Genomic DNA, 57472 nt, shown 5'->3' on the forward strand with positions numbered 1-57472 from the left:
GGCGGCGTCTACTACGGCCACCGCCCCGAAGGCTCCATGCACCGCTACCTCGACGCCAACCCCCACGACGGCAACGGCACAGACGTGGCCGGCCTCGGCACCGTCGACGCCGGCGGCTGGACCCAGACCCTGCTGTCCACCCAACCCGCCACCGTCACCGTCGGCTGAGACACCGGTAGCCGTGCTCCACCCGGAACGCCGGGCCGAGCACGGCTACCGTCGAGCTAGACCGTGGTCTTCGCGCGGCGGGAGGCGACGACGTACGCCACGCTGAGGATCACGAAGAACGGGACGCCCGCCCACCAGGCCGGCCGCAGGGCCGGGATGAACAGCGTCGAGATCAGCACCGCGGCGAGGAAGAGCATCACCAGCACCGACGTGACGGGCGCGCCCCAGAGCCGGACCGGGGACGGCGGCAGGCCCTGCGCGGCGCGGGTGCGCCGGAAGGCGTGGTGGGTCACCATGATCAGCAGCCACACCACCAGCGCGCCGAACACCGACACCCCGAACAGCGCCAGGTACGCCTGGCTCTCGTTCGCTCTCGAGACGATCGCGGCCAGCGCCAGGCCGAGCGCCGACAGCGCGAGCGCGTTGCGCGGCACCCCCGCCCGACTGAGCCGCCCGGTCCAGGCGGGGGCGTACCCGTTGGAGGCGAGCGAGTGAATCATCCTGGTGGTCAGGTAGAGGTTCGTGTTGGCGCTGGACAACGCGGCGGTCAGCACGACGAAGTTCATGATGGTGGCCGCGGCCGGGATGCCGGCGGCCGAGAACACGGTGACGAACGGGCTCTCGGTGACGGAGCCGCCCTGCGCGGTGACGGTCCACGGCACGACGGTGAGCACGACCGCGATGGCCAGCACGTAGAAGAGCGACAGCCGGGTGACCATGCGGCGGGCGGCACGCGGGATGTCGCGCGTCGGGTTCTCCGACTCCGCGGCGGTCATCGAGACGGCCTCGGTGCCGATGTAGCTGAACAGCACGAACACCATGGCCAGGAACAGCCCGTTCATCCCGTTGGGCAGGAAGCCGTCGTGCGCGGTGAGGTTCGAGACGCCGGTGGCCTCGGCACCGGGCAGGCCCACGGTGATGAGCACCACGCCGAGCAGGATGAACACGATGATGGCCACCACCTTCACCATCGCGAACCAGTACTCGACCTCGCCGAACAGCTTGACCGCGGCGGTGTTCACGGCCAGTACGACGACCGAGAAGACGGTGACGGGGAGCCACAGCGGCAGCGACGGCCACCAGAACTGTACGTAGATCCCGGCCGCGATGACCTCGCCGCCGATCGCGATGACCTGGATCGTCCAGTACGTCCAGCGGACCACGAACCCGGCCCACGGCCCCAGATAGCGGTGCGCGATGACCCCGAACGCGCCCGCCTCCGGATGGACCACCACCATCTCGGCCAGCGACCAGCCGATCACCAGCGCCACGCCCGCGCAGATGATGTAGGCGAGGATGGTCGCCGGACCGGCCTGGGAGATCGCCAGGCTGGAGCCGAGGAAGAGCCCGGTGCCGATGGCGCCGCCCAGCCCGATCATGGTGAGCTGGCGCCCGGTCAGCCTGCGTTGCAGGCCGGATTCGTTGTCCACGGAAGTCCCTTTCGCGGGGGTGATCAGCTCCTGCGGCAGGCGCTGATGGCTTCGACGACCGCGTCCACGTCGGAGCGGTCGTTGTAGTAGTGGAAGGACAGCCGCAGCAGGTCGCCCCGCGGTGCGGTCCAGATGCGGCGCTCGGCCAGCCGGGCGGCCAGCGCGTCCGGGGCGTCGTCGGCGATGGCCACCTGCGGGCCGCGGGCCCCCGCCGGGCTCGCCACCCGCTCGCCCGCCTCCGCCAGCCGCTCGGCCAGCTCCTCGACCAGGGCGGACACGTGCTCCTGTACGGCGTGCGGGTCGATCCGCTCGATGAGGTCGAAGCCGGCGTTGGCCGCGTACGCGGACGGGACGGGCGGCGTGCCGGTCTCGAAGCGCCGGGCGTCGCGGGGGAAGTCGAGCAGCCGGGGGTCGAACGCGAACGGCTGCGTACGGCCGAACCAGCCGGTGAGCTCGGGGTCGCGCTGCTGCTCCAGGCCGTCGCGGACGTACAGGAACGCGATGCCGGGCAGGCCGAGCAGGTACTTGAGCGATCCGGAGACCAGGTAGTCGACGTCGAGCCGCTTGACGTCGATGGGCGTGACGCCGGCGGCCTGGTAGGCGTCCACGAACACCCGCGCGCCCTGGGCGTGCGCCAGCCGTACCACGTCCTCGACCGGGAGGCGGGCGCCGTTGCGGTAGGTGTACAGCGGCACGGACACGAGGTTGACGGTCTCGTCGATGACCTCCTCGTACGCCTCGGCCGTGACGTTCTCGCCGGTGTCGGCCGCCACCCGTACCTCGGCGCCGCGCTGGCCCTGGGCCAGCCACACGTGCGCGATCGACGGGAACTCCAGGTCGTTGGTGACGATGCCGGGACGGCGCGACCAGTCGAGCGAGGCGGCGGCCTGGAAGGCGGCCTCAGAAGCGCACGACAGCACGGCCACCTCGTCCGGCTCGGCCCCGATGAGCCGGGCGAACCGCTCCCTGGCCCGACCGACCTGCCCCATCCACAGCTCCCAGGGCGCACCCTGGTCCTGCAGCGAGTGGCCGATCTCCTGCAGCGCGTACGCCAGCCGCGACGACAGGGCGCCCTGGCTGCAGCTCGCCAGATGCACGGAGTCGGCCAGGGGTGGGAACTCGGCCCGGAACTGGGTGGGGGTCAACATGTACGACATTTCGGGCACACTATCGGGCCGGATTTAACCAGGTCAATACGCCTTTAATGGGATTGACGGCAGGTAGGATCGGCGGGTGATTGGGGCCAGGATCAGGGAGCTTCGTACCGAGCGCGGGCTGACCCTCGCCCGGCTCGCCGCGGCGGCGGGTGTGTCCAGCGGGCTGATCAGTCAGGTCGAGCGCGACCTGGCCGATCCGAGCCTGGAGACGCTCAGGAAGATCGCGAAAGCCCTGGACCTGCCGCTGTTCAGCTTGTTCCAGGAGCCCGACGCGACCGCCGTGGCCGTGGTCCGGCGAGAGGCGCGGATGCAGGTCCGGTCACCGGTCGGCGGGGTCGTCTACACCCGCGTCTCGCCGGGGCACGGGCGGCTGGAGGTGCTGCAGGGTCACCTCGTGCCCGGCGGATGGTCGGCCGCCGAGCCATGGTCGCATCCGTCGGAGGAGTGCGTGCTCGTGCTGCGCGGACGGCTCGTGGTGGAGGTGTCCGGAGCCGAGCACCTGCTGGAGGCGGGGGACAGTTGCTACTTCGACTCCTCCCTCCCGCACCGCTACCTGAACCCCGGCACCGAACCGGCCGACTTCCTGATCACCGCCACCCCGCCCAGCTACTGACCGGCCCGAGCCCCCTCCTACACCGGTCGGTGTAGTGGAGGTGTCGCCCCAGGGCCGATGAGCCGCGCCTTCGCCGTGGCGCATGCTGAGCAACAGTGGGCCGCGTAACCGACGGCAGCCGGCACGGCCGAGGGTTCTCGCTCGCGCACGGCGACGCCGTCAGCACTTCGACCGTCCCGCGGCGCTCATCACCGGACCCCTCGAACGTAGCGAGACCTCATGATCCTCCGCAGAAGCGGACCAGCCCCCGCCAAAGCGGCCTTCGCCGTAGCAGCCACCGCCAAGCCCGCCACCGCCCGTCGGATCTGGCTGATGCTCGTCGTCGCGGTGGCGTTCGGCGCCGTGCTCGTCAGTCCCTACCTCGGGCTCGACCTCGCGGGCAGCCGGATCGACGTGCGCGGCCCTGTGCACTACTACCTGCTCGTCACGCACGTCTTCACCGCGCTGGTCGCGCTCGTGCTGGGCCCGTTCCAGTTCGTCCCGGCGGTCCGGGCGCGGGCCCGGTTGCACCGGACGATCGGGCGCTGCTACCTGCTGGCCGGGGTGCTGCCCGGCGCGCTGACCGGGGCGCCGGTCGCCCTGCTCTCGGGCCGCCTCATCACGCAGGTCGGCCTGGTGATCCCGTCCGTGCTGTGGCTCGTCACCGGCTGGCTCGCCTTCCTGGCCGCCCGCCGCCGCGACTTCGTACGGCACCGGAACTGGATGATGCGCAACTACGCGCTCACCTTCCTGGCCGTCACCTCGCGCGTCGTGGTGCCGCTGCTCCTGCTGTCTCAAGTGCCGTTCGGGGCGTCCCCGGCCTCGATCGGCGCCGGCGCCCAGTCCATGATCCCGATCGGGCAGGTGCTCGGCTGGGTGATCAACCTCGTCGTGGTGGAAGTCATGATCAGGCGGTCCGGAGCCCGGCTCCGCAGTCCTGCGTGACGAACCGCGGGAGGCGCCTGTCTGGGCGGCGCCTCCCGCGGCCGGCCGGTCAGGCGGTGTCGGCGACGACGTGGATGAGGTTACGACCCTGGCCGACGATGGCCAGCCGCCAGGCGTCGAACGTGGCGTCGCTCGGGTTGAAGTCGGTCTCGAAGTGCTGCATGTCGGGCGTGTGGATGTGACCGGCCGGGATGTCCAGCCCCATCCGGTCGCGGAGGAGCGTGTTGCGGTACGCGCTCTCGTTCGACAGGTAGTTGCCGCCACCACCGCTGTAGGAGCACGATCCGGCGCTCGGCGGGACCGGGGCGGTGGGCGGCGGGAACTCGGTGGGCGGCGGGCTGTTGCGCGTCACGCGAGCCGTCGAGGCGCAGTCAGGGAACTCCGTGTAGTTGGTGTGCCAGACGACGCCGAAGGCGACCGACGGGTCCGGCCACGTGTCACCGGGCGGCCGGGGAATCGAGGCCCCCGTGTTGGCCTGGATCATCTCGGCGATCGGCAGCGTCGCGCTGGTCCACTGCGGCGGGTTGGTCAGGCTGAACTGGCCGGGACCGCCCCAGCGTTCCACCACGGTGGCGTTGCACCCGTTGTTGTTCACCGCGAGCTGCGGCACGCCGTTGACCGCCGGGCACGGCCGGAAGTTGTCGTTGCCCAGGGAGACGCCGTGGTAGCGGCCGTTCCACTGCTCCAGGTTGAACACCGCGCCGCCGGCCTGGCTCACGGTGATGGACGCGTCCACCTGCCTGGGCCCGGGACGCATGAAGGGCCCGACGGTGTCCTCCAGGTATCCGCGCTGGAACTCGGGATAGCTGACGGGAAGCGTGTAGGCCTCGATCCGCGCGAGCTTGCCGCTCTTCGTCCGGTATGTGGTGCCGTCGAGGGCGAGCGCGGTCGCGCCGGAGGGGTTGCCGTGCCGGATGTTGTTGCCCACCGTCCCGGAGGCGGTGCCGGTCGTGCCGCCGTCGAGCGTGTAGGGGTCGAAGCCGCTGACGATGACGCGCTTGACTCCCTTCCCGCTCGGCAGGTCGATGTCGAACATGCCCCGGGAGGCCCGGTCGAACGTGGTGATCAGCTCGGTCCGGTCCGTGCCGGACAGCCGGAACCCCGGTGTCCACTGCCGCAGGGCGGCGGTCGACTCCAGGCGGGTCCAGTAGAGCGGGCGGTCGTCGCTGTACGGGAGGTCGCCCTCGACGTGGTTCGGGCGTTGCGCCCGCCGTACGGCGTCCTTCCAGAGCGCCTCGCCCTTCTGCCGGACGAGCGCGGTGGCGGCCTTGAGGCTGCGCGTCCGGCACAGGTCACGGGTCAGGGCCGGGGCGAAGTCCTGGAAGCCACCGCCCTCGATCATCTGCCGCGCGAACGACCGCGACTGCGGCACGGACGGGTCGGCGTTGTCGGGAAGGGTGGAGACGAGCCGGCTCTCCTCCACCGAGAGCGGCACGCCGGAATCGAGGCATTCGGAGCCGCGGTCGTCGCGCGCCGCGGCCGGACCGGCCGTGACGAGGGCGAACGCGGTCACGACCGCCATGGCCAGCACGCTGGTGGCGGCGGACTCAGGTCGTAGGTACTTCATTGTGAGCGCTTCTCCTCATGAGCTTCCGCTCCCTGAAGGGATGTTTGCAGCACGAAGTTGTCGGGACAGAGGGGGTGACTGCTACGGCGGCGCGATGATGCTCGCGACCCCGTAGCTACAGGGCGGTCGAAACGCGGACCCGTATGCGGATTCGTGGACAAAGCGGGCGCTTCTTGCCATAAAGCCCGAAGACGGCCCGACTTTATAGAATCGTTCAACAATCCGTCAAGAGGACAACACCTTACCGACCGGCGCCAGAAACAAGCCGCCGGTCGTCCGGCACGCGGCTTACTTCGGGTCCTCATCCGGAGGCACCGAACGTGGCCTCAGGCGGTTCGACTGACCCGACTGGTGCCGTGCCTGCCCGTCACAGCAGGCGGGCGCGATGGGCGGCGGCCTCCCGCCGGAGTTCGGCGAGGAACGCCTCTGTGCGGAGGCTTTCCCGCGAGCCCTCCTCGACGTACTGCTGGTACGTCAGCAGGCAGTCGCGAATGCCGTACAGGAGGTTCTCCAGGAGGTCGAGGGCCGGGCGGGCGGGGTCGAGCGGGCTGATCGCCAGGCATACGGTGTCGAGCTCCAGGTGGACCTCGGCGGGAGCCTTGTCGATGAGCTGCTCGGCCGCGAAGATGCGCGGCTCGGCCTCGGACACGCCGCACAGGTGGCCCTCGGCGACGAGGAGGGCGTGGCGGATCAGCGGCATGACCGCCTGGCGGGGCGAGGTGCCCCCGCAGATGGTCGCCGTGATCTCCGCGATGCTCTCCGGGGCGAGCGGCTTGGCGGGGTCGGTCCCGGTCACGATCTGCGCCGGGTGCAGGCTGGTGAGCCGGGCGGTGACGGTGACCGCGGCGTGCAGCCAGTGGGCGGCGGCGATCGCGGCCGCGGCCGGGTCGATCTGGGTGAACAGCGCCTCCGGGCCGAACGGGTGCTCGCGCAGCAGCGTGTCCGCCTGGGCGACCTGGAGCGGCGAGGCGTCCTCGCGGCTGAGAGCGACGGCCTGCTGGGCGCGCCGGGACAGGTCGCCGCGCTCGGCCTGTTCGACGGCGGCCAGCTCAGTGCTGACGTCGGCGACCACGGCCTCGGTGAGCGGGGGAGCGTCGAACGCGCGCAGGGCCTCGCCGACGCGGTGGGCGATCTCCTCGATCTTGGTGACCTCGGGGGACGACGCACCCGTGGCGGGCCGGTCGGCGCCGGTCAGTGCCGGGACGACGGCGGCGAAGGCGTCGCGCTCGCGTTGCCGGTGCCAGCCCAGGCTGCCGGGTCCGTGCCGGTCGGCCGTGCTGGCCGGATGGGTGTAGCAGCGCCAGCAGGTCTGGGACAGCTCGGTCAGGAACGCGGCCAGGCGCAGGGTGTCCCGGTCGGCAGAGGCGGGCGGGAGGTCCGCCACGGAGCCGGCCGCGTCTCCGATGCCGGTGCTCCAGTGGGCGATGAGCACGTTACGGGCGTGGTCGACGGAATACCGGGTCACGCGGTCTCCTCGGGCCAGGGAGAGCAGGGGTGGAGCGTGAGCTATGCCCAGGATGCTTGATCGGTCACCCCCGTGGAGGGATTTCCGGCGAGTGCGGGTCGCTGGTCAGCGGTTTTGTCGCAAGCGCGGCAAACGTCCCGCCCGACGGCCGGCGCCGTCCCTCCCGGCGCCCACCTCCGGGCCGAGGGCCGGGGGCGGAAGGGGCCGTCGGACGGGCCGAGGGTCAGGGCGGGCCGGAGGGTCGTCGCGTCAGGAGACGGCCTGTGTCAGGGATCGGGTCATCCGGGTGAGTGTGCCGCTCAGCTCGAGCACTTCGCTCAGCTCCAGCCCGGTGGCCTCGAGGATCCGGCCGGGCACCCGGGTCGCGGCCTGCCGCAGCTCCGTGCCCTGCTCCGTGAGCCGGACCAGCACCGACCGCTCGTCGCTCGCGCTGCGCTCGCGCCGGACGAACCCGGCCGCCTCCAGCCGCTTGAGCAGCGGCGACAACGTGCCGGAATCGAGCCGGAGCGCCGCCCCCAGCTCCTTGACCGTCACCTGGTCCCGCTCCCAAAGGACGAGCATCACCAGGTATTGCGGATAGGTCAGCCCCAGCTCGGCCAGCTCGCGCCGGTAGACGCCGTCCATGGCCCGGGCGGCGGCGTGCACGGCGAAGCACACCTGATTGTCGAGCAGTAACGCGTTCACGTGCCCCAGCATACCCCGAGTTGACGGCGGCCAATTAAATTGTGCACAATCAAGTTGTACGCAATGGATGAGGAGCACATCATGAGCACCCTTTACACCGCTGTCGCCACCGCCACGGGCCGCGACGGGCGGGCGGTCACCAACGACGGCCGCCTCGACGTGACCCTCGCCCCGCCGCGGGAGATGGGCGGCACGGGCGAGGGCACCAACCCTGAGCAGCTCTTCGCCGCCGGTTACGCCGCCTGTTTCGCCAGCGCGCTCACCCTTGTCGCCAAGCGCATGAAGGCGGACGTGTCCCAGGCGTCGGTCACCGCCGAGGTCGGCCTCGGCCCGAACGGCGACGGCGGCTTCGCCCTGTCCGCCACCCTCCGCGTGGAGCTGCCCGAGGAGTTGCAGGGCGAGAGCGGCCGCGCGCTCGTGGAGGCCGCCCACCAGGTGTGCCCGTACTCGAACGCCACCCGCGGCAACATCCCGGTCAACCTGATCGTCGAGTAGGCCCGGCTACCGCTCCGCGAGGTGGTGGGTGGCCGTGACGAAGTCCAGCGCGCCGGACGGCATCCCTCTCAGGTCGTCCGCGCGCGGCCAGTGCAGGCTGACCTCGTCGAAACCCAGGTCGCGCAGGCGGCCGGCGAAGTCGGCGTAGCGGTCCGCGCTGTCGAAGGGCCAGGTCATGTCCAGCGGCACCTGCGCGATCCGGCGCAGCGCCGCCGCCGGCCGCCCCGCCGCGTCGAGCGCCGTGGTGAGTGCCCTGCCCTGCCGGTCGAGCCCCTCGTACCAGGCGTCGGGGTCGTCCTCCCGCCGGTAGGGGCCGTAGCTGATCCAGGACTGGCCGTACCAGGCCGCCAGCCGCAGCGCCCGCGGGCCCGCCGCGGCCACGGTCAGCGGGACACGCGGTCGCTGGACGCAGCCGGGGATCTGGCGCGCCTCGACGGCGCTGTAGAGCGTGCCGCGCACCGTGCTGATCTCGTGCGTGAGCAGGTGGTCCAGCAGTTCGAGCCACTCCTCGAAACGCTCGGCGCGTTCGCGCAGGGAGCGCGGCGGGTCGCCGAGCACGGCGGCGTCCGGGCCCTCGGCCCCGGCCCCCACGCCGACCTCCAGCCGGCCGCCGCTCAGGTGGTCGAGCGTCATGAGCTCCTTGGCGAACGTGACGGGGTGGCGGTAGTTGGGCGTGGCCACCTGCGTGCCGAGGCGGACCCGGGAGGTGGCCACGGCGGCCGCCGCCAGCATCGGCACGGCGGCATGCCACGGCCGGTCCTTGAGATGGGTCCAGGTCAGGTGGTCATAAGTCCACACCGTGCGTACGCCGGTGTCCTCGGCACGCCGTACGTCGGCGACGAAGGCGGCGGGATCGCGGTCGGGAAGCACGAGGACAGACAGGTCGAGCAAGGGAAATCCTCAGGGTAGGGGCACAGGTACAATGTCACACTGCAATCGGCCGGTCAATGTCCTGCCCCGCGTCCCGGCAGGCTGCCAGGGCCCGTAGCCTTGGGTGATGCGATTAGGGGTGCTGGGGCCGCTGGCCGTGTGGACCGACCAGGGCGAGCCGGTCCAGATTCCCGGCCGCATGGTCCGGGCGCTGCTGGCCGACCTGCTGGTCCACGAGGGACATCCGGTGTCGGTGGACCGGTTGGTCGAGGACCTGTGGGGCGAGACGGGGCCGGCCGACCCGGTGGCCGCCCTCCACGTACGGGTCTCGCAACTGCGCCGGGCGCTGGCCGGGGCCGAGCCCGGCGGCCGGGAGCTGGTGGCCTCCCAGGCTCCCGGATACGCGCTGCGCGCGGGACCCGACGCGGTGGACGCGGCGAGGTTCGCGAGCCTGGCCGGGCAGGCCCAGGCCGCCGCGGATCCCCGGACCAGGGCCGGACTGCTGGCCGAGGCGCTGAAACTGTGGCGGGGACCGGCTCTGGCCGACTTCTCCGACGAGGAGTTCGCCAGGGCGGCCGTGGCCCGGTGGGAGGAGCAGCGGCTGGCCGCGGTGGAGGCGTACGCCGAGGCCCGGCTGGAGCTGGGCGAGCACCGCGAGCTGGTCGGCGAGCTGGGCGAGGAGGTGGCCCGGCACCCCTACCGGGAGCGGCTGCGGGCGGCCCACATACGTGCCCTTCACCGGGCAGGCCGGACGGGCGAGGCCCTGGCCAGCTTCCAGGAGCTGCGGCACCTGCTCGCCGACGAGCTGGGCCTGGACCCCAGCCCGGAGCTGGTCGCGCTGCGTCAGGCCGTCCTGGCCGGGGACCCGGCCGAGGACGCGCCGGTGGCGGCGCCGCGGCCGGTCAAGCCCACCACCAACCTGCCGGCTCCCGTGACCCAGCTGATCGGCCGCGACCACGCCGTCCAGCGGGTACGCGAGCTGCTCGCGGCCGGCCGGCTCGTCACGCTCACGGGCCCCGGCGGGGTGGGCAAGACCAGCGTGGCCCTCGCGGTGGCGCGGGCCGAGGCCGAGACGTACCCGCAGGGCGTCTGGCTGGTGGACCTGACCAGCTGGGACGGGCAGGGCGACCCGGCCGAGCCGGTGCTGTCCGTGTTGTCCATCCCGGACGCCCCGGGCGGCGCCGAGCCGGACCGCGAGCGGCTGGCGGCCGCCCTGCGGGAGCGGCGGACGCTGCTGGTGCTCGACAACTGCGAGCACGTGATCGAGCCGGTGGCCGGGCTGGTCGCGGCGCTGCTGCCGGCCGTGCCCGGGCTGCGGGTACTGGCGACCAGCCGGGAGCCGCTGCGGCTGCGCGGCGAAGCCCGCTGGGAGCTGCCGCCGCTGGACGTGCCCGACACCGACGACCCGGCTCGGCTGGCGCACTCGGCCGCCGTGCGGCTGTTCCTGGACCGCGCCGGGATGACCGCCGAGCCGGCGGCCCTGGCCGGCGTCGCCGAGGTGTGCCGCCGGCTGGACGGCATCCCGCTGGCGCTGGAGCTGGCCGCCACCCGGGTCCCCGTGCTGGGCGTGCCCGAGCTGGCGGCCCGGCTGCGGGTGCCCACGGACCGGTTCGGGGTGCTGGGCAGCGGGCCGCGCGACGCGCCGGCCCGTCAGCGCACCCTGGCCGCGGTGATCGACTGGAGCTGGCGGCTGCTGACCGAGGCCGAGCGGGCCGTGCTGCGCCGGCTGGCCGTGCACGCGGGCGGCTGCACGCTGGCCGCCGCCGAGGAGGTGTGCGCCGGGGACGGGGTCGCCGCCGGCGAGGTGCTGGACCTGCTGGCCGGGCTGGTGGACCGCTCGCTCGTGGTACGCGGCGACGGGCCACGGTTCCGGCTGCTGGAGTCCGTCTCGGCGTACTGCCTGGACCGGCTGCGCGAGAGCGGCGAGGAGGCGGTCCTGCGGCGCCGGCACGCCGACCACTACCTGGCCCTGGCCGAGCGGGCCGAGCCGCGGCTGCGCGGGCGGGACCAGCGGGAGTGGCTGGGCCGGCTGGACGCCGAGGCCGCGAACCTGCGGGTGGCGCTGGACACGTTCCGCCGCGAGGGCGCGGCCGAGCCGGCGTTGCGGCTGGCCGGGGCCCTGGTGTGGTACTGGTTCCTGCGCGGCCGGCTCACCGAGGCACGCCGGGCGCTGGCCGGCGCACTGGACGTGCCGGGCGAGGCGCCCGCCACGATCAGGGCCGCCGCCGAGGCCTGGTACGCGGGCCTCACGATCCGGCAGGGGCAGGCCGATCCGGAGCGGGTGGCGCAGGTGCTGGCCGAGTACGAGAGGGTGGCCGACCCGGTCGGGCGGGCCAGGGCCGAGTGGTTCCTGGCCACGGCGGTCATCGACTTCGGCGACACGGAGGCCACCAGGACGCTGCTGGAGCGGGCCCTGGACACGTTCCGGGCGGCCGGCGACGGGTGGGGCGAGGCGGCGGCGCTGAGCAGCCGCGCCATGCTCGCGCACATGCGCGGCGACCCGGCCGCGCTGGAGCACGACGCCCGGCGGGCCGCCAAGCTGTTCGGCGAGCTGGGCGACGACTGGGGGGTGCTGCAGGCCACGGACTGGCTGATCGGCCTGGCGGACCTCACCGGCGACCACGCGGAGGCCGCCCGTATGAGCCGGGCCGACCTGCGGACGGCCGAGGAGCTCGGGTTGTGGTCCGACGTGGCCGGCCGGCTGAGCTGGCTGGCGTGGACCTCGGTGCAGGCGGGGGAGCACTCGTCCGCCCTGGAGTACGCCGAGCAGGCCAGGGCGCTGGCCGCCGAGCAGGGGGAGCGGTCGGGGGAGGCGTTCGCCGCCATCGGCCTGGCCTTCGCCGCCCGCCGCGCCGGACGGCTCGACCTGGCCGAGGAGCAGCTGCGGTGGCTGCTGGAGACCGCCCGGCGGCAGCAGGGGGACGGGGGCCGGCCGCCTTACCTGTCGATGGTGCTGTCCGAGCTGGGGTTGCTGGCCTGGCAGCGCGGCGATCCGGCCGCGGCGCTGACCTGGCTCCGGGAGGCTTTCGACGTCCACCGGGACCAGGGCTCGGTGCAGGGCATGGCGCTGTCACTGGCGGGCCTGGCCGCCGCCCTGGTGGCGAACGCCGCCCCGGACCCGGCCGCGGAGCGGGCGCCCTGCGGCCGGCCGGATTCGGCCGCGGGGCCGGCGGCGGGCGATCGGGCGGCCCTGGCCGCGGAGCCGGGGCTGGCGGCGCGGTTGGTCGGGGCGGCCGAGGCCGCCCTGCGCGCGGACGGGCGGCCGCTGTCCGCCGCCGAGCGTGAGGAGCTGGCCCGGCTCTCGGCCGCGGTCAAGTCCGCCGAGCCGGGCTTCGCGGACCAGTTCGCCCGCGGAGGCGAGCTCACGCTGGAGCAGGCCCGGCGCCTCGTGGACGGTGAGCTGCCTGGGCACGTAGTGGACGGGTGAGCTACCGGGGCACGTAGACGTGGACGACGAGCCCGGAGCCGAACTGGTTCACCTCGGCCAGCTTCAGGTGGGTGGTGTCGAACCCGGCGCCCTCGAACAGGTGCTTGCCCGCCCCGACGATGACCGGGAAATACCAGAAGTGGAACTCGTCGACCAGGCCGTGCTCGACCAGGGTGCGATCCAGCTCGCCGGTGCCCCACTTCAGGATGGTGCCGCCCGGCTGCTCCTTGAGCTTGGCGACCTCCTCGGCCACGTCGCCCTTCAGCAGGGTGGCGTTCCAGGTGGTCTCGGTCAGGGTCCGGGAGGCCACGTATTTCGGCAGCCCGTTCATGAGGTCGGCCTGCTCGCCATCGCGTGCCGACCACGCCTCCGCGAAGCCCTCGTACGTCACCCGCCCGAGCAGCATGGCATCCGCGGAGGTCATCAGTTTGCCGGCGTAGCCGGCGTGGTCCTCGTCCCAGTACGGCTGGCACCAGTGCTGCGGCTCCGCCCGGGAGGCCGTGGACGGGCGGGTGTCGTCGATGATGCCGTCCAGCGACACGAACGTGGACTCGATGAGCTTGCGCATGGTGGTTCCCTCCGGTCTGTGCCGGCGGCCCCGCGCCGCCTGCCCCATGACCATCAGCCTGCCGGGAGGCCCTTACCGTTTCCTTCCCACGCCCCTACCGGGCGCCTTCCGCGGCACTTTCCACGCCGCCGCCGGGCGGGGGAGTGGTCACTCTCAGCCTCTTGACGGCTGCAATGAGATCGTTAACACTCCCGACATATGGGCGCAGAACAGCCGACGCCGTCGACCACCCGGTGGCCACGGGTCGTTCGGCGGCGGCGGCCGGAACGGGCGCCGCGCGGCCCCCGACCATCGTTTCCCCAGCCCTTCGACCTGCACTGATCCGGCGCGAACACACCATGCCAGCCGGTCCGACGACTTGAATGTTAGCGCTAACATGCTGCCCCTCAGCACGGAACACCCCGCATCCCGAGCAAGGAACAGGACGATGCCATGACCGACATGATGCCCAGGCGCGAGGCGCTGCGACTGGCGGCCTTAGCCGCCGCCACCCCGTCCGCGATGGCCCTGACCGCCACCGCCGCGACCGGACCGGCCCAGGCCGAGACCCGGGCCGCGGCCCCGCAGCGGAACGACCCGCCGACGCCCGGCAGCTGGATCGTCAAGCCGTTCGCCAACGACCAGGTCACGCTGGGCGAGAGCCTGTTCAGCGCCAACCGTGACCGGATGCTGAACTTCCTGCGCGCCTACCCGGCCGACCGCATGCTGGCCAACTTCCGGGCCAACGCCGGGCTGGACACGCTGGGCGCCCAGCCGCCCGGTGGCTGGGACGACGCGACCGGCAACCTGCGCGGCCACTACAGCGGGCACTTCCTCAGCGCCCTCGCCCTGGCGTACGCGGGCTCCGGCGACGCGTTCTACAAGGACAAGGTCGACTACATGGTCACCGCGCTGGGCCAGTGCCAGGACGCGCTGGCCGCCAGGGTGGGGGAGCCCGCGCCGCCGCCCAAGCCCGTGGCCCGGGTGGAGGGCAGGTTCGGCCGGGCGGCCAAGCTGGACGGCCCCCAGTACGTGTCCCTGCCCGCCGGCATCGTGAGCGGCCTGGACGACTTCACCATCGCCATCTGGGTGAACCCGGCGGCGATCACCACCTGGTCCAGGATCTTCGACTTCGGCGCCAACACCACCCGCAACATGTTCCTGGCCATCAGCGCGGGCTCGGGGCCACGGTTCGCCATCACCACCAGCGGCGGCAACGGCGAGCAGCGCGTCAACGCCACCGGCCAGCTGCCCGCGAACCAGTGGAGCCACGTCGCGGTCACCCTCTCGGGCGGCACCGGGACGATCTACGTCAACGGCGCGCCGGTGGGCACGAACACCGCCATGACCCTCCGGCCGTCCAGCCTCGGCTCGACCGCCAACAACTGGATCGGCAAGTCGCAGTACGGCGACGCGTACCTGAGGGCCTCGGTGGACGAGCTCCAGATCTACGACCGGGCGCTGAGCCAGGCGGAGATCACGGCCCTGACCACCAGCGCGGACGGCGGGCTCGGCGGCGGGAACGTCGCGTGGTACCGCTTCGACGAGGAGAGCGGGGAGAGCGCGGGCGACTCCTCGGGCCGGGCGGCGGACGCCCGGCTGGTCTCCGAGCCGACCGGCGCCCCCGGCCCGAGTTTAAAAACCCCCCCATCTGGGCGCCCTACTACACCTGCCACATGATCATGAGAGGGCTGCTCGACGCCTACCAGCACGCCGGTAACCAGCAGGCGCTCGACATCGTGCTGAAGATGGGCGACTGGGTGCACAGCAGGCTCGGTCACCTGCCCCGGGCCCAGCTCGACCGCATGTGGGGCATCTACATCGCCGGCGAGTACAACGGCATGAACGCGGTGATGGCCGACCTCCACGCCCTCACCGGCAAACCGGAATACCTCGCGACGGCCAAGTGCTTCGACAACACCACCCTCCTCACGGCCACCGCCCCCAACCAGGACAAGCTCAACAGCAAACACGCCAACCAGCACATCCCCCAGTTCATCGGCTACCTGTCCATCTACGAGCGCAACCAGGAACGCCACTACTACAACGCCGCCGTGAACTTCTGGGACATGGTGGTGCCGTACCGGATCTTCACCGACGGCGGGCTGGCCGGCCCGACCGACAACGGCGAGCTGTTCGGCGAGCGTGGCGTCATCGTCGGCACCCTGGGCACCAACAACGCCGAGACCTGCTGCAACTACAACATGCTCAAGCTGAGCCGGGCCCTGTTCTTCCACACCGCGAACCCGAAGTACATGCAGTACTACGAGCGGGCCCTCTACGGCCAGATCCTCGCCTCCCGCCAGCACGCCGACAGCGCCACGAACCCGCTGCTGACCTACTTCATCCCGATGCGGCCGGGCGCCTCGCGGAGCTACGGCAACCTCGGCACCTGCTGTGGGGGCACCGGCCTGGAGAGCCACACCAAGTTCCAGGACTCGATCTACTTCCGGTCGGTGGACGACTCGACCCTCTACGTGAACCTCTACCTCGCCTCGGAGCTCAACTGGGCGGAGAAGGGCTTCGTGATCAAGCAGTCCACGAACTACCCGGCCGACCCCGCGGGAGTGACGACCCTGACGGTGCAGGGCAAGGGCCGGCTGGCCGTGAAGCTGCGGGTGCCGTACTGGGTGGAGAAGGGCTTCACGGTCCGGGTCAACGGGGACGAACAGCGGCTCGACGCCAGGCCCGGCGAGTACGTGACGATCAACCGGCAGTGGCGGCGCGGCGACACGATCAAGATCACGATGCCGTTCACCCTGCGCATCGAGAAGGCCCTGGACATCCCCACCACCCAGAGCATCGCCTACGGCCCCGTGCCGATGGTCGCCAAGAGCGACGAGACCACCTTCCGCGAGTTCTCCTTCTACAAGGACTTCACCCTGTCCGGCGACCTCACGCGGGCCGTCACCCAGACAGCCCCCATGACCTTCACCGCGGGTGGCCTGCCGCTGGTCCCCCTCTACATCAACAACACCGACCGTTACCACGCCTACTTCCACCGGGTCGAGCCGACCATCGTCTTCGGCCGGATCGACTCCGGCGTGCCGAACACCGCGCGCCCGGACTCGGTGTCGTTCCTCGACGCGGTCTGGGCCCGGGCGCCCTTCAAGGACCAGGGCCGCTTCGTCTCCACGGTCGGCCATACGGCGGACGAGTGGGTCGCGGCCGGCCTGATGACCAGGGCGCAGAAGGTCGCGGTCGTCACCGCGGCCGCCAAGGCCAGGCTTCCCCGCTGACCCGCCACCCACCGTGACCCGTGACCGCCGCCCCGCCCGGGCGGCGGTCACGAATCACCGCGAGCGGATCTACCGAATACTTCGATCAGGGCCTTCACCAGCGGATATGCGGGTAGCGGGGAGGTCACGGCGGCACTGGTCAGCGATCGTACCCGTTGCATGGTCATGCACTCTTGTGTATATACTTCTGCTCGTGTCCAAAGTACTCAGCTCTCTTCCTGTCGGCGAACGTGTCGGGATCGCCTTCTCCGGCGGCCTAGACACCTCGGTCGCGGTCGCGTGGATGCGCGAGAAGGGTGCCGTGCCGTGCACCTACACCGCCGACATCGGCCAGTACGACGAGCCCGACATCGGCTCCGTGCCCGGTCGCGCCTCGGCGTACGGCGCGGAGGTCGCCCGGCTGGTCGACTGCCGGGCCGCCCTCGTGGAGGAGGGGCTCGCGGCCCTGGCGTGCGGCGCGTTCCACATCCGCTCCGCCGGTCGCGGCTACTTCAACACCACCCCGCTCGGGCGGGCCGTCACGGGCACCCTGCTGGTCCGCGCGATGCTCGAGGACGACGTGCAGATCTGGGGCGACGGCTCCACCTTCAAGGGCAACGACATCGAGCGGTTCTACCGCTACGGCCTGCTCGCCAACCCCGCCCTGCGGATCTACAAGCCGTGGCTGGACGCCGACTTCGTCAGCGAGCTCGGCGGGCGCAAGGAGATGTCGGAGTGGCTGGTCGCCCACGGCCTGCCCTACCGGGACAGCACGGAGAAGGCCTACTCTACCGACGCGAACATCTGGGGCGCCACCCACGAGGCCAAGGCGCTGGAGCACCTCGACGCGGGCATCGAGACCGTTGAGCCGATCATGGGCGTGCGGTTCTGGGACCCCGCCGTCGAGATAGCCACCGAGGACGTCACGATCGGCTTCGAGCAGGGGCGGCCGGTGACGATCAACGGCAAGGAGTTCGCCTCCGCCGTCGATCTGGTGCTGGAGGCCAACGCCATCGGCGGGCGGCACGGCATGGGCATGTCCGACCAGATCGAAAACCGGGTCATCGAGGCCAAGAGCCGGGGCATCTACGAGGCTCCGGGGATGGCGCTGCTGCACGCGGCATACGAGCGGCTGATCAACGCGATCCACAACGAGGACACCCTGGCCGCCTACCACAACGAGGGGCGGCGCCTCGGCAGGCTGCTCTACGAGGGCCGCTGGCTGGACCCGCAGGCGCTGATGCTGCGCGAGTCGCTGCAGCGCTGGGTCGGCACGGCGGTCACCGGCGAGGTGACGCTGCGACTGCGGCGCGGCGAGGACTACTCGATCCTGGACACCACCGGCCCGGCCTTCAGCTACCACCCGGACAAGCTCTCCATGGAGCGGACCGAGGACTCGGCCTTCGGGCCGGTCGACCGCATCGGCCAGCTCACCATGCGCAACCTCGACATCGCCGACTCGCGCGCCAAGCTGGAGCAGTACGTCGGGCTCGGCCTGGTCGGCAGCCCGCACCCGATGCTGGTCCCGCAGGCGGCCCCGACCGGGCTGATCGGTGAGATGCCCGAGGGCGGGGCGGAGGCCATCGCCTCCCGGGGCGAGGCCCAGGAGGACGACGAGCTGCTCGACCTCGCCGCGATGGAGTCCGGCACCGACTGACGACCGGCGGACATTCGCGTTGTGAAGGCGGTGGCCTTTGCCGGCTACTCAAGGGCGAAGAGCGCCCAGGACTGTCCCTGGGCCAGGCCGGCCAGCTCACGGCCGCACTCCTTGAGCAACCGCGGGCCCGAGCTGATGTGCGCGGTGCCCGCGTGGACGTCCCTGAACAGCCGCTGGATCAGCCCGTCGCGCAGCGCCGAGGTGCCGCCCGAGGCGTAGACGAACCGGGCCACCTCGGCGGCCGTCCAGGTGATGTGGTTGAGCGCGAGCCGCACCATCGTCTCCTCGCGTACGTCGAGGTGGCGACCGGAGTCCAGGGTGCGTTCCGTGTCGGCCCACGTCTGGTGCACCAGTGCCCTGGCCGCACGGAACCCGGCCTCGGCGCGGGCGAAGTCGGTGTGGAAGGCGTCGCTGTCGGCGATCTGGCCGGGCCGCCCGGCCCGCGCCCCGGCGTACCGGACCAGCTCGTCGAGCAGCCGGCGGCCGACGCCCAGCGCCCAGCCGGAGTGGCAGATCAGCGACTGGTCGAGCACGCCGAGCCGGTAGACGGCGCCGCCGCGCAGCGGCTCGTCCTCGGTGGCGACATGCGTCCACGACTCCGGTACGAAGACCCCGTGGATCGCGTAGTCGATGCTGCCGGTCGCGCGCAGGCCGAGGACGTCCCAGTTGCCGAGCATCTCGACGTCCTCGATCGGGGTGATGAAGATCCGGGCCTCGTCGGTGCCCTCGACGGTGCCCTCGACAGTGGCGAGGCTGTGCGCGTACTGGGCGTGTGGCATGCCTGAGGCGAAGCTCCACTGTCCGCTGAGGCGGAAGCCGCCGTCCTCGCGTACGGCGGTGCCCGGCCGGGTGCCCTGACCCGCGATGAGCGGCGTACGCGGGCCCCTGAAGATCCGCTCGACGGCGTCGTCGCCCAGGTAGGCGCCGGCGGTGCCGTTCTCCAGGGTGGTGGCCATGACCACCCAGCCCGTCGAGGGGTCGGCGTAGGAGAGCTCCTCGAAGACGTCGAGTAGTTCCCTGGGGGACAGCTCGGCGCCCCCGAGCGGCGCCGGCACCCAGATATCGAAGAGACCTGCTTCGTGCAGGGCGTCCACGACGGGGGTGGTGAGCCTGCCCTGCGCCTCGGCCGCGGCCGCCTCGCGCTCGATCAGCGGGCGCAGGCCGCGGGCCCGGTCCAGCATGGCGGTGCCGGCGGTGTGCAGTCGCGGTGTGACACTCATGTCCTGATGCTCCTGTTCCTGATCGTCGGCGCTCCTCCTTCCGTCAGATCACGTCGGCGACAGCTTGTCCAGGGCAGTGGCCCGTCAGGGCAGCGCGGCGGCTTGTCCAGGGCGGTGGCCCGTCAGGGCAGCGCGGCGGTGGTCCGCCGCCGCAGGTGCTCCTCGTGGGCGGGGTCGGTGCACAGGGTCACGGTGAGCCCGGACGCGGCGTTGCCGGCGAGGATGTCCAGCAGCACGGTGAGCTGCTCGGGGGGCTCCTCGGCGAGCAGGTCCTCGGCGTGCGTCACGGCCAGGGCGACGGGTCCGACGTCGCGCAGGGAGTCGGTGAGCGCGTCCCAGTTGCGGCCGAAGTAACCGGGAAGGCGCAGAACCCGCGCCACCTCCTCGAAGAAGGCGGCGCGGGTCCGGCAGGCCCGCCCGTCCAGCACCGCGGGCGCCGGGCCGGTGGACACCGTCAACCAGGGCGGCAGCGGACGTGCGGCGGCGGTCATCGGGATCCTAGAGGCGGTAGAAGTCGGTGTAGTGGTTCGGCGAGAACCACGTCACGCCGGTGCTGCGGTTGACGACGATCCGGTAGGCGTCACGCGCGGCGCCGCGCGCCCGGGAGTAGACGTCGTACTCATAGTAGGTGGCACCGCTGGGGAGCTGGCCCTCGCGGTTGTAGAAGCGTCCGCCGGTGTAGTTGTAGCGGCCGTCGGGCCAGGAGTACCAGCCGGCGGAGGTGGGGTAGCCCTTGGACGACCAGGTCGCCCTGGCGGAGCGGGCGTCGGCGCAGCGGGAGATGGTGCAGGAGCTGTAGACCGCGGCGTTGGCCGGGACGATGCCGACCAGGCCGATGAGGGAGACGACGGCGGTGAGGACGACGGTGAGCCGGGCCGGCCAGGACGGTCCGGGGCGGTGGGGAGTGGGCACGAAGCCTCCTTGCGGGCGGTGCGACGGACACCGCAATGATCACCGCCACCTCTGACTAATGACAATAAGCTGGCGTCAAAGGGACGGTGAATACTTTACGGACACCCGCTGTGCCCCGATCGTCAGCGGGCGTCATGGGCCACGTCGCGCCGGGCGCGGATGGCGGAGTCCGGCTTTGATCTTTACGGACGGGCCGCAACGGAAGATTATTTCGGGGTAAACCTCCACGTACGTGAGGAGTAAGGCGTGTCCCTCGACAGGCGCACCCTCCTGCAGACCGCCGGCCTGACGGCCGGCCTGATCGCCCTTACCCCCTCTGCCGCCAACGCCGACGTCCTGACCGCCGCCGACCCCACCCCGCCCCGCGGCAAGAACGAGGGCAAGGGCCCCTTCAGGAAGCTCGTGATCCGCGGGGTCAACGTGATCGTCGGCGCCGGGGGCGAGGTCGTTGGCCCCGTCGACATCGTCGTCAAGCGCAACCGCATCGACGAGATCATCCGGATCGACCCGAACGCCCCCAGGCGCCGCAAGCCGCACGACGCCGACCACGAGATCGACGCCACCGGCATGTGGGTCATGCCGGGCCTGGTGGACGAGCACACCCATACCGGCACCGGCAACACCCCCCGCACCTACGCCTACAAGCTGTGGCTGGCCCACGGGGTCACCACGGTCCGCGGAGTGACCCTGGCGGCGAACGCCGACGCCGTACGCGACAGGGAGGCCGGCGAGCGCAACGAGATCGTCGCGCCGCGCATCGTGAACTACCAGACCCCGGGCAGCGGCTGGGACGGCGGCCAGGTCGACTCCCCGGAGAAGGCCGCCGCCTGGGTCTCCTGGGCGGCCGCGAACGGGGTGGATGGCATCAAGTTCTTCGGCGACCGGGTGTACGGCCGGCCGGAGATCGAGGTCATGATCGCCGAGGCCCGCAAGCGGGAGCTCGGCACGACCATGCACCACTCGCCGCCGATCTACAAGCAGCTCAACGCGGTCGAGTCCGGCAGGCTCGGGCTCGGCACGGTCACCCACTTCTACGGCCACTTCGAGTCGCTGCTCAAGGAGGGCCGCGAGCATCCCAAGCCGCCGGGCTACGACTACAGTAACGAGGCCGCCCGCTGGCGTGGCGTCGCCACGGTGATCGACTACACCTACCCGCCGGGATCGCCGCAGTGGCGGGCGTACCTGGAGGAGCAGCTGGAGAACAAGGTCAACTTCGGCCCCACCTTCGGGGTCTACCTGGCCGGGCGCGACCTGGCCAGGGTGCGCGGGCTCGACTGGCATCCGCGCTTCGCGCTGCCCACCATCTGGGACTTCTGGGAGCCGAGCCCGCAGGCGCACGGGTCGTTCTACTACGACTGGACCAGCGAGGACGAGGCCAGCTGGAAGCGCTTCTACCAGCAGTACTTCCAGCTGATCCACGACTACAAGGAGATGGGCGGGCGCATCCTGGGCGGCACCGACCCGGGCTTCATCTACAACCTGTACGGTTTCGCCAACATCACGGAGTTGGAGATGCTCCGGGAGGCGGGGCTCAGCGCGCTGGAGGCCATCGAGGCCATGTCCGGAAATGTCGCCCAGGCCCTCGCCGACCCGCGCGGCGAACGCCCCGAGTACGGCACCGTCAGACCCGGTATGTACGCCGACCTCGCCGTGGTCCCGTACAACCCGCTGGAGGACCTCAAGGTCCTCTACGGCACCGGCGCCACCCGGCTGGACGCCACGACCGGCGACGTCAGGCGCATCGGCGGCGTGCAGTGGACGATCCGCAACGGCGTCGTCTACGACGCCAAGAAGCTGCTCGCCGACGTGGCCGACATGGTGAAGGCACAGAAGGCGGCCGGCGCCTGCAGCAACGTCGACCCCGACTGGAGCACCTACGGCCCTTGCGGCGGCAGCGCAGGCGCCGACATCCCACCCCCAGCCAAGCCCGCCGCCCGACCCACCATCCCAAGCCGGCCCTGACCGCCGGCCCTTCCCGCCGCCCACCGACGGCCCGATCCCTTACCCGATTTCCAGGCCCCCCGAGCTTTCGACCGTTGGCCCTGAAGTGAGGCGGTCGCCGACGTTCGCTGCCGGATTTCCCGGCAGCGAACGCTTTTCTTCAGCAGAACACCCCCACGACACCCGCATCCACGCCTCCACAGAGGAGCCTTCCATGGACGTGGCCCCTCACGGAGGACCTCCCACGGACGCATCTCCCAAGGAGGGGGCCTTCCGCGGGCGGGTCTCCCAAGGAGGGGCCTTCCACGGACGCGTCCCCGAGGGAAGGACCTCTCAGGAAGGAGACCTTCCACGGACGCGTCTCCCGCGGACGTGTCTCCCGCGGACGTGTCTCCCGCGGACGTGGCCTCTCACGGACGCGTCTCCCACGGACGTGGCCTCTCACGGAGGGGCCTCCACGGACACGTCTCGACGGAGGGGCCTCCCATGGACCGTCTCTTCCGGAGGGGGCCGTCCACGGACGCATCTCCCACGGAGGGACCTTCCACGGAGGGGCCTCCGGCGGAAGGGCCTTCTATGGACGTGGCCTTTCACGGAGGAAGCCTTCCACGGACGCGTCTCCCTCGGGGGCCTCCCACGGAGGGGGCTCCGACGGAAGGGCCTTCCCACGGACGCGCCTTCCATGGAGGCGCCGTCACATTCGGCGGCACCCAACCGGGGGGAGCGGCTCAGGACTTGTACAGGAGCGACAGCGGCGGCTTCTGCGCATCCCGATCGAGCAACTGCGTGGCCGTACGCCCGACGTAACGGGTCAGCGACCGGGCCAGGTGCGGTTGGTCGAAGTAGCCGAGCAGGTGGATCACGTCGTGGACCGGCGTCCCCTCCCGGATCAGGATCGCCGCCTGGCGAGCACGGTCGATCTGCCGGATGGCACCGCGGGTGAGTCCGGTGGCCGCCACGAAACGCCGCTGGAGCGTACGTTCCGACACATCCGGCGTCGCGCCCCGCACCACCGCGGCGACGACCCGATCGAGGGCCAGGACCTCCTCGCGCACCATCCGCGCGACGAACGCCTCAGCGTTGTCATAGCTGGGAAGATCCCAAGCCGATCCTTTCAGCCAGAACGACCTCCGCGTCGCGTCGGGAATCTCCGCGATGCCGTCCACGAGCCGGTTGGCCGGGAGATGCGGCATCGAGGTGCCGAGCGAGAAGCTGATCCCGAAAAATGTGGACTCTTCGGGGACCGGAGCATGGCCGGCCCTCGTCTCGGGCCCTACGACCGCCACGCTGACCCGGCCGCGGTGCTCCCAGAAGACCAGATCCCAATGCGACGCTGCGACCGCCGTCATCTGATCGACACCCTGGCTGCGGCTACGCCAAACCCGCTCGATGTACGGCGAGTCGGACGGCCGACTCTCGACGTCCAAGCCCATCCGAGTCCATCCTCCTCGCTCCCCGGCACCACACGGAAGCCGTCGCGCCCCCGCCCCTGACGCCCCCCGCGCCAAGCCGCACCCCAGAACCTACGCCGACAGGCGAGGGGAGACTACACCGCCCCACCCACCCCCTCCCCGGCCCCACCCACCCGCCCTTTCGCCCCACCCATCCGCTCCCCAGGCCCACCTGCCTTTCCAGCAGGCCGGGATTCCCATTCCTCAGCGCCGTCGCCACCACGTTCAGCGAACCTCCACTTCGGTGCCGGCGAGGGACCACCGCGACCACCCCCGCGCCCACCCCCGCGACCACCCCCGCGCCCCCCACTCCGGGGCGTCACTTCGCCCGCTCTGGTGGCCATTGCCAAAATCGAGAAGCTGGTACTAATCTTCTTTATTACTATGAATGACGTACATAATTTGATGCGTGACTCAGGCGGCCTGCTCTACGACCCCCGGGTCCGGGCCGCGATGAACCAGTTCACCGATAGTGACGGCGATGTCGATGCCGACCTGCTCGCCTTCGAAGCGGGTGCCGCCGTCCGCACCGCCTACCACGCGGTCGAGCGCATGCGGGCCCACGGCTCCGAGGGCAGAGGGGTCAGCGCGGGCGCGCTGGACCTGCTGCTCCGGCTCAGCACCGGCGACCAGGGGATCAGCATCGGTGACCTGGCCAGGGCCGCCGGGGTCAGCTCCCGTAACGTCACCGGCCTGGTGGACACCCTGGAACGCGACGGGCTGGTGCGCCGGGTCCCCGATTCGAGCGATCGGCGCTCGGTCCTGGCCGAGATCACGCCCGCCGGGCGGGACTGGATCGCCGCCTTCCGCGAGCCGTCCCGGCGCGCCATGCGGGCCATGTTCCACGGGTTCACACCCGACGACCTGGCCGTCTTCCGTGACCTCTGCCTACGACTGGCCACCAACCAGCGCCGCATCGCCGACCACCTGCGCCAGGCCGACCCAGCCGTGACCATCACGCCCCCGAACCGGACTGGCTCCCAGCTGTGACCACCACATCTTCCGCGCCAGGCCAGCTCCCAGCCGTGACCATCGCGCCCCCAAACCAGGCCGGCTCCCAGCCGTGACCATCACAACCTCCCGCGACCAGGCCAGCTCCCAGCCGTGACCATCGCGCCTCTCGCGCCAGGCCGGACCCCTGTCATCACCACGACGCCCCCGCAACAGATCGGACGCCGACCATGACCACCGCATCTCAGGACCGAACTCGCCACGCCGTGCGCGGATATCACGAAGCCCGTTTCAGGGGTGACGTGGCCGCGGCTGCCAGCCATCTGGGACGACCCTTTCGCTTCCAGAGCCCGTTCATCACCTCCGACGACCCGGAAGGACACCTGGCGACACTGCCGGGGTTCGTGTCGATCGTGACCGGCGTCGAGCTCATCAGCGAGTTGTACGGCGAGACCGAGGCGACGCTCGTCTACGACGTGCACACCGCGACACCGGCCGGAACGCAGCGCACGGCCGAGCACTTCCGCCTGAGCGACGGCAAGATCGCCTCGATCCTCCTGGTGTTCGACACCTCGCCCTGGCAGCCCATGAAAGCCCACATCCAGCCGTGAAGCGCGGGCACCGGAGACCACTCCGCCCGAACCCGACCCCCGAGGCAGGCCCTCACTCGTCGGGCGAGGTGACGGAGACGAACCCGGTGCCCGCTCGGTAGTTGGGGGACTGGTGGCGGAAGTAGGTGTTGTAGACCTCGCAATAGCGCCCCCCGCGCGCCAGCAGCGTCGCGTGGTCGCCTTCCTCCACGATCCGCCCGTGATCCAGCACGATGATCCGGTCGACGTGCTCGATCGTGGACAGCCGGTGCGCGATGACGATCGAGGTCCGCCCGGCCAGCACCACGTCGAGCCCCTCCTGGATCTGCGCCTCGGTCAGCGGGTCCACGCTCGCCGTGGCCTCGTCCAGCACCACGATCGCCGGATCCTGGATCAGCAGCCGGGCCAGCGCCACGAGCTGGCGCTGGCCCATGGACAGTGCCCGGCCGTGCTCGCCCACGTCCGTCCGCAGGCCGTTCGGCAGGGCGTCGATCCAGTCGCCGCCGCCCACCGCCGCCGCGGCCGCCTGCACCTCCTCGGGGCTCGCGTCCGGTCTCGGGTAGCGGATGTTGTCGGCGACAGTGCCGCTGAACAGGAACGGGATCTGCGGCACCGCGCCGATCTGCCGGCGGTAGCCGCCCAGGTCGAGGGAGCGGATGTCCTGGCCGTCGATCAGCAGCCGCCCGTCCTGGAACTCGTAGAAGCGCGTGATCAGCTTGCTCAGCGTCGATTTCCCGGCCCCGGTGTGGCCCACCAGCGCCACGCTCTCTCCGGCCTCGATGAGCAGGTCGAAGTCGCGCAACACCGGCTGGGCGGGGTCGTAGCCGAACGTGACGCCCTGGAACTCGATGCGGCCCGCCAGCTTCCCCGCCGGCCGCGCGTCGGTCTGCACCACCCGGGGCGGCGCGTCGATCAGGGCGAACACGCGCTCGGAGGCGGACAGGCCCTGCTGGAACTGAGACCAGAAGGCGGCGATGGACGTCAGCGGGAACCAGAAGAGGGCCACGCCCTGGAGGAACAGGTACCAGTCACCCGCCGACAGGCCGCCCGCGAGCACGGTCGTGCCGCCCAGTTGCACCAGCCCCACCGTGGCGAGCCCCGCCACCAGGAACAGCACGGGGAAGATGCTGGAGAAGACGAACCCCTGCCGGAGCGTCACCTGGTAGCTCTGCCGGTTGATGGGCCGGAACTCGTCGTAGACCTGCCGCTCCTGGCGGAAGTTCTTCGCCACCGCGATGCCGCCCATGGTCTCCTGCAGGTTGGCGTTGACCCGGCTCAGCGAGCGCTGCGCCCGGCGGGTGCTGATCCTGGCCACCCGCCGGAAGAGCAGCGCGATGCCCACCACGATCGGCACCACGAGCAGCGTCAGCAGGGCCAGCTCGACGCTGCGCATGAACAGCAGGACCGTGACGAAGCCCACCATCAGCACCTGGCTGATCAGGTCCATGGTCAACGTGGACACGGTGGCGAAGTCGTCGGTGTCGGACGTCACCCGGCTGACGATCTTGCCGGACGGCGTCTCGTCGTAGAACGACAGGTCCCGCGCCAGCACCGCGTCGAACGCGTCTTCGCGCAGCCGCAGCACGATGTCGCCGGTGACCCGCGCGCTGTTCCACTGCCGGACGAAGTTGAACACCCAGGAGAGCGCGCCGGCGAGCAGGATCGCCACCGCGAGCTGCCAGCCCACCGCGGCGATGGTGCCGTCGGCGATCGCGTCCACGCCTTCACTGACCAGCAGCGGGATGGCCGCCTGGGCCGCGGAGTTGAGCACGATCATGGCCGCGACCAGGAGCATCGTGCCCAGTTTGGGCCGGAAGTATGACATGATCCGGCGCAGCAGGTCACGATCGCCGTAGGTGCGGTCGTAGTCTTCGGCGTCCAGGCCGTCCATGATGAAGCCCATCAGCGAGCCCCTCCCTGCTCCCCGGCCAGGACCGGCCGCTCGTCGCCCATGTCGACCTCGTCGTAGTGGGCGAAGACCCGCCGGTAGAGGCGGCTGCGCGCGATCAGCTCGTCATGCGTGCCGAAGTCGGCCACCTCGCCCCGGCGGAGCAGCAGGACCTTGTCCGCCCACCGGATCTGGGAGAGGCGGTGGGTGATCAGCAGTGTGGTACGCCCCTCCAGGATGCGCCCGATCGCCTGCTGGATTTTGTCCTCGGTCGCGGAGTCGATCGCGCTGGTCGAGTCGTCGAGGATGAGGATCGCCGGGTCGGTCAGCAACGCCCGCGCGATGGCCAGCCGCTGCCGCTGCCCGCCCGAGAGCGTGACGCCGCGCTCGCCGATGACGGTGTCGTATCCCTCGTCCAGCTCGCTGACGAACTCGGCGGCCTGGGCGTCCTCCGCCGCCCTGACCACGGCCTCCTGATCGGCCCGCTGGCCGAGGCCGAAGGCGATGTTCTCGGCCACGGACCGGGAGAACAGCACGATGTCCTGCTCGATGGTGGAGATCTGGGACCGCAGCGAGTCGAGGTCCCAGTCGCGTACATCCACGCCGTCGACGAGGATCCGGCCCGCGGTCACGTCGTAGATCCGGGGGACCAGCTTCGTCAGCGTGCTCTTGCCCGACCCGGTCTCCCCGACGATCGCCACCGTCTCTCCCGGCCGCACGGTGAACGTCACCCCGCGCAGCGCCGGCTCCCCGTCGTCGGCGTAGCCGAACGTCACGTCCTCGAAGACGATCTCCCCGCTGATCGGCGCGGCGTGCCCGTCCGGCCGCTGCTCGATCTCGCTCTCGGAGTTGATGATGCCCAGGATGCGGCGGGAGGACACGATGCCGATCTGGACCAGGGAGAACGTGAAGATCGAGATCTGCGTCGGGAAGGCGAGCATGCCCATGAGCCCCATGAACGCCACCAGCTGCCCGACGGTGATCTCCCCGGCGGCCTGGAGGGCCAGGCCGTGCCACAACGCCCCCGCCATCGCGAACGCGAACAGCAAGGTAGGCAGGTAACGGGCCTGGACCAGCCCATTGCGTACGAACGAGTCGCGGTAGCGGCGCGCGTCGGCCCGGAACCGGCCCCGCTCCTGCTCCTCCTGCGCGGTCACCTTGATCACCTCGATGCCGCGCACCGCCTGGTTGAGCCCCGCGTTGAGATCGCCGAACTGCTCCCGCATCCGCGTCGACACCGGGTTGAGCTGCCTCATGTAGTGCCAGAGCGCGAACGCGAACACCACCGAGAACACCCCCGGCACCAGCAGCAGCCGCGGATCGAGCATCGCGATGAAGGCCAGCCCCACCAGCCCCTGGAAACCCGAGTCCACGATCAGGTCGGCACCCGGTGTGACCATGACGGACAGTTGCCGGATGTCGTTGGCGGCCCTGGCCATCAGGTCCCCGACCCGCTGCCGGCTGTGGAAGGTCTGGCTCTTGCCCAGCAGGCTCACGTAGAGCTCGTCGCGGGCGTCCCGCTCCAGCCGCTTGGCCAGCACCTCGCTCGACAGCCGCGCGACCAGGTCGAACAGCCCCCTGGCCGTCACGATGGCGAGCAACGCCCACGCGATCAGCCCGAGCGCGTCCAGCGGCTCACCCCGCACGCCCAGCACGGCGTCGAAGGCGTCACCGGTGAGCTGGGGAACCATGCCGTTGAGCGCCACCATGACCAGCGATCCGCCGAGGAACCCGGCCAGGTGCAGGGGATGTCGGCGCAGGTGGGACCAGAGCCAGCGCACCGGCCCTCGCCGGTCGTAGCCCGGACCGGAAACGGTGAACTCTGTAGTGCCGGTGGTCACAGAACCAGCCCCCCCGAGCCAGGTGCTAGGTGAAACTTCGAACCTGCTTTCTATCACCGGGCACCGACAATTCCCATCGCTTTTCGCTGCCCCCGAACCCCGGACACGAACCCGCGAGGAGAGCTTGCCGGGTCGCCCGCCCGCCCGCCGGGTACGCTGGTGCACGGCGTCCGTCCGCGCCCAACCTCCGGCGATCCGCCCCAGCCGGGTCACTCCAGGAGGCAAAGGGAGGTCCACCTCCCGGCCGGGGCTTCGTTGCCGATCGTGCGCCCACCGCATCGGTCGCTGGGGGATCGCGGGCGGGCCGCGGGAGACGATGATGACCAAGCGAGCCGACTTCAAGCGGCGCGTGCGCGCCCGGATGGCCAAGACCGGCGAGTCGTACGCGACCGCCCGCAGCCGCCTCCTCGCCGACGAGCCGGGCACGGCCGCCGCCACCCCCGCCGCGGCCGAGATGGCGGCGGCCCTGCACGTGAGCAACGGCGATGCCACGGACCTGGCCGGGACCGGGCTCGCGGAACGCGTGCTCTACTGGCGTGACGTCCTGCACGAGGGGCCGGTGCCCGCAGTTGGGCCCGAGGAGCTCCGCCGGATCAGGGTCGGCTTCCTGGCCGGGGCAGGCGTGGCCGACCGCGCGGAGAGCGCCGCCATGTTCGCCGAACGGGACCGCACCCTGGAGGCCAACCGCGACGGCGAGTACGTCCTGTGGTTCGAGGCGGACCTGTACGACCAGCTGCAGATCATCCAGATCCTCGCCCGCCTGGCCGAACTCGGCGTGCCGGCGCGGCGTATCACCCTGATCTGCATCGGCGAGCACCCCGGCATCGCCCGCTTCGGCGGCCTCGGCCAGCTGACTGCCGAGCAGTTGCGCGAGCTGCCCGCCACGAACGCGTGCGCCCGGCTGACCCCCGCCGCGCTCCGGCTCGCCACCGACGCCTGGGCCGCCTTCCGGGCGCCGACCCCGGACGGGCTGCGTGCCGTGGCCGGCAGCCGCTCGGGTGAGCTGCGGTTCCTGGGCGAGGCGTTCGACCGGCTCAGCCGGGAGTACCCGGCGACCAGGGACGGGTTGTCGCTGACCGAGCGGCGGATCCTGGCCGCCGTCGCCGACGGCGCGACCTCGGCCGAGACGGCGTTCGTCCGCGCCGGGGCCCGGGAGACGCGCCCGTACCTGGGAGACACCTCGTCCTTCGCGATGATGGACCGGATGGCGAGCGCCCCCGTCCCGCTGCTGAGCATCGAGCCGGCGGACCGTCGGGTCGATCGCGGCACCGGCCTGCGGCTGACCGGCACCGGGGCACGGGTGCTCGCCGGGGCGGCGGACCACGTGACGCTCAACGGCATCGACCGGTGGATCGGCGGGGTGCACCTGCGCGGGCGCCGCGTGCCGTGGCGCTGGGACGACGGCACCGAAACCCTCATCCGTCCGCCCGAGGCCGACCCGCAGGACCCACCCCACCCCACTCCCTGACCGCCGGCCACCACGCCACCGCCCGGGGACGCCTGGTGGGGCCGGGTGCGCGTACCGTCACGCCGCGGCCCGGCGCCGGCTGTCACGCCGGCGCCGGGCCGGACGTCAGCGGGCGGTCACGGCCGGGCTTACGACCGGAGTCGCGGCGGGGCCCGACCAGGGGAGCCGGTCCGTGGGCCACTGCTCGGATCGGTTCTTCAGCAGGCTCGCGACAGTGCCCACCTGGCAGCGGAAGTCCGGCGGCGGCACCGTCAGCGAGATCAGGTACGCGTCGATGGGCTCCGTGCTGCACCTGTCCTTGCCGTAGATGCGGTGACCCCAGCCCTCATAGGTGAGCAGCGTCGCCTTCGGGCCGAGCTGGCGGGCGACGTTGGCCGACCAGATGTGCGGGGTGGAGGGGTCGTGCAGCGAGTTGCCCAGCAGCAGCGGGGCACTGCCGGTGTAGCGCAGCCGGTGCTGCGGGTTGGTGGTGGGGTGGTTGAGGCAGACCGGCAGGTCCTCGATCGGCATCGGGTTGTAGCTCATGTCGGGGGCCAGGCGGTTGGAGCTGCGCATGAGCGCGGCGTACTCGTCGTAGTCGCGCACCCGCAGGTTGTAGTCCTGGCAGAGGATGGCGGTGGGCAACTCCGCGACCTCGCCCGACACGGGCTGCCGGCCGGGCAGCGGCGGGACCCACGACGGCGGCGGGCCGCCGTCCAGGGCGTTCAGCATCTCGCTCAGAAGCTGCCAGGCGGGGCCTTCGGTGCCCAGCACGCCCTGCCAGAGCACCTGCACCTCGGTCATCGGGCGGTCGGGGACGCCCGGGTAGTACAGCTCGCCGGCCCGCGCCTTGGCGCGCAGCCCCGCCCACACGGCCCGGACGTCCCGGCCGTGCAGGGCACAGCTGGGCTCCTGGTCGCACCAGCCGACGAACTGGTCGAACGCGTCCTCGACCGCCGCGGCCTCGGTGTCGAGGAAGTCCTTGACGTTCAGGCTGTGGTCCATGTTGCTGTCCAGGGCGAGTGCCCGGACGCGGTGCGGGTACAGCTCGGCGTACATCTGGCCCATCAGCGTGGCGTACGAGACGCCGTAGAACGTCAGCTTCTCCTCGCCGAGGGCGGCGCGGATGGCATCCATGTCACGGGCGACGTTGACCGAGTCGACGTGGTCGTACAGGGGACCGGTACGGGCGCGGCAGTCCGCGCGCAGCTTCTTGGTGTACGCGGTCCACCGGTCGAAGTCGGCCTGGCTGGTCATGACCGCGTGCGGCATCTGGTTGTACACCGACGCCGAGCAGATCACCGGATGGCTGCGGCCCACGCCGCGCGGGTCGAAGCCGACGATGTCGAAGTGCCGCTGCAACTCCTCGGTGAACTGGCCGGGAGCGGCGTAGGCCATCTCCACGCCGGAGCCGCCGGGGCCGCCCGGGTTGACCAGCAGGGACCCGACCCGGGCCGCGGGATCGGTGGCCTTGCGCCGGGCCAGCGCCAGGTCGACGGTCGGGCCCCACGGCCTGGACCAGTCGATCGGCACGGCCACCGTGCCGCATTCGGCCTCCGGCTCCTCTTCACAGGGCGCCCAGGTGATGCCGCGCTTCCCGGTCTCCGCGGCAGCGGGCGGTGCGGCGGCCGCGTTCGCGGCCGTGGACAGGGGTAAAAGCCCTGCCGCCACCACGAAAGCGGCTGTGAGCAGGGAAAATCCTCTTCGCACATTGCTCCAATCGTCGTCGGCCCGCGCCGGTACGGCACCTGGCCGGCTTGATCATCCCCGTCGACGGCTCCGAACCCGGGCCGTCGGTATGCCCGGCCGCTGTGCCCGGCCGAGCCCACGACCATCAAAGCGGAGCGGTAATCATTTCGTACGCGCTATTACGAAATTTCCGGACAACCGTGTGTCGGGTTTCTGGCACAAACCCGACAAACAGCACGCCACCCGGGCGATGGGAGCATTGGCGGGCCGGCGAATCCCGCGTGATCTTGCCGGCTGCCCGGCGGGATCACCGCGCCGTCGCAGCCCATTGGCAACGGCGCGGGACAGGAGGTTCACGAAACAGAGGCTCGTCCTCACGGGCGAGCTGGAACGTGCGTGTGGCGCGGCGGTCGGGGGCCGCCGCGCCACAGGGGTGCGGTGTTGCGGGCGTTCGGAGGTCAGCCGGCGCTGCAGGAGACCGTCGGCCAGGTCGAGTTGCCGTTGTGCTGGATCGTCACCCCCCAGTTGTTGCCGCTGCCGTTGGGCCTGGCGGTCAGCACCTGGGCGCTGGGGTAGCTCGCGCTGATGTTCCAGGTGGCGATGACCCGCGCAGGGGACGGCACGTTCATCGTCACAGTCCAGTTGCTCGATCCGCTGACCGCGACGTTGAGGTTGTAGCGGTCGCTCCACTGCTGGCCGGCGCTCAGGGAAGCGGTGCAGCCGCCGGGGCTGGGGCCGGGGCCCGAGCCGGAGCCGCCGATCGTGATGTTGGAGCTGCCGCTGCTCTGGTATCCCTCGGTCCCGAGGATCATGTAGTCGTGGCTGCCCAGGCTCATGCCGTAACGGGCCCACGCGTCGAAGTGGTTGCCGGTGGTGATGGTTCCGCCCGTCTTCTTCGACTGCCGGACGCTCCAGTACTGGTTGAAGGTCCTCGTGCCCTCGATGGAGGGGGCGTTGTAGCGCGTCGTCTGGTAGACGTCGTACGTGCCGCCGTCGGTGGTCACCGTGCCCTTGTACGTCCCCGTGGGCCGGTAGGTGCCCCAGTTGTCGACGACGTAGTACTCCACGAGCGGGTTCCTGGTCCACCCGTAGAGCGCCAGGTACGCGTTGCCCGACGGACTGAAGCTGCCCGAATAGCTCACGCTCCTGCGTCCGCCGGTGCTCCAGCCCTTGCCGGCGACGGTGCTGTAATTTCCGCCGGAGCCCAGCTCCATGGAGACCGATCCGGGACTGTCGGTCCAGAACGAATAGAAGTATCCGTTGTTGTTGCCGGTCTGGTTGCTGGTGATGGGGGCCGCGCTGGCGATGCCGGGCAACATCGCGACGGCCACGACCAGCGTCACGGCCAGGGTGCAGACACGGCCGGCGAACAGCCTGGTGCTGCCGCGTCTGAGGCGTTCGGGGTGGGCGGGTTCGCCGTTCATGTGCGTGCTTCCTCCTCATGCAGGCTGGCGGGGCGTCACGCAGAAACTATCGGCATGTCGGCGAAAGTATCGGCGTCGTCCTGTCGGGTTGTCAACGTGCCTCGACGGGCTGTGAAGAGCCTGTTGACCCGTCCATCCTGGTTAACGGTTCGATGCGACCCACCGAATTCGCGGACAGGAGTATGAAAGTTTCTCTTTAGGGCCGAAATATGGCGCCGCATGCGAAGAGGCGGCCGCCCGCATCCGGACGGCCGCCTCTCGGGGTGTGTCAGCGGGAGGAGGTGGGCTCCAGCCGGTCGTCGCGGCAGTTGCGCGGCGCGCTCACCGGGTTGCAGCGCACCACGCGCCCGCCGGGAAGCTCGGCCACGAAGTCGCTGTCGTAGCGGGCGGCCATGCCGACGCTCGGGAAGTCCGTCGTCACCATCTGCGCGCCGCTGGCCAGGGCGGTCTGGACCCGGGCGAAGTCCTCGTCGATGACCGACTGCAGCGGCTCGTCCGAGCGGGTGCGGACGAAGTAGCCGCGCTTGACCAGGTCGCGGATGGTCGCCTCGTTGGCGCCGCGCGGGTCGTTGACCATCGTGATCGCAGCGTCGGCGTCGCCGGGGTTGCCTCGGGTGAAGACCGCGCGGCCCTGGAGGCTGGGGTGCCCGTCGAGGTACATGTCGCGGATCGTGCCGGGGCCGCCGTTGTCGAAGAAGAACATCACCTTGCCGCGTGCCCAGTCGAGGTCCGGCCAGCCGTACTTGAGGATCGACTGCTCCAGCGTCAGGCCGGGCCGGCGCAGGTCGTCGGCGGTGATCAGCTGCGACTCGGAGAACACCGAGCGGATCTCCTGGTCGATGCCGTCCAGCAGCGCGCGGTCCCACGGCGGGCTGACCGCGCCGCCCGCCTGCTCGAGACGGTTGTCGGTCTCCTTGAGCTCCAGCTGCAGGATGACCGGCACGTGCTCGGGGTGGGCCTTCGACCACTTCCTCACCTGCTGGAGGCAGGACACGAAGGTCCGGCAGGTGGAGTTGACGTCCAGGTCGGCGACGTGCATGACCTTCATGCCGGGGGCGGCCATGGCCGGGTCCTCGACCGGGCCGAGTCCGGCCAGCTTGCGGACGAGCGGGTAACGGTAGAGACCGCCGTCGGGGTCGGGCAGCAGGTCCAGTTCCACGGCTCGTACGTGCTGCCGGCCGAGCAGGTCGGCGATGGACGCGTGCGAGTAGAAACCCCACGACGGGTATGTGGGGTCCATCCTGAGCGCCTGGGCCAGCTCGGCCCCCTGCAGCTCACGGTGGTAGGCGTTGTGGGCGCCCATGAACTGGATCTCGTTCATCCGGGTCTTACTGGCCGACGCGGTGGCAGTCGCCGGGGTCGCGGCCTGGTTCGTCCGCGCGGAGACGGCGGGCGGCACGACGGCGGTCGTGATGACCGTGGCGAAGGCGGCGGCGAGCATGGCGCCGAGGCTTGCGCGGGAGATCATTGGTCCTCCAGAGGTGACAACCCCCGCAGGCTAGGAAGCCGTCATGTCCCCCCAGTGCCGTCCGCCCCCCGGGTGATCATCACACATGTGAATCTTGCCTGAATTGGGCGAGAGCCCGGAACGGATCAACGCTACGCCGTGGATCCCCTTGCCGCCACCGCCCGACATGGAGGGATGCTTCACTCCCTTAAGCTCTCTAATATTCCTACTACAGGGAGCGTTAGAGAGTGATATGAGCGGCATCTACTCGACGAGCGCGGGCGCCCAGGCCGTCGAGCGGCACTACCGGGACCTGCTCGGCCGGTGGCCGGTGGCGGGCGAGCACGTGCGCGTGCCGACGGCGCGGGGCGAGACGTTCGTGGTGGCCTCCGGGTCGGCGGACGCGCCGGCGCTGCTGCTCCTGCACGGGTCAGGGGCCAACAGCGCCATGTGGCTGGGCGACATGGCCACTTGGGCCCGGCACTTCCGGGTGTACGCAGTGGACATGATCGGCGAGCCGGGGCTGAGCGCGCCGGCCCGGCCGCCGCTCGCTTCGGACGCGTACGCGTGCTGGCTCGACGACGTGCTGGCCGGGCTCGGGGTGGCGCGGGCCTCGATCGTCGGCGTCTCGCTCGGCGGATGGCTGGCCCTCGACTACGCCGTCCGGCGGCCGGGGCGGGTGGAACGGCTCGCGCTGCTCTGCCCCAGCGGCCTCGGCCGGCAGCGATGGTTGCCCCTGCTGGGCGCGCTCCCGCTGACGCTGCTCGGTGAGGGTGGCCGCCGCCGCGCGATGCGCCGGATCCTCGGCCCGGCCGCCCGCGTCCCACCGGGCGGCACGGTGGCGGAGGGGCTGGGCGAGTTCGCGCTGCTGGTCCACAGGCACTTCCGGTCCCGCAGGGGCAAGGTGCCGGTCTTCGGGGACGAGGCGCTGCGCGGGCTGGACGTGCCCCTGCTCGTGGTCGTCGGCGGCCGGGACGCGCTGCTCGACTCCTATGACACCCGCCGCCGCCTCGCCCGCCTCCTCCCGCACGCCGACGTACGGCTCCTTCCCGAGGCCGGACACCTGCTTCCCGCCCAGACCCGGGAGATCCAGGACTTCCTGGAGCCCGCCGCCGGGCCCGGCCGGGAAACGGGCGCCCATGACCAGGCGTTCGGCGGTTAGATGGCCTCCCGATCCAGGATCGGCGGCACGGGAGCGCCGCGCAGCCGGCTGTCGAAGAAGCCGACCAGCGCCTGCCGGATGACGGCCGTCGCCTCCGGCCCCGGCCTGTCGCCGAAGTTCGTCGCCCAGGTGTCGCGGCCCATGCGCAGGTCCAGCCGGGCCCGCGCGGCCCACAGTCCCAGGTCCGCGAAGGCGTAGTGGCCGGCCCCGGTGACGGAGATGACGCGGTGCCAGCCGCGCAACGCCGGCAGGAACGTCGCCCAGCTCGGGTCGCGCTCCGGCGTGTGCCAGGGAGAGCGCAGGATCAGGAAGGGTTTGTCCAGGCCCTTGGTCGCGACCGGCCCGGCGACCAGCCCGTCGAGGTCGGCGGCGGCGTCGACGCGCGGATCCTCGGCCGCGGCCTGGGCGGCGGTCGCGCCGCCGAGCGAGTGGCCGAAGGCGCCGACCCGGCCCAGGTCGAGGGCCGTGGCGAGACCGGCGGGCACCCGCCCCTGGAAACGGTCAGGCCGGGCCAGCGCGTCCAGCACCGCGCGCAGGTCGGCCACCCGGACCGCCACCTGTGGCCCGGCCGACAGGTGGGGCGCGGCATCCGGATCGGCCGGCTCCGGCTTCGAACGCTCGATCAGCGACCCGTCGAGCCGCTGCACCTCCAGGCCGTCGCCGGGATGGTCCAGCGCCACCACCACGTACCCGTGGCTGGCCAGCTCCTGCGTCAGGGCCGTGTTGTCGGTACGGTTGCCGCCGTCACCGGGCGAGAACAGCAGCACGGGCCGGCGACCCGCCGCCACCGGGGCGCCCAGGGAGGCGTGGGTGGGCAGGTTCGCCAGCGCCGCCGGCGGGAAGCCGTAGCGGGCCGCCATGTGCCGGGCCGCCGCCTCGCCGAGATAGGCGGCTGGCGCACCGGCTTCGGCGGTCGGATACCACAGCTGGAGCAGGATCTCGCGGGGCCGTCCTGACCGCCACGGATCGGGCCGGTCGTCCTGGACGAGCCGCAGCACCGCCGTACCGACCTTGTGCGGGCCCGACGGCGCCGGCAGCGAAAGCCGGAAGTCGGCCGGGGCCGAGGCCCATGCGACCGTCCGGTCCACCAGGTGCAGGTTGACGGCGATGAGGCCGGCCAGCGCCAGCGCCCACAACCACAGGTAGAGGCGCGGTTTCGTACGGCCCCCCACCGGCCACGGAAACGCCTTCATGAGCGCCCCTCCGCCAGCCGGAAGCAGACGGCGGCGAGCCCGCCGGCCAGGGCCAGCAGCGCGGCGCTCATGACGAGCTGGGCCGGCCAGAAGCGGGCGGCCCAGCCGGTGTCGCCGAACCGGACCACGTCCAGCAGGCCCGTGACCGCCAGGACGACCGCGATGGCGCCACCGACCGTCGGCAGGAGCCGCCGCAGGACGGCCCCGAGCGTCGCCGCGGCGACGACGGTGAACACGGCCAGCGCGTACGGCACGAAGCCATGGCCCAGGAAGTAGTCGGTGCCGGGCACGGGAATCGTGGCCGGGCGAACGCCGACGACCGCGTTCAGCAACGTCTGCATCACGACGGAGGCGCTCACCGCCAGCCCCACGTGCATGCCCAGCCGCAGCGCCAGCCAGCGCCGGCGGGTGACCGACTGGGTCCAGGCCAGCTCGTGCGTTCCCTGCTCGTACTCGCGGGCCAGCAGCGGCGCGCCGAGCAGCAGGGCGATGAACACCAGCAGGTAGGGCGAGAGCCCCGCCGTGAGGCCGTCGAGCGAGGGCGCCCGCCACCGCTCGACCCCGGCCAGGACGCCGTAGGCCGCGAGGATCCCGGCCAGGCCCAGCGCCGCGCCCCTGGCCTGCCGCCAGGCCACCCAGATCATGCCGCCACCACCTTCGGCAGCGCGGAGACCTCGGGATTGCGGAGGTAGGCCAGCACGATCTCCTCCAGGCCAGGCTCCCTGGCGATCCAGCGGGGATCGAGGTGCGGACCGGCCAGCCGTACCAGCGCGGTCGCCTGCCGGCCCCTGCCCCCTCGCGCGACCACCGTGTGGGGCCCCTCGTCGAGGGCTCCGGCCAGGTCGGCGGGGCCGTTGAGCGCGACGTGCGAGGCCCGGACGTCGTCCACCTCGCCGGCCAGCTGGACGCGGCCGCCCTGGAGGAGGACGAGATAGTCGCAGGCGTCCTCCAGGTCCGACAGCACGTGCGAGGACAGGACGACGGTCAGGCCGCGTTCCTCCGTCACCGTCATGAGGTCGCGCATCACGTCGTGGCGGCCGAGCGGGTCCAGGTTGGCCACCGGCTCGTCGAGGATCACCAGGTCGGCGCCCTTGGCCAGCGCGAGGGTCAGCGCCACCTGCGCCCGCTGGCCGCCGGAGAGCTGCCCGGCCCGGATGCCCGGCTCGATCCCCAGGCCGTCCAGGCGCGAGCGCGCGAAGGCCGCGTCGAAGCGGGGGTTGAGCTCGCGGGCGTACCGGATGAGCTCGGTCACGGTGAACCGGTTGTAGAGCGGCTTGTCCTGCGGGAGGAACGCCACCGTCGGCAGGCCCGCCGGGTCGGTGGGGGAGCGCCCGAACACGCGGACCTCGCCCTCGCTGGGCCCCAGCAGGCCGGCCAGGAGGCGCAACAAGGTGGTCTTGCCCGCGCCGTTGGGCCCGATCAGGCCCACCACGCGCCCCGCCGGCACGGCCAGCGAGCAGTGGCGTAACGCCCACCGCCGCCCGTAGCGCCGGCCGGCCTCCGTCACGAGCACCGCGGGAACGCTCATGCGGAACGCTCCTGCGCCCCGTACACCTCGCGGAGCGTCGTGCTGACGAGCGCGCGCACGTCCTCGGCGGCCAGCCCCGCGTCGCGGGCCGCCACCATCCAGGTGGCCAGCCGGGTGCGCAGGCGCGGGTGGTCGGGCACGGCGGCCGGGGGCGTCCCGGCCTGGACGAACGTGCCCACGCCGGCCCGGACCTCGACCAGTCCGGCGTGTTCCAGCTCGCGGTAGGCCTTGAGAACGGTGTTGGAGTTGATGCCGAGGGCGGACACGACGCTCTTCGCGGTCGGCAGCTGGTCTCCTGGAAGGAGCAGGCCGAGGCGCAGCGCCTGCTCCACCTGCTGCACGAGCTGCAGGTACGGTGCCAGGCCGGCACGGCGGTCGAGATGGAATTCGATCACGAGGCCCACGGTAGATCACTAAAGTGATAGGTGTCTAGTTCTTTATGAGAGTCGCTGTCCGGGGTGGGTCGCCAGTATTCCGATGCCGAATAGTGTCATCGAAAAGACGCCCTTAACACGGATCACACCGCTACCTACCGTTTGGTCAGGCCGATAAGACATGGACTGGCTGGGGGTCACGTGGCCGTTGACGCTGTCTCTCGACGTAACATCCTGCGACTCGGCGCCGGCATGGGCGGCGCGCTCGCGCTGGGCCCACTGCTGGCCGGTCCGGCGGAGGCGGCCGCTGTGGCGCGAGACGCTCGCGGTCGTGCACCCTCCCGATCACCCGCTGGCGGACTTACCCGACCCGCTGCCGGTGGCCGCCGTGGCGGCGTTCCCGCTGATCACGATCGGCCGGCTGGGCTCGTCGGAGGAGCTCGGCTTCGAGACCTACCAGGCGTTCCGGGAGCAGGGCTTCGAGCCGGAGGCCGTACAGGCCACCAACCAGCCGCAGACGCTGATCTCCCTGGTACGCGCCAACCTCGGGATCGGTGTCACCAACCGGCTGGCCGTGGCCACGGCCGACACCCGCGGCGTGCGGGTGCGCCGCCTCGACGCGCCCGGCGGCCGGCGGGTGGCGGTGCACTGGGACGCGACCCGCCCCCTCACCCCGGCCGCGCGCACCCTCCTGCGCGAGATCCTCCTTACGCCGGTGCCACCGGACACCGAACCGCTTGTACCCGAATGACGGGAACGGCGCGGCGCGCCTCGTGACCTCGGTTCACGGCGGGCGGTGCCGGGGCAGCGCCCGCCGTACGGGTCCGTCCGGTCGGCTGGAAGCGGCCGGTCCGCTAGGCGCGGCCGGGGAAGCTGACGGGGCTGCGGTTACCCGCCTTGTCGACCGCCCGTACGCCGAAGAAGTAGTTGTCCTTGAAGATGTTCTTCAGTGAGACCGTGGTGACGTTGCCGACCTCGATGGTCTTCGTCCATTCCGGGTCGGTCGTGGCCCGCATCACGACCTCGTAGCCGGCCAGGTCGGGCTCGGTGTTGGCGATCCAGGTGAGCGTGGTGTCGGTGTCGAAGCCGCTGCTGTCCATCACGGTGCCGCCGGGCGCGGCCGGGGCGAGCGCCAGGGAGGCGAGCGAGATGGCGTTCACCCGGGCCACCCGGGCGATGTAGTCGAAGTCGCAGAACTCGGGCAGGTCGCCGATCTGCACGCCGTTCTCCACCCGGACGTTCTGGTGCTGGTGGCGCCAGTCCTCGTTGGTCTCGGTGAACCGCGCCGCGGCGTAGCCCCGCTCCAGGAACGGGATGTGGTCACCGCCCCGGCCGAACCGGTCACGGCGGTAGACCATCATCACCTTCATGCGGGTGGCGTCGTTCTCGGCGACCTCCTTGACGTACCTGGCGAGCTGGCGGGCGAGCGACTCGGTCTCGCCGCCGCCGTACCGCCGCCAGTCGGCCTCGGCCGGCGCCGGGGTCGAGGGCAGCCCCTCGGCGAAGATCCGCACGGTGCGCGGGTCGCGGATGCCGTTCTGCCCCACGGAGCTGCCGATGATGTCGTTGGTGAACATGCCGGCGATGTTGCGATTGGCCTGCTTGGCCTGCTGGGCGAAGTAGGTGGACCCCCACAGGCCCTGCTCCTCGCCGGCGACGGCCATGAACACGATGGTCGCGTCGAACGTCCGGGTCGCCATCACCCTGGCCATCTCCAGTACGGCGGCCACGCCGGAGGCGTCGTCGTTGGCCCCCGGCGCGTCGCTGGTGAAGTCGGTGACCCCGGTGGGCATCGAGTCGTAGTGGCCGCTCACCACGTAGGTACGGGCGGCCGACTCGGTCTGGGTGCCGTGCAGCGTCGCCACGACGTTGGTGACCGGGGTCGGCTGCGGGTAACGCGGGGGCTGGGCCGGCTGGACGAAGGACTGCAGCTCCACGGTCATCCGGCCGCCGGACGGCGCCGCAGCCTTCTTGAACTCCTCGAACAGCCAGTCCCTGGCGGCGCCGATGCCACGGGTGGGGTCGTCCTGCGCGGAAAGGGTGTTCCGGGTGCCGAACGAGACCAGCTTCAAAACGGTCCGCCTGATGTTCTGGGCGCTTATCTCGCGCAGCATGCGGCGTAATTCGGCGGCGGGTGCGTGGCCGCCGTTTCCGGTTGCCGCCGAGGCCGATGCCGGAGCCGCCGCCGCTCCGATGATGAGCGGTGTGCCGCCGACGGCCGCCGCTCCCGCGAGTGCCTGACGTCGAGTGAGTCCCTGGTCCTGCGAAGGCTGATGGTTCATGGTGCTCCTGCCTTTTGCGAGGGTGCCTAGATACCGGCCCCCCGAAAATATGCGCCCGAACTGACTCCGTCCAGATAGCTTGACAGATTTCGTTAATTGAGCGTCCGGGCCCGCGACCGGCCCATTACATTGCGCTCACGAGTTTCTCCGGCCGGGCCCGGAAAAAGCGCCGGATAAATGCTTCGCGGGAGATGTCGATCCGGGCCGCCCCCGATCGACGCGTCCGTGAGACGACAACCTGACGAGATCGAACCCTCGGGACACCAAGGAGATGTGATGGGCAACGTGGTGATGCACAACGTCGTATCGGTGGACGGCTTCATCGCCGACCTGGACGACCAGGTCGGCCCGCTGTTCGACTGGTACGGCAACGGCGACGTCGAGCTCGGCCAAGGCGTGGGGCGGGTCTCCAAGGTCTCCGCCGACTACGTCCGGCCCATCTGGGCGGGACTCGGGTGCCTGGTGATCGGGCGCCACCTGTTCGACACCACCAACGGCTGGGAGGGCAGGCCGCCGGCCGGTGACCACGTCGTCGTGGTGTCGCACCGGTCCAAGCCCGAGGGGTGGCACCCGGAGGCCTCGTACCACTTCGTCGACGGCGTGGCGGAGGCGGTCGCGAGGGCCAAGGAGCTCGCGGGCGAGCGCACGGTCGGCGTCGCGGCGGGCGACCTGGGCGGGCAGGCGCTCGCCCTCGGCCTGGTGGACGAGGTGGCGATGGACGTCGTACCGGTGGTCTTCGGCTCGGGCAAGCGGTATTTCGGGTCGGTCGACGCCCAGCACCTGCTCGACGACCCGCACGTGGTGATCCAGGGCGACCGGGTGCTGCACCTGCGCTACCGCGTCCGCCATTAGGGGCGACGCGCGTCCGCCGCGCCCAGGTCTCGGTCTCCCGGGCTCGGCGCGACGTCCGAATACCGCCGGAGCCGGCGGCCCGCGTGGCGCTATACCTGGTGGAGGGCGAGCCACCCGACCCGTGAGGAGTTCCTGTCGACACGCCCGGCTCCATGTACACGCTGACCGGCCCGGACGGCCGCCCGTACCCGAGTCCGACCCCCGGGGCGCTGGGCGGTCACCGGCGGGGCCGCCTGTACGGGCGGCTGGACTGCCCCTCGGCCCTGCGTGCCCTCGCCCGCGGCGGCTACCAGCGGCAACGGGTCTTCTTCGCCGACGAGACCACCGCGCTCGCCGCCGGCTACCGGCCGTGCGCGGTATGCCTGCCGGACGAGTACGCCCACTGGAAGGACCCCCAAGCCCTCGATGCGGCCCAGGCCCACGACCCGGCCCCGCCCAGGCACACCGAGGCCGAAGTGGCCACGCTGGTGGACCTGCTCACCGGGCGGCGGCCCCGGGTCGAGACCGTCACGCTCGGCCACGGGCGCGACGCCGCCTCGACCGCGGCCGTCCAAGCGTTCGCCCAAGCATGGGAGGGCCGTGGCGGGCACATCCTGGCGGTCGTCACCTGGCCGGAGGAGGCGGCCTCCTGGTTGCGCCCGGCCACCCGCTTCGCCGCGGGCGACCCCGATGCCTGGGTGGTCGCGGGCGCCGCCCCTGGGTGGGCAGGGATGAGCCGCCGCCTGCGGCACAGCACCGCCTGGGACCCGGCGCGGACCTTCGCCTTCGCCTCGATCGGCGGCATCGAGACGTTGCGCCTGGCCGGCCCCGGCACCCTGGACGGACTGCGCGGGGCCTGCGCCGACGGCGGCACCTGGCGGATCGGCCGCCATTCCATCACCCACCACGGCCCTGACGCCCTTGGGGCTTCGCCGCCCGCAGGCCCTGACCGGTGAGGCGCCTGGTCCGAGGTGGCGCGTCGTGTCGGAGGACTGGGCGCGTGCCGGGAGGGCAAAGTGGACGCACGGGCGGATGAGCGATCGGTGGGGGTGTCATGGTCGGTTCGCGCAGTGTCTTCCGGCGCAAGCCCGTGGACCAGATCGCCACCGAGCACGAGGGAGACCTGTCCAGGTCGCTCGGCCTCTGGCAGCTCACCGCCATCGGCGTGGGCGGGATCATCGGGGCGGGCATCTTCACCCTGGCCGGGGCGGTCGCCAACGAGACCGCCGGGCCGGCGGTGCTGGTGTCGTTCCTCATCGCGGGGATCGCCAGCGTCGCCGCGGCCTTCTCCTACGCCGAGTTCGCGGGCCTGATCCCGAAGGCCGGGTCCGCCTACACCTACGGGTACTCGGTGCTGGGAGAGATCGTCGGCTGGTTCATCGGCTGGGACCTGCTCCTGGAGTACACCGCGATCGTCGCCGTGGTGGCCATCGGCATCTCCGGCTACTTCGGCTTCCTCGTCCAAGGGCTCGGCGTCTCGCTGCCCGCGTGGATGCTCGGCGCGCCCGGCACCGGCGCGGGGCACGTGGTGGACCTGTTCGCGGTGCTGCTGTGCCTGCTCATCGCCTTCCTGCTGAACCTCGGCATCCGCACCGCGGCCAGGGCCGAGACGTTCGTGGTGGCCGTCAAGGTCGCCGTCGTGCTGCTGGTGGTCGTGGTCGGCTTCTTCCACATCGACCCGGCCAACTACACGCCCTTCTTCCCGTACGGCTTCGGCGGCGCGGTCACCGGGGCGGCCACCGTGTTCTTCGCGGTGTTCGGCTACGACGCGATGAGCACCGCGGCCGAGGAGTCGCGCGACGCGCGGCGGCACATGCCCAGGGCGATCGTCTACTCGCTGGCCATCTCCATGGTCCTGTACGTGCTGGCCACGCTCGTGCTCACCGGCATGCAGAACTACCGGCGGATCGACCCGGAGAGCGGCTTCTCCTCGGCCTTCGCCGCGGCCGGCCTGTCCGGGCTGGCCTCCGTGATCGCGGTGGGGGCCATCGTGGGCATCCTCACGGTCATGTTCACGTTCATGCTCGGCGTCACCCGGGTCTGGTTCTCGATGAGCCGGGACGGGCTGCTGCCCGGGTGGTTCGCCAGGCTGCACCCGGTACGGCGGGTGCCCACGCGGGTCACCTGGATCGTGGGCGCGGCCTCGGCGGGGATCGCCGGGTTCCTGCCCATCCGCGAGGCGGCCGAGCTGACGAACATCGGGATCCTGCTGGCCTTCGTGGTCGTGTGCGTGGCGGTGATCGTGCTCCGCCACCGCCGGCCCGACCTGCCGCGAACGTTCCGCACGCCGGGCATGCCGGTGGTGCCGGCCATCGGAGTGATCTTCTCGATCTGGCTGATCACCTTCCTGGACCCGGTGACGTGGCTGCGCTTCGCCGTCTGGTTCGCGGTGGGTGCGGTCGTCTACTTCGCCTACGGCCGGCGGCACTCGCGGCTCGCGTAATCTCTTCTCCGACCGGCGGCTTGCCGCGCGCTCGCGCTCATCGTTGCTTACTGTGCAGGGCAAGGAAGGACTACGGGATGATGTCCGGGCCGGTGCGCGGGCGAGCGCGGCGGCCCAGGAAGAGCCACGGAGGATGACGTCGGGGATGAGCGCTCAGACGCAGGAGCATCTCGGCCCGTACCGGGTGATCGGGAAGATCGGCGAGGGCGGCATGGGAGTCGTTCACCTGGGGCTCGACGGCGGGGGCCGGGAAGTCGCGATCAAGGTGCTGCACCCGCACGTGGCCGCCGATCTCAAGGCGCGCGACCGGTTGTCCCGTGAGGTGGAGACCATGCGGCGGGTCCGCAGCCCGTACGTGGCCCAGGTGATCGACGCCGAGCTGGCCGGCGACCGGCCGTACGTGGTGACCCGGTTCGCCGCGGGCCGCACGCTGGAGGACACCGTGCTGGCCCAGGGCCCGATGGCGCCGGACGAGATCGTCAGGCTCGCCCGCGGGCTCTGCCAGGCGCTGGTGAACATCCACGCGGCCGGCGTGATCCACCGGGACCTCAAGCCGTCCAACGTCATGCTGGTGGACGGGGAGCCGCTGGTCATCGACTTCGGCATCGCGCACCTGGTGAACGCGTCCCGGCTGACCCAGACCGGGATGATCGTCGGCACGCCGGGCTACCTGGCGCCGGAGATCATCCGGGCCTCGGAGATCACCCAGGCGGCCGACGTGCACGCGCTGGCCTCGACGGTGTTCTTCGCCGCCACGGGGCGGCCCCCGTTCGGGACGGGGTCGTTCGAGGCGGTCTGCTTCAACACGATGGAGGGGCGGGCGCAGCTCGACCGGGCGCCGGCGTGGCTGCGCGACTGGCTGAGCCGGGCGCTGCAGGTCGATCCGGCGGCCCGGCCGAGCGCCGGGGAGCTGCTGCGGATGGTCGGGGCGCTCGATCCGGCGGCCCGCCAGGGCGGGCTCAGGAGGCTCGTGGAGCGTACGCTGACCATGGACCTGGTCTCCGACCTGCTGCCGCCGGTCGCCTACGGTCAGCGCGACCGGCCGCCCGCCCTGGCGCCGACCCGCCAGGAGGACCGGCCGCCCGCCCTGGCCCCCACCCGGCAGGAGGAGCGCCGCCCGGCCCCGGCCCCGAGGCAGCCCTTCGAGCTCCGGCGGTTCCTGGCCGGCAGCGGGTTCGTCGGGGTGCTGCTGCTCGTGACGCTGATGGCGGCGACCGTCGTCGTGCCGGTCGGCGTGGGCCTGCTGGCGGCGGCGATCTGGCTGGCGTTCCACGCCGGCGCCCACTACTTCGCCGACGACCGGCGGACCCTGCTCGTGACCGCGCTCATGACGGTCGGCCACCTGGTCCTGGCGCTGGCGTTCGGCACCGTCACGGCGGGCCTCCTGCACGCGGCCGACGTCCTCAGCCCCAGCCACGCGGAGTCGCTGGCCGCGGGCGCGTTCACGCTGGGGCTGTTCGTCCTGCCCGGCGCCGGTCCCGCGCGACGCGCCGCCGCGCACCTGCTCGCCCGGCTGCTCCCCGGCAGCAGGGCGACCGTGGTGTCGGTGGCCGTGATGGGGCCGGTCGCGCTGACGTCGGTGATCGTGGCCCTGGTCCAGGCCCTGTAAGCGGACCCGGTCAGAGGGGCAGGCGGACGCCGGCGCGCCACACGGCCGACACCAGCGGCACCCCAGGGCGGTAGGCGAGGTGGACGTGACTCGGCGCGTCGAGCAGCACCAGGTCGGCGCGGCAGCCGGGGGAGAGGCGGCCCACGTCCTCGCGCCGCAGCGCCCTGGCACCGCCCAGCGTGGCGGCGGTGACCGCCTCGTCCGGGGTCATGCCCATCTCCCGTACGGCGACCGCCACGCAGAACGGCATCGAGCTGGTGAAGCTCGACCCCGGGTTGCAGTCGGTGGACAGCGCCACCGTCACGCCGGCGTCGAGCAGGCGGCGCGCGTCCGGGTACGGCGACCGGGTGGAGAACTCCGCGCCCGGCAGCAGCGTCGCCACCGTCGAGCCGCTCGCGAGCGCGTCCACGTCGGCGTCGTCGAGATGGGTGCAGTGGTCGGCCGAGGCAGCTCCCAGCTCCACGGCGAGCCGCACGCCAGGCCCGGGCCCGAGCTGGTTGGCGTGGACGCGCGGGACCAGCCCGGCCTTCACCCCCGCGGCCAGCACGGCGCGGGCCTGGTCGCCGTCGAAGGCGCCGCGCTCGCAGAAGACGTCCACCCAGCGGGCGTGCGGGGCGCACGCCTCCAGCATGGGGCCGGTGACGAGCGCCACGTAGGCGTCCGGGTCCTCGGCGTATTCCGGTGGCACCACGTGCGCGCCCAGGTAGGTGACCTCGTCGGTGTGCTCGCCCGCGATCCGCAGCGAGCGCTCCTCGTCCTCGACCGTCAGCCCGTAGCCGGACTTGCACTCGATCGTGGTCGTCCCCTGACGCAGGGCCTCCCGCACGTAGCGGGCGACGTTGGCGGACAGGTCGGCGTCGGTGGCGGCGCGGGTGGCGGCCACGGTGGTGCGGATGCCGCCGGCCGTGTACGGCCGCCCCGACATCCGGGCGTTGAACTCCGCGGTACGGTCACCGGCGAACACCAGGTGCGAGTGCGAGTCGACGAAACCGGGAAGCGCGGCCCGGCCACCCGCGTCCACCCGCTCGTCGGCTGCCGGGACCCGGGCGGCGGGCCCGGCCCAGGCCACCCGGTCGCCGTCGAACACGACGGCGGCGTCCGTGATCGTGCCCAGCTCGGGATCGTTGGTCAGCAGGCTGCCGATGCCGGTGATGGCGACGGACATGAGAGGCGGTCTTCCCTTCAGGAGGTGACGAGGTGGTCAATGGCGCGGGCGAGCGCCCCCGGCACGTCGCCGGCGGCCGGATGGACGCCGTCGCGTACGACCGTCCGCCCGCCCACCACGACGTGGCGCACGTCGGCGGCGGTCGCCGCGAACACCGCGGTCTCCGCGCCGAGCGACGGCGGCGGCCCGGCCGTGCGCACCGAGTCGAGCGCCACGGTGGCGAAGTCCGCCAGCGCGCCGGCCTCGATCCGGCCCGCCTCGGGCCAGCCCAGCGACGCGTGCCCGTCCCGGGTGGCGGCCCGCAGCAGCGCGGCGGCGCTCCAGTGGCCGCGCCGCCGGGTTCGCAGCCGCTCGTCCAGTTCCATGGCCCGCGCCTCCTCGAACAGGTCCACGACGGCGTGGCTGTCGCTGCCCAGGCTCAGCGCGGACCCGGCCTTTGCCAGGTCGGCGGCGGGGCCGATGCCGTCGGCCAGGTCCCGTTCGGTGGTGGGGCACATGCAGACGGTGGTGCCCGAGCCGCCGAGCAGCCCGATGTCCGCGCCGGTGAGGTGGGTGGCGTGGACCGCGGACGTGCGGGGGCCGAGCGCTCCCCGCTCGGCCAGCAGGCCGGTGGGGGTGAGACCGTGGGCTGCCAGGCACGCCTCGTTCTCGGCGGGCTGCTCGGACAGGTGGACGTGCAGCGGCGCCTCCCGCTCGGCGGCCCACTCCGCGACCGGCGCGATCTGGCCGGCCGGCACCGCGCGCACCGAGTGCACGGCCGCGCCGATCCGGGCGTGCGGCCGCTCCTTCAGCGCCGCCGCCCGCGCGCCCCACGCCGCCGCGTCGCCGTCGCTGAAGCGGAGCTGGTGCGGCTCCGGCGGCGCGCCGAAACCGGCCGACAGGTAACAGGTGTCCAGCAGGGTGATCCGGATCCCGGCCCGCGCCGCCGCCTCGATCAGCGCTTCACCCATGGCGTTCGGGTCCGCGTACGGCCGGCCGCCCGGCGCGTGGTGCAGGTAGTGGAACTCGCCCACGCAGGTGATCCCGGCCAGCGCCATCTCCGCGTAGACCGCCCGCGCCAGCTCCAGGTAGGAGTCGGGGTCGAGGCGGGCGGCCACGCCGTACATGGTCTCGCGCCAGGTCCAGAACGTGCCGGAGCCACGCTGGACGAAGCCGCGCAGGGCCCGGTGGAAGGCGTGCGAGTGCGCGTTGGCCAGCCCCGGCAGGGTCAGGCCCGCCAGCCGCTCCGCCCCGGGCGGCGGTGTGGGCACCCCCGGCCGCACGGCCGCGATCCGCTCCCCGGCCGTCTCGATGACGACCCCGGACACGACCGCGCCGCCGGTCCAGGCGTGCTCGGCCCAGTACGTCACCGGCACGCCAGCCCCGCCAGCACGTCGGTGAGCGCCTCCACCCCGGCCACACAGTCGTCCTCGCGGGCGTGCTCGGCGGGGGAGTGGGAGACACCCGTCGGATTGCGGACGAACAGCATCGCGGCGGGCACCTTCGCGGCCAGGATCCCCGCGTCGTGCCCCGCTCCGGTCGGCAGCACCGGAACCTCGTACGGCTGCCGCGCGGCCAGCAGCCTGACCAGCTCGTCGCGCAGGGCGGGCGCGAAGTCCACCACCGGCGTGAACGACTCGCGGACGAGCTCCACCTCGCCCCCTTCCCTGGCGGCGTGCTCCCGGGCCGAGCGCTCGATCGCGCCGACCACCCGGCCGAGCGTGGGCTCGTCGGCCGCGCGGGCGTCCAGCCAGGCCCGCACCAGGCTCGGGACGGCGTTGACGCCGTTGGGCGCCACGCTCAGCTTCCCGAACGTGGCCAGCGCCCCCGCCGAGGCGGCGTGCTCCCGCGCGGCCAGCACGGTCGCGGCGTAGGCGGGCATCGGGTCGCGCCGGTGCTCCATCCGGGTGGTGCCGGCGTGGTTGGCCTCGCCACGGAAGTCGAACCGCCAGCGCCCGTGCGGCCAGATCGCCGAGGCCACGCCCACCGGGGACGCGGTGTCGCCGAGATGGCGGCCCTGCTCGACGTGGAGCTCGACGAAGACGCCGACGCGGGCCAGCCGTTCGTCGTCCGGGCCGATCGCCGCCGGGTCGTAGCCGGCCCGCTCCATCGCCTGGGGCAGCGACACCCCGTCGGCGTCCCGCAGCCCGGCGGCCTGCTCGGGGGTGAGCCGCCCGGTGGCCAGCCGCGAACCCACGCAGGCCACCCCGAACCGGGCGCCCTCCTCGTCACCGAAGTTCACCACGGCGACCGGCCGGGTGGGCCGCGCGCCGCGCGCCCGCAGCCCGTCGAGCGCGGCGAACGCCGACACCACGCCGAGCGGCCCGTCGAACGCCCCGCCGTCGGGCACCGAGTCCAGGTGCGAGCCGGTCACCACCGCGTCCCCGGCCGCCGGGTCGCCGAGCCAGGCCCACTGGTTGCCGTTGCGGTCCACCTCGTAGGCCAGCCCGCGGGCCGCCGCCTGCTCGCGGAACCAGTCGCGGCACTCGGCGTCCGCCCCGGTCCAGGCGTAGCGCCGGTATCCGCCGGAGCCGGCGTGCCGCCCCACCGGCAGCAGCTCCGCCCACATCTCCCCGAACGAGGCCGGCATCACGACTCCCGCATGGGCACGCGTACGCCGCTGTCGTGGGCGACCTCCTCGGCCCGCTCGTATCCGGCGTCCACGTGCCGGATGACGCCCATGCCCGGGTCGTTGGTCAGCACGCGGCGGATCTTCTCCCCGGCCAGCGCCGTGCCGTCGGCCACGGTCACCTGCCCGGCGTGGATGGAACGGCCGATGCCGACCCCGCCGCCGTGGTGGATCGACACCCACGACGCGCCCGAGGCCACGTTCACCATCGCGTTGAGCAGCGGCCAGTCGGCGATCGCGTCGGAGCCGTCGCGCATGCCCTCGGTCTCGCGGTAGGGCGAGGCCACCGAGCCGCAGTCCAGGTGGTCGCGGCCGATCACGACCGGGGCCTTGAGCTCGCCCGAGGCCACCATGGCGTTGAAGCGCTCGCCCGCCCGGTCGCGCTCGCCGTATCCGAGCCAGCAGATCCGCGCCGGCAGCCCCTGGAACTGCACCTTCTCCCCGGCCAGCCGGATCCAGCGGGCCAGCGGCTCGTTGTCAGGGAACAGGTCAAGGATCGCGCGGTCAGTGGCGGCGATGTCGGCCGGGTCGCCGCTCAGCGCGGCCCACCGGAACGGGCCCCTGCCCTCGCAGAACAGCGGCCTGATGTAGGCGGGCACGAACCCGGGGAAGTCGAAGGCCCGCGCGTATCCGGCCAGCCGGGCCTCGCCGCGGATGGAGTTGCCGTAGTCGAACGTCTCCGCCCCCGCGTCCTGGAAGCCCACCATGGCCTCCACGTGCCGGGCCATCGACTCGCGGGCCCGCCGCGTGAAGCCGGCCGGGTCCTTGTCCCGCTCGGCCGCCATGTCCTCGAAGGCGACCCCGAGCGGCAGGTAGGCCAGCGGGTCGTGGGCGCTGGTCTGGTCGGTCACGACGTCGATCGGGGCGCCCTCGGCGAGCATCCGCGGCAGCACGTCGGCGGCGTTGCCGAGCAGCCCGATGGACAGCGGGCGGCGGGCGTCGCGGGCCTCGGTGGCCAGCCGCAGCGCGTGCTCCAGGTCGTCGGCGCGCACGTCGAGGTAGCCGTGGTCGAGCCGGCGCTGGATGCGGGACGGGTCGCACTCGACGCAGATGGCCACGCCGCCGTTCATCGTGACGGCCAGCGGCTGGGCTCCGCCCATCCCGCCGAGCCCGGCCGTGAGCGTGATCGTCCCGGCCAGCGAGCCGCCGAACCTCTTGGCCGCGACCGCGGCGAACGTCTCGTACGTGCCCTGCAGGATGCCCTGCGTGCCGATGTAGATCCAGGAACCGGCGGTCATCTGGCCGTACATCGTGAGCCCCGCCGCCTCAAGCCGGCGGAACTCCTCCCAGGTGGCCCAGTCGCCGACCAGGTTGGAGTTGGCGATGAGCACCCGCGGCGCCCACTCGTGAGTGGTCATCACGCCGACCGGCCGGCCGGACTGGACGAGCATCGTCTCGTCGGCCTTCAGCCCGCGCAGCGTGCGCACCATCGCGTCGAATGAGCGCCAGTCGCGGGCGGCGCGGCCGGTGCCGCCGTAGACGACCAGGTCGTCGGGGTGCTCGGCGACCTCGGGGTCGAGGTTGTTCTGCAACATCCGCAGCGCGGCCTCCTGCGGCCAGCCCTGAGCGGTCAGCTCGGTGCCGCGCGGAGCCCTGACGGGGCGTGCGCCTTCCATGATGTCCTTCCCTTCGGTCCTGCGTCAGTTTCCAGGAAATCCCAGGCCAGGAGGTCGTGCCAGCGGCCGGGATCATGTTGTGTCTGGGATACCAGACACTTGGGTACCCTTCCAGCATGTCGATCGTGCCCGCCGCCGACCAGGTGCTGGCCATCCTGCGCCACCTGGCGGCGCGTGCCGGGCCCGCCTCGGCGGCGGCCATCGCGCGTGACGTGGGGCTGCCGCGGTCGACCACGTACCACCTGCTGGACACGCTGATCCGCAACGGCTTCGTGGTGCACCTCGCCGAGGAGCGGCGCTACGGCCTGGGGGTGAGCGCGTTCGAGCTCGGCTCGGGATACGTCCGCCAGGCGCCGCTGCAGCGCCTGGCGCGCGCCCCGCTGGCCCGGCTGGTCGACCGCACCGGGCACAGCGCCCACCTGGCCGTCCCGCACGGCCGCGAGGTGCTCTACGTCGTGGAGGAGCGGGCGCCCGGCCGGCCGCCGCTGGTCACCGAGGTCGGCGTGCGCCTGCCCGCGCAGCTGACCGCGAGCGGCCGGGCCGTCCTCGGGGGCCTGCCCGCCGGTCAGGTCAGGGCGTTGTTCCCGGACGCGTCGGCGTTCGTCCGGCGCGGCGAGGCGGGCCCCCGGTCGCTGCCGGAGCTGCGCGGCCTGCTGGCCGAGGTCCGCAGGCGCGGGCACGCCACCGAGGAGGGCGAGGTCACCCCCGGCTTCTCCTCGATCGCCGCCGCCGTCCCCGACCACCGGGGACATCCGGTGGCCGGCGTCGCGGTGACGTTCCCCACCGAGGAGGTGGACGCCGGGCAGCGCCAGGAGATCGCCGCCCGGGTCATCCGGACGGCTCAGGAGCTCAGCCGGCGCATGGGGGGCGTCGCCTCCGAGGGGTAGACCATGGCGGCGGGCGGGTTCGCGGTCCGCCTGGCCCACGGGTAGTAGAGCGCCGCGGTCGCCACCAGGCCGACGATCCAGGAGATGTCGGCGCCGCCGAGCAGGTCGGTGATCGGGCCGGTGTAGAGGGCCTGCGCCAGGAACGGGATCTGGATCACCACGCCGAAGGCGTAGCTGACCAGCGCGGTGACGTTCCAGCGGCGGTAGCGGCCCGCCGGGTCGTACAGGGCGGGGATGTCCACCCGCTCCTTGGAGACCAGGTAGTAGTCGGTCAGGTTGATCGCGCTCCACGGCGTGAACACCATGAGCAGCAGCAGCACGAAGTTCTTGAAGTTGGCCAGGAAGTCGGCGCTGGCCACGACCGCGACCACGATCGACACGGCGGTGAAGCCGACGATGTACCAGGCGCGGGCCGCCGGGGAGACGCGGGAGCGGCCGTTGAACGCCGTCACCGTCGTCAGCACGCACATGAACCCGCCGTAGGCGTTGAGCGTGTTGACGGTCAGCTTGCCGACCACGATCACCAGGTAGACCAGCAGCGCGACCGCGGCCGGACCGGCCAGCTCGCCGACGAAGCCGACCTGGTCACCGACGAAGGCGTCACCGGAGACCGCCGCGATCAGCGCGCCCAGGGTCATCGCCCACTGCGACCCGATCACGCTGCCCGCGAACGTCGCCCAGAAGGTGCTCCGCTCGCTCGTCTCGCGGGGCAGGTAGCGGGAGTAGTCGGCCACGTACGGGCCGAACGTGAGCTGCCAGCCCGCGCCCAGCCCCACGGCCAGCAAGAACGTCGGGGCCTCGAACCCCTTGACCCCCACGACCGAGCCCACGTCGTACTTCGTGAACAGGGCGATCAGCAGGTAGCCCAGGCCCAGCACGCCCATGACGGTCGCGATCCGGCCCACGGTGTGGATGAGCCGGTAGCCGGTGACCGCGACGACCACGGTCAGCACGCCGAAGAGCAGGATGCCGGCGGTCGCCGGGACGTGCAGGATCCGGGCGAGCGCCTGCCCGGCCAGTACGCTGCCGGTGGCGGCGAACCCGAGGTACATCAGCACGACGAGCACGAGCGGCACCACGGCGCCGAGCACGCCGAACTGCGCCCGGCTGGAGATCATCTGGGGCAGGCCGAGCCGCGGTCCCTGCGCGGAGTGCAGCGCCATCACGATGCCGCCCAGCACGTTGCCGATCAGCAGGGCCACGATGGCCCAGAGCGCGTCGGCGCCGAAGACGACGGCCAGCGCGCCGTCCACGATCGCGGTGATCTGCATGTTCGCGCCGAACCAGAGGGTGAACTGGCTGCGCGGCGAGCCGTGCCGCTCGGCGTCGGGGATCACGTCGATCGTCCGGCGCTCCACGGCGGAGGGCGGACCCGGGGGTGCTTGCTGTTTCATGACGGTCCACCTCTCGCGCCTCATCGCGCCGTGGGGGAAACGGGGATGGAGGAAATGTACAGTCCTGTATATACAGCGGGCCACCCCTGCGGCCGGATAAAATTCGGGCCACCGGGCCGGGACATCCCGCCCGTCCCCCCCGTCCCCGAGGATCGGAAGGCCATGGCGCCCATCACGGTGGTCGAGCTCGCTGTCGGGTTCCAGGAGGCCGGTCCCGCCTCCGTGCCGGCCTACGAGCGGGTCAAGAACGTCATCGCCGCCGGCGTCCGTTCGGGCCGCTGGGCCCACGGCCAGCAGCTCCCGTCCGAGCACCAGCTCGTCGGCGCGCTCGGCCTGTCCCGCATGACGATCAACCGGGCGCTGCGGGAGCTCACCCACGAGGGCCTGATCGTGCGGCGGGCCGGGGTGGGCACGTTCGTCGCCTCGCCCAAGGCCGCCTCCGCCCTGCTGGAGGTGCGCAACATCGCCGACGACGTACGGCGGCGCGGGCACCGCCACCGCACCGAGGTCGTCCACGTGGGGGAGGAGCCCGCCGAGGTGGCCGACGCGGACCTGCGGGCGGCGTCCGGGCCGGCCGTCTTCCGCTCGCTCATCGTGCACTTCGAGGACGACCTGCCGATCCAGCTGGAGGACCGCCTGGTCAACCCGGCCGCCGCCCCCCGCTACCTGGAGCGCGACTTCACCCGCGAGACCCCGCACGCCTACCTCAACGAGGTGGCCCCGCTTACCCGCGGCGAGCACATCGTCGAGGCGGTCGTCGCCGACGCCGCCGAGCGGCGCCTGCTGCGCATCGCCCGGCACGAGCCGTGCCTGCTCGTCCGCCGCCGCACCTGGTCCAGCGACGTCCTGGTGAGCACCGCCCGCCTGCTCCACCCCGGCTCCCGGCACCGCCTCGAAGGCGGCTTCGGCATCGCATGACGCCACCGCCCGGCCGGCCCGGGACCCGCGTTCGCCCGCTTCCCCCAAGCTCTCCCAGAGCGGGCCGCTACCGCGGGGACGCGTCGAGGAGGAACAGGCACTCCATCGCGACCTGCGCCGCGAGGCTGCCGGTCAGACCGGCGTGGTCGTGCGGCGGGCTGACGGTGTTGATGTCGAAGGCGGCGAACTCCAGCCCGCGCATCCCGCGCAGAATGCTCAGCCCCTCCCGTACCGAGATCCCGCCCCAGGTCGGGGTGACCACGCCGGGCGCGACGGAGGGATCGAAGACGTCCATGTCCCAGCAGAGGTAGACAGGGACGCCGGCGAACCTGGCCCGGATCCGCTCGACGAGCGCGGGCACGCCCATGGCCGTGAACTCGTCCATGGTGACGACCTCGTAGCCGAGGTCCCTGGCCACCCCCACGAGCCCGGGATGGCCCCGGTGTTCCGTGTCGCGCATCCCCACGTGCATCGATCGGGTGGGGTCGATCAGGCCCTCGCGTACCGCGTGCACGAACGTGTTGGCGTTGTTGTACTCGTAGGGGTAGACGCCCTCGTACGCGTCGGTGTGCGCGTCGAAGTGGAGCACGGCGAAGCCGTCGCGATGCAGCTTCATCGCGCGCAGCTGCGGAAGCGTCACCGCCCCGTCACCCCCGAGGGTCAGCGGCACCACGCCCGCCGTGAGGATCCGCGAGACCACCGCCTCGATCGCGGGGAAGCTGGCGCCGACGTCGCCCGGCAGGACGCCCACGTCGCCCAGGTCCACCACCCCGAGCTCCTGGAGCAGGTCCGCCCCGAACTCTTCGAGGTATTCGGCGACGAGGGCCGAGTGCGCCCGTACGTGCGCGGGGCCGGAACGCGCGCCGATGCGGGTGGGGTGGTATCCCATGTCGAACGGCACACCCAGGACGGCGAGCCGGCTCGCGGACAGGTCATGACCGGTGGGGACCCCGAAGAGCGTGCCCACCGGCAGGACCGGGGCGGCCTCCGTATGATTCATCACCACATGTTAGCGATCAAGGCTCATGCCGGATGTGAACAGGTCACGGGACGCCACCGATCATTCATGCTCCCGTTCACCGCCACACCCTTACTTCCGCCCCGGAGTTCGCCTGGGCGCGCTGGACTGCCGACTCGGTCATATTGCCCCGAACCGGTCACTTCGCCCGGGCGGCCACCGAATCTAAGGATGTGTCATGGACAACAGCCATCGCAACGACCGCCGCTTCCGTGCGCGGCTCCTGCTCGGCGCGGCGGCGCTGGCCGTCGTGGCGCCTTTGTCGATCCCCGGAGTGGCCGCCGCGGACACACCGGCCGCACCGTCCCCTGCTCCGGCCACAGCCGAGCCGCAGTGGACGACGCGGGCGGTCGCCCCGGGGGTTGAGGTCCGCACCGGGACCCTCAGGAACCCGGCCGCCACGCCCAGTTGGACGATCACCGTGCAGGCCGAGGTGAAGGCCCGCTACACCGGCGCCCAGGCGTGGGCCGCCGTGGGCCCGGAGTCGTGGGCGTCGCAGACCGCCGACCGCCTGCGCGCCGCCGGACTGGAGCCGGTGGTGACCAGGATCCCCTGGCCGGACTACGCGGACACGCCGCGGGGCCTCATGGGGGTACGCGTCCGGATCGGCTCCTTCCCGACGCAGGACGCGGCGCGGAGCGTGGCCGCGCGGGTCACCGCGGCGGGGCTCCGCAACGTCGTGGAGTGGACCGGCTATGACGTCGACCAGCCGGCCGACGTGGAGAACATCAGCGTCGCGGTCATCGACCCGCGCAAGTTCCGCGGCACGGTCGAGGCCACCCACGGCGGCAACGTGGCCGACCGGGAGACGACCTCCTCGGTGGCGGCCAGGCTCGGCTCGCTGGTGGGCGTCAACGGCGGCTTCTTCGTCACCTCCGACGCCGACGGCGTACAGGGGATCATGGCGGGCATCGGCGCCTACGACGGGGAGCTCACCTCGATGGCGGTGGGGTCGCGGGCGGCGCTGATCCTGGAGGACGGCGGCCGGCGCACCCGGATCGCCGACCTCACCACCACCGTGACCGCTCGTGCCGGCCGCGCCGAGCACGCCGTGGAGGGCATCAACCGCACGCCCGGACGCCTGCGCAACTGCGGCCGGCCGGGCGCGGTGCCCACCGTCGAGCCGCGCCACGACACCACCTGTACCACGACCGACGAGCTGGTGAAGTTCACCGACGACTACGTCCACGCGCTGCCGGCCGGTGCCGGCGTGCAGGTGGTGCTGGACGCCAAGGAGCGGGTCGTGTCGGTCGGCGACAGGACCGGCACCGTCGCGCCCGGCCAGACCGTGCTGCAGGGCATCGGCGACTCGGCCGGCTGGCTCACCGAGCACGCGAAGGTGGGCGCGAAGCTCTCCGTCACGGAGGACATCCGCGACGACCAGGGCCGCGAGGTCAAGCTGCACGCCCGCGACAGCATCG

Annotated in this window: 47 protein-coding genes (1 of these 47 running past the window's edge); 20 read left to right on the forward strand and 27 right to left on the reverse strand. The window is 72.1% G+C overall.

What is annotated here, in order from left to right:
• Positions 1-224: 224 nt before the first annotated feature.
• Positions 225-1598 (reverse strand): amino acid permease, encoded by a 1374-nt coding sequence (locus BLS95_RS02595; RefSeq protein ID WP_218135552.1) that lies wholly within the window; start codon positions 1596-1598, stop codon positions 225-227.
• Positions 1599-1621: 23 nt separating this feature from the next.
• A complete protein-coding gene (locus BLS95_RS02600) occupies positions 1622-2755 on the reverse strand; it encodes an aminotransferase class V-fold PLP-dependent enzyme (RefSeq protein WP_090928685.1) in 1134 nt (377 codons plus the stop codon).
• A gap of 76 nt (positions 2756-2831) precedes the next feature.
• On the opposite strand from BLS95_RS02600, the gene BLS95_RS02605 reads away from it, so the two are divergent.
• Complete coding sequence (locus tag BLS95_RS02605; RefSeq protein WP_090928688.1) at positions 2832-3368, forward strand: helix-turn-helix domain-containing protein; 537 nt, start codon at positions 2832-2834, stop codon at positions 3366-3368.
• Between the two features lie 219 nt (positions 3369-3587).
• Positions 3588-4292, forward strand: coding sequence for a DUF2306 domain-containing protein (locus BLS95_RS02610; RefSeq protein ID WP_090928691.1), 705 nt, complete (start codon positions 3588-3590; stop codon positions 4290-4292).
• A 49-nt stretch (positions 4293-4341) separates the two neighbouring features.
• On the opposite strand, the gene BLS95_RS02615 is transcribed toward BLS95_RS02610, so the two are convergent.
• The 3 genes from BLS95_RS02615 to BLS95_RS02625 all read right to left on the reverse strand — a co-directional run bounded on the left by BLS95_RS02615 (position 4342) and on the right by BLS95_RS02625 (position 7948).
• Positions 4342-5859 (reverse strand): hypothetical protein, encoded by a 1518-nt coding sequence (locus BLS95_RS02615; protein WP_218135553.1) that lies wholly within the window; start codon positions 5857-5859, stop codon positions 4342-4344.
• A 367-nt stretch (positions 5860-6226) separates the two neighbouring features.
• A complete protein-coding gene (locus tag BLS95_RS02620; RefSeq protein ID WP_090928694.1) occupies positions 6227-7324 on the reverse strand; it encodes a hypothetical protein in 1098 nt (365 codons plus the stop codon).
• A 249-nt stretch (positions 7325-7573) separates the two neighbouring features.
• On the reverse strand, positions 7574-7948 hold the full coding sequence (locus BLS95_RS02625; RefSeq protein ID WP_245764796.1) for a MarR family winged helix-turn-helix transcriptional regulator: 375 nt from the start codon (positions 7946-7948) through the stop codon (positions 7574-7576).
• Positions 7949-8089: 141 nt separating this feature from the next.
• On the opposite strand from BLS95_RS02625, the gene BLS95_RS02630 reads away from it, so the two are divergent.
• The gene (locus tag BLS95_RS02630) at positions 8090-8503 is read left to right on the forward strand and encodes an organic hydroperoxide resistance protein (RefSeq protein WP_090929184.1); all 414 of its coding nucleotides are present in this window, start codon (positions 8090-8092) and stop codon (positions 8501-8503) included.
• Positions 8504-8509: 6 nt separating this feature from the next.
• Here the strand turns inward: BLS95_RS02630 and BLS95_RS02635 are convergent, their stop codons facing one another.
• On the reverse strand, positions 8510-9394 hold the full coding sequence (locus BLS95_RS02635; protein WP_090928700.1) for an LLM class flavin-dependent oxidoreductase: 885 nt from the start codon (positions 9392-9394) through the stop codon (positions 8510-8512).
• A gap of 106 nt (positions 9395-9500) precedes the next feature.
• Between BLS95_RS02635 and BLS95_RS02640 the strand changes: the two genes are divergently transcribed.
• Positions 9501-12800: an AfsR/SARP family transcriptional regulator gene (locus BLS95_RS02640; protein WP_090928702.1), complete on the forward strand. Its 3300-nt coding sequence runs from the start codon at positions 9501-9503 to the stop codon at positions 12798-12800.
• A gap of 1 nt (position 12801) precedes the next feature.
• Here BLS95_RS02640 and BLS95_RS02645 read toward each other — a convergent pair whose 3' ends face one another.
• Positions 12802-13368 carry a dihydrofolate reductase family protein gene (locus BLS95_RS02645; RefSeq protein WP_090929186.1) on the reverse strand — a complete coding sequence of 189 codons (567 nt, stop codon included), beginning with the start codon at positions 13366-13368 and terminating at the stop codon, positions 12802-12804.
• 432 nt (positions 13369-13800) lie between these two features.
• Here BLS95_RS02645 and BLS95_RS02650 point away from each other — a divergent pair, with 432 nt between their 5' ends.
• The 3 genes from BLS95_RS02650 to argG all read left to right on the forward strand — a co-directional run bounded on the left by BLS95_RS02650 (position 13801) and on the right by argG (position 18222).
• A complete protein-coding gene (locus tag BLS95_RS02650) occupies positions 13801-15027 on the forward strand; it encodes a LamG domain-containing protein (protein WP_090928704.1) in 1227 nt (408 codons plus the stop codon).
• A complete protein-coding gene (locus BLS95_RS02655; protein ID WP_090928706.1) occupies positions 15024-16586 on the forward strand; it encodes a beta-L-arabinofuranosidase domain-containing protein in 1563 nt (520 codons plus the stop codon). The genes BLS95_RS02650 and BLS95_RS02655 overlap by 4 nt, the downstream gene beginning before the upstream one ends.
• Positions 16587-16779: 193 nt before the next feature.
• Positions 16780-18222, forward strand: a complete 1443-nt coding sequence (argG, locus tag BLS95_RS02660) for an argininosuccinate synthase (RefSeq protein ID WP_090928708.1) — start codon at positions 16780-16782, stop codon at positions 18220-18222.
• A gap of 44 nt (positions 18223-18266) precedes the next feature.
• On the opposite strand, the gene BLS95_RS02665 is transcribed toward argG, so the two are convergent.
• The 3 genes from BLS95_RS02665 to BLS95_RS02675 all read right to left on the reverse strand — a co-directional run bounded on the left by BLS95_RS02665 (position 18267) and on the right by BLS95_RS02675 (position 20354).
• A complete protein-coding gene (locus tag BLS95_RS02665) occupies positions 18267-19442 on the reverse strand; it encodes an acyl-CoA dehydrogenase family protein (RefSeq protein WP_090928711.1) in 1176 nt (391 codons plus the stop codon).
• 122 nt (positions 19443-19564) lie between these two features.
• The gene (locus BLS95_RS02670) at positions 19565-19933 is read right to left on the reverse strand and encodes a barstar family protein (protein ID WP_090928712.1); all 369 of its coding nucleotides are present in this window, start codon (positions 19931-19933) and stop codon (positions 19565-19567) included.
• A 7-nt stretch (positions 19934-19940) separates the two neighbouring features.
• Complete coding sequence (locus BLS95_RS02675; protein WP_090928715.1) at positions 19941-20354, reverse strand: ribonuclease domain-containing protein; 414 nt, start codon at positions 20352-20354, stop codon at positions 19941-19943.
• 246 nt (positions 20355-20600) lie between these two features.
• Here BLS95_RS02675 and BLS95_RS02680 point away from each other — a divergent pair, with 246 nt between their 5' ends.
• A complete protein-coding gene (locus tag BLS95_RS02680; RefSeq protein WP_090928717.1) occupies positions 20601-22316 on the forward strand; it encodes an amidohydrolase family protein in 1716 nt (571 codons plus the stop codon).
• 707 nt (positions 22317-23023) lie between these two features.
• On the opposite strand, the gene BLS95_RS02685 is transcribed toward BLS95_RS02680, so the two are convergent.
• Positions 23024-23644, reverse strand: a complete 621-nt coding sequence (locus BLS95_RS02685) for a helix-turn-helix transcriptional regulator (RefSeq protein ID WP_218135554.1) — start codon at positions 23642-23644, stop codon at positions 23024-23026.
• 507 nt (positions 23645-24151) lie between these two features.
• Here BLS95_RS02685 and BLS95_RS02690 point away from each other — a divergent pair.
• Entirely contained in the window at positions 24152-24736 is a 585-nt protein-coding gene (locus BLS95_RS02690) for a MarR family winged helix-turn-helix transcriptional regulator (protein WP_218135555.1), read from the forward strand.
• A 263-nt stretch (positions 24737-24999) separates the two neighbouring features.
• Complete coding sequence (locus BLS95_RS02695; RefSeq protein ID WP_218135556.1) at positions 25000-25308, forward strand: hypothetical protein; 309 nt, start codon at positions 25000-25002, stop codon at positions 25306-25308.
• Positions 25309-25360: 52 nt separating this feature from the next.
• Here BLS95_RS02695 and BLS95_RS02700 read toward each other — a convergent pair whose 3' ends face one another.
• Positions 25361-27190, reverse strand: a complete 1830-nt coding sequence (locus tag BLS95_RS02700; protein WP_090928729.1) for an ABC transporter ATP-binding protein — start codon at positions 27188-27190, stop codon at positions 25361-25363.
• The gene (locus BLS95_RS02705) at positions 27190-29016 is read right to left on the reverse strand and encodes an ABC transporter ATP-binding protein (protein WP_245764776.1); all 1827 of its coding nucleotides are present in this window, start codon (positions 29014-29016) and stop codon (positions 27190-27192) included. Before BLS95_RS02705 ends, BLS95_RS02700 begins: the two co-directional genes overlap by 1 nt.
• A 319-nt stretch (positions 29017-29335) precedes the next feature.
• On the opposite strand from BLS95_RS02705, the gene BLS95_RS02710 reads away from it, so the two are divergent.
• The gene (locus BLS95_RS02710; protein ID WP_245764777.1) at positions 29336-30484 is read left to right on the forward strand and encodes a hypothetical protein; all 1149 of its coding nucleotides are present in this window, start codon (positions 29336-29338) and stop codon (positions 30482-30484) included.
• Between the two features lie 105 nt (positions 30485-30589).
• Here BLS95_RS02710 and BLS95_RS02715 read toward each other — a convergent pair whose 3' ends face one another.
• The 3 genes from BLS95_RS02715 to BLS95_RS02725 form a co-directional block, all read right to left on the reverse strand.
• Positions 30590-32173, reverse strand: coding sequence for an alpha/beta fold hydrolase (locus BLS95_RS02715; RefSeq protein WP_090928735.1), 1584 nt, complete (start codon positions 32171-32173; stop codon positions 30590-30592).
• Between the two features lie 437 nt (positions 32174-32610).
• Positions 32611-33576: a glycoside hydrolase family 11 protein gene (locus BLS95_RS02720; RefSeq protein ID WP_090928738.1), complete on the reverse strand. Its 966-nt coding sequence runs from the start codon at positions 33574-33576 to the stop codon at positions 32611-32613.
• A 268-nt stretch (positions 33577-33844) separates the two neighbouring features.
• Positions 33845-35044 carry a phosphatidylinositol-specific phospholipase C1-like protein gene (locus BLS95_RS02725; RefSeq protein WP_218135557.1) on the reverse strand — a complete coding sequence of 400 codons (1200 nt, stop codon included), beginning with the start codon at positions 35042-35044 and terminating at the stop codon, positions 33845-33847.
• A 232-nt stretch (positions 35045-35276) separates the two neighbouring features.
• Here BLS95_RS02725 and BLS95_RS58875 point away from each other — a divergent pair, with 232 nt between their 5' ends.
• Positions 35277-36185 (forward strand): alpha/beta fold hydrolase, encoded by a 909-nt coding sequence (locus BLS95_RS58875; RefSeq protein WP_090928741.1) that lies wholly within the window; start codon positions 35277-35279, stop codon positions 36183-36185.
• Here the strand turns inward: BLS95_RS58875 and BLS95_RS02735 are convergent.
• From BLS95_RS02735 to BLS95_RS02750, 4 genes are read right to left on the reverse strand one after another with little or no spacing between them, the layout of a single operon-like run.
• On the reverse strand, positions 36182-37378 hold the full coding sequence (locus BLS95_RS02735) for an alpha/beta hydrolase family protein (protein ID WP_090928742.1): 1197 nt from the start codon (positions 37376-37378) through the stop codon (positions 36182-36184). The genes BLS95_RS58875 and BLS95_RS02735 overlap by 4 nt on opposite strands.
• The gene (locus tag BLS95_RS02740) at positions 37375-38022 is read right to left on the reverse strand and encodes a hypothetical protein (RefSeq protein WP_090928745.1); all 648 of its coding nucleotides are present in this window, start codon (positions 38020-38022) and stop codon (positions 37375-37377) included. Before BLS95_RS02740 ends, BLS95_RS02735 begins: the two co-directional genes overlap by 4 nt.
• On the reverse strand, positions 38019-38906 hold the full coding sequence (locus BLS95_RS02745) for an ABC transporter ATP-binding protein (protein WP_090928747.1): 888 nt from the start codon (positions 38904-38906) through the stop codon (positions 38019-38021). Before BLS95_RS02745 ends, BLS95_RS02740 begins: the two co-directional genes overlap by 4 nt.
• The gene (locus BLS95_RS02750) at positions 38903-39301 is read right to left on the reverse strand and encodes a GntR family transcriptional regulator (RefSeq protein WP_090929192.1); all 399 of its coding nucleotides are present in this window, start codon (positions 39299-39301) and stop codon (positions 38903-38905) included. Before BLS95_RS02750 ends, BLS95_RS02745 begins: the two co-directional genes overlap by 4 nt.
• Positions 39302-39461: 160 nt before the next feature.
• Here BLS95_RS02750 and BLS95_RS02755 point away from each other — a divergent pair, with 160 nt between their 5' ends.
• Positions 39462-40031 (forward strand): LysR family transcriptional regulator substrate-binding protein, encoded by a 570-nt coding sequence (locus tag BLS95_RS02755; RefSeq protein ID WP_090928749.1) that lies wholly within the window; start codon positions 39462-39464, stop codon positions 40029-40031.
• A 103-nt stretch (positions 40032-40134) separates the two neighbouring features.
• Here the strand turns inward: BLS95_RS02755 and BLS95_RS02760 are convergent, their stop codons facing one another.
• Positions 40135-41562 (reverse strand): M20/M25/M40 family metallo-hydrolase, encoded by a 1428-nt coding sequence (locus BLS95_RS02760; protein WP_090928752.1) that lies wholly within the window; start codon positions 41560-41562, stop codon positions 40135-40137.
• Between the two features lie 276 nt (positions 41563-41838).
• Here BLS95_RS02760 and BLS95_RS02765 point away from each other — a divergent pair, with 276 nt between their 5' ends.
• From BLS95_RS02765 to BLS95_RS02780, 4 genes are all read left to right on the forward strand, one after another.
• Positions 41839-42414: a dihydrofolate reductase family protein gene (locus BLS95_RS02765; RefSeq protein WP_090928754.1), complete on the forward strand. Its 576-nt coding sequence runs from the start codon at positions 41839-41841 to the stop codon at positions 42412-42414.
• 152 nt (positions 42415-42566) lie between these two features.
• The gene (locus BLS95_RS57545; protein WP_090928757.1) at positions 42567-43349 is read left to right on the forward strand and encodes an Ada metal-binding domain-containing protein; all 783 of its coding nucleotides are present in this window, start codon (positions 42567-42569) and stop codon (positions 43347-43349) included.
• A 98-nt stretch (positions 43350-43447) separates the two neighbouring features.
• Positions 43448-44836, forward strand: coding sequence for an amino acid permease (locus BLS95_RS02775; protein WP_090928759.1), 1389 nt, complete (start codon positions 43448-43450; stop codon positions 44834-44836).
• A 145-nt stretch (positions 44837-44981) separates the two neighbouring features.
• Positions 44982-46445: a serine/threonine-protein kinase gene (locus BLS95_RS02780; protein WP_090928762.1), complete on the forward strand. Its 1464-nt coding sequence runs from the start codon at positions 44982-44984 to the stop codon at positions 46443-46445.
• A 10-nt stretch (positions 46446-46455) separates the two neighbouring features.
• On the opposite strand, the gene hutI is transcribed toward BLS95_RS02780, so the two are convergent.
• Genes hutI through hutU form a run of 4 tightly spaced genes read right to left on the reverse strand, consistent with a single transcriptional unit; the run spans position 46456 to position 51834 of the window.
• On the reverse strand, positions 46456-47610 hold the full coding sequence (hutI, locus tag BLS95_RS02785) for an imidazolonepropionase (RefSeq protein ID WP_090928765.1): 1155 nt from the start codon (positions 47608-47610) through the stop codon (positions 46456-46458).
• A 17-nt stretch (positions 47611-47627) separates the two neighbouring features.
• Positions 47628-48965, reverse strand: coding sequence for a formimidoylglutamate deiminase (locus BLS95_RS02790; RefSeq protein ID WP_090928768.1), 1338 nt, complete (start codon positions 48963-48965; stop codon positions 47628-47630).
• Positions 48956-50179, reverse strand: coding sequence for an allantoate amidohydrolase (locus tag BLS95_RS02795; protein ID WP_090928771.1), 1224 nt, complete (start codon positions 50177-50179; stop codon positions 48956-48958). Before BLS95_RS02795 ends, BLS95_RS02790 begins: the two co-directional genes overlap by 10 nt.
• Positions 50179-51834 carry a urocanate hydratase gene (hutU, locus tag BLS95_RS02800; RefSeq protein ID WP_090928774.1) on the reverse strand — a complete coding sequence of 552 codons (1656 nt, stop codon included), beginning with the start codon at positions 51832-51834 and terminating at the stop codon, positions 50179-50181. The genes BLS95_RS02795 and hutU overlap by 1 nt, the downstream gene beginning before the upstream one ends.
• 116 nt (positions 51835-51950) lie before the next feature.
• On the opposite strand from hutU, the gene BLS95_RS02805 reads away from it, so the two are divergent.
• The gene (locus BLS95_RS02805) at positions 51951-52721 is read left to right on the forward strand and encodes an IclR family transcriptional regulator (RefSeq protein ID WP_090928777.1); all 771 of its coding nucleotides are present in this window, start codon (positions 51951-51953) and stop codon (positions 52719-52721) included.
• Here the strand turns inward: BLS95_RS02805 and BLS95_RS02810 are convergent.
• Positions 52676-54115, reverse strand: coding sequence for a purine-cytosine permease family protein (locus BLS95_RS02810; RefSeq protein WP_090928780.1), 1440 nt, complete (start codon positions 54113-54115; stop codon positions 52676-52678). The genes BLS95_RS02805 and BLS95_RS02810 overlap by 46 nt on opposite strands.
• Positions 54116-54277: 162 nt before the next feature.
• Between BLS95_RS02810 and hutC the strand changes: the two genes are divergently transcribed.
• Complete coding sequence (gene hutC, locus BLS95_RS02815) at positions 54278-55033, forward strand: histidine utilization transcriptional repressor HutC (RefSeq protein WP_090928782.1); 756 nt, start codon at positions 54278-54280, stop codon at positions 55031-55033.
• Between the two features lie 67 nt (positions 55034-55100).
• On the opposite strand, the gene BLS95_RS02820 is transcribed toward hutC, so the two are convergent.
• A complete protein-coding gene (locus tag BLS95_RS02820) occupies positions 55101-56033 on the reverse strand; it encodes an arginase family protein (protein ID WP_143043560.1) in 933 nt (310 codons plus the stop codon).
• Positions 56034-56229: 196 nt separating this feature from the next.
• On the opposite strand from BLS95_RS02820, the gene BLS95_RS02825 reads away from it, so the two are divergent.
• Positions 56230-57472: the 5' portion of a phosphodiester glycosidase family protein gene (locus BLS95_RS02825; RefSeq protein WP_090928786.1), read on the forward strand. It continues 377 nt past the right edge of the window; the window shows 1243 of its 1620 coding nt (coding positions 1-1243); it begins with the start codon at positions 56230-56232; the stop codon falls past the right edge of the window.

This window comes from Nonomuraea jiangxiensis (assembly GCF_900099965.1).
Classification (GTDB): Bacteria; Actinomycetota; Actinomycetes; order Streptosporangiales; family Streptosporangiaceae; genus Nonomuraea; species Nonomuraea jiangxiensis.

Excerpts from the sequence above, each read along its gene's own strand:
- BLS95_RS02600 (WP_090928685.1), bottom strand. The coding sequence starts at position 2,755 with ATGTCGTACATGTTGACCCCCACCCAGTTCCGGGCCGAGTTCCCACCC.
- BLS95_RS02610 (WP_090928691.1), top strand. The coding sequence starts at position 3,588 with ATGATCCTCCGCAGAAGCGGACCAGCCCCCGCCAAAGCGGCCTTCGCC.
- BLS95_RS02615 (WP_218135553.1), bottom strand. The coding sequence starts at position 5,859 with ATGAAGTACCTACGACCTGAGTCCGCCGCCACCAGCGTGCTGGCCATG.
- BLS95_RS02625 (WP_245764796.1), bottom strand. The coding sequence starts at position 7,948 with ATGGACGGCGTCTACCGGCGCGAGCTGGCCGAGCTGGGGCTGACCTAT.
- BLS95_RS02630 (WP_090929184.1), top strand. The coding sequence starts at position 8,090 with ATGAGCACCCTTTACACCGCTGTCGCCACCGCCACGGGCCGCGACGGG.
- BLS95_RS02640 (WP_090928702.1), top strand. The coding sequence starts at position 9,501 with ATGCGATTAGGGGTGCTGGGGCCGCTGGCCGTGTGGACCGACCAGGGC.
- BLS95_RS02645 (WP_090929186.1), bottom strand. The coding sequence starts at position 13,368 with ATGCGCAAGCTCATCGAGTCCACGTTCGTGTCGCTGGACGGCATCATC.
- BLS95_RS02650 (WP_090928704.1), top strand. The coding sequence starts at position 13,801 with ATGACCGACATGATGCCCAGGCGCGAGGCGCTGCGACTGGCGGCCTTA.
- BLS95_RS02655 (WP_090928706.1), top strand. The coding sequence starts at position 15,024 with ATGATCATGAGAGGGCTGCTCGACGCCTACCAGCACGCCGGTAACCAG.
- BLS95_RS02665 (WP_090928711.1), bottom strand. The coding sequence starts at position 19,442 with ATGAGTGTCACACCGCGACTGCACACCGCCGGCACCGCCATGCTGGAC.
- BLS95_RS02670 (WP_090928712.1), bottom strand. The coding sequence starts at position 19,933 with ATGACCGCCGCCGCACGTCCGCTGCCGCCCTGGTTGACGGTGTCCACC.
- BLS95_RS02685 (WP_218135554.1), bottom strand. The coding sequence starts at position 23,644 with ATGACGGCGGTCGCAGCGTCGCATTGGGATCTGGTCTTCTGGGAGCAC.
- BLS95_RS02690 (WP_218135555.1), top strand. The coding sequence starts at position 24,152 with ATGCGTGACTCAGGCGGCCTGCTCTACGACCCCCGGGTCCGGGCCGCG.
- BLS95_RS02700 (WP_090928729.1), bottom strand. The coding sequence starts at position 27,190 with ATGGGCTTCATCATGGACGGCCTGGACGCCGAAGACTACGACCGCACC.
- BLS95_RS02710 (WP_245764777.1), top strand. The coding sequence starts at position 29,336 with ATGACCAAGCGAGCCGACTTCAAGCGGCGCGTGCGCGCCCGGATGGCC.
- BLS95_RS02720 (WP_090928738.1), bottom strand. The coding sequence starts at position 33,576 with ATGAACGGCGAACCCGCCCACCCCGAACGCCTCAGACGCGGCAGCACC.
- BLS95_RS02725 (WP_218135557.1), bottom strand. The coding sequence starts at position 35,044 with ATGATCTCCCGCGCAAGCCTCGGCGCCATGCTCGCCGCCGCCTTCGCC.
- BLS95_RS58875 (WP_090928741.1), top strand. The coding sequence starts at position 35,277 with ATGAGCGGCATCTACTCGACGAGCGCGGGCGCCCAGGCCGTCGAGCGG.
- BLS95_RS02735 (WP_090928742.1), bottom strand. The coding sequence starts at position 37,378 with ATGAAGGCGTTTCCGTGGCCGGTGGGGGGCCGTACGAAACCGCGCCTC.
- BLS95_RS02740 (WP_090928745.1), bottom strand. The coding sequence starts at position 38,022 with ATGATCTGGGTGGCCTGGCGGCAGGCCAGGGGCGCGGCGCTGGGCCTG.
- BLS95_RS02745 (WP_090928747.1), bottom strand. The coding sequence starts at position 38,906 with ATGAGCGTTCCCGCGGTGCTCGTGACGGAGGCCGGCCGGCGCTACGGG.
- BLS95_RS02755 (WP_090928749.1), top strand. The coding sequence starts at position 39,462 with ATGGACTGGCTGGGGGTCACGTGGCCGTTGACGCTGTCTCTCGACGTA.
- BLS95_RS02760 (WP_090928752.1), bottom strand. The coding sequence starts at position 41,562 with ATGAACCATCAGCCTTCGCAGGACCAGGGACTCACTCGACGTCAGGCA.
- BLS95_RS02765 (WP_090928754.1), top strand. The coding sequence starts at position 41,839 with ATGGGCAACGTGGTGATGCACAACGTCGTATCGGTGGACGGCTTCATC.
- BLS95_RS57545 (WP_090928757.1), top strand. The coding sequence starts at position 42,567 with ATGTACACGCTGACCGGCCCGGACGGCCGCCCGTACCCGAGTCCGACC.
- BLS95_RS02775 (WP_090928759.1), top strand. The coding sequence starts at position 43,448 with ATGGTCGGTTCGCGCAGTGTCTTCCGGCGCAAGCCCGTGGACCAGATC.
- BLS95_RS02780 (WP_090928762.1), top strand. The coding sequence starts at position 44,982 with ATGAGCGCTCAGACGCAGGAGCATCTCGGCCCGTACCGGGTGATCGGG.
- hutI (WP_090928765.1), bottom strand. The coding sequence starts at position 47,610 with ATGTCCGTCGCCATCACCGGCATCGGCAGCCTGCTGACCAACGATCCC.
- BLS95_RS02795 (WP_090928771.1), bottom strand. The coding sequence starts at position 50,179 with ATGCCGGCCTCGTTCGGGGAGATGTGGGCGGAGCTGCTGCCGGTGGGG.
- hutU (WP_090928774.1), bottom strand. The coding sequence starts at position 51,834 with ATGGAAGGCGCACGCCCCGTCAGGGCTCCGCGCGGCACCGAGCTGACC.
- BLS95_RS02805 (WP_090928777.1), top strand. The coding sequence starts at position 51,951 with ATGTCGATCGTGCCCGCCGCCGACCAGGTGCTGGCCATCCTGCGCCAC.
- BLS95_RS02810 (WP_090928780.1), bottom strand. The coding sequence starts at position 54,115 with ATGAAACAGCAAGCACCCCCGGGTCCGCCCTCCGCCGTGGAGCGCCGG.
- hutC (WP_090928782.1), top strand. The coding sequence starts at position 54,278 with ATGGCGCCCATCACGGTGGTCGAGCTCGCTGTCGGGTTCCAGGAGGCC.
- BLS95_RS02820 (WP_143043560.1), bottom strand. The coding sequence starts at position 56,033 with ATGAATCATACGGAGGCCGCCCCGGTCCTGCCGGTGGGCACGCTCTTC.